This is a genomic window from Streptomyces alboflavus, from assembly GCF_000716675.1.
Lineage (GTDB): Bacteria > Actinomycetota > Actinomycetes > Streptomycetales > Streptomycetaceae > Streptomyces > Streptomyces alboflavus.
Genome location: NZ_JNXT01000058.1, coordinates 1 through 53,121 on the forward strand (window position 1 = coordinate 1; position 53,121 = coordinate 53,121).

At 71.1% G+C, this 53,121-nt stretch carries 44 protein-coding genes and 1 pseudogene; 15 read left to right on the top strand and 30 right to left on the bottom strand.

The genetic code is table 11. The features are described 5' to 3' along the window. Positions 1 to 814: 814 nt before the first annotated feature. The 12 genes from OO63_RS32795 to OO63_RS45685 all read right to left on the bottom strand — a co-directional run bounded on the left by OO63_RS32795 (position 815) and on the right by OO63_RS45685 (position 14,300). Positions 815 to 2,092, bottom strand: coding sequence for a thymidine phosphorylase (locus tag OO63_RS32795; protein ID WP_030363478.1), 1,278 nt, complete (start codon positions 2,090 to 2,092; stop codon positions 815 to 817). A gap of 125 nt (positions 2,093 to 2,217) precedes the next feature. Then, positions 2,218 to 2,559, bottom strand: a complete 342-nt coding sequence (locus tag OO63_RS32800; protein ID WP_234311467.1) for a cytidine deaminase — start codon at positions 2,557 to 2,559, stop codon at positions 2,218 to 2,220. 82 nt (positions 2,560 to 2,641) lie between these two features. Next, positions 2,642 to 3,904, bottom strand: coding sequence for an ABC transporter permease (locus tag OO63_RS32805; RefSeq protein WP_030363480.1), 1,263 nt, complete (start codon positions 3,902 to 3,904; stop codon positions 2,642 to 2,644). Continuing rightward, positions 3,901 to 5,055, bottom strand: a complete 1,155-nt coding sequence (locus tag OO63_RS32810; protein ID WP_030363481.1) for an ABC transporter permease — start codon at positions 5,053 to 5,055, stop codon at positions 3,901 to 3,903. Before OO63_RS32810 ends, OO63_RS32805 begins: the two co-directional genes overlap by 4 nt. Further along, positions 5,052 to 6,701 (bottom strand): ABC transporter ATP-binding protein, encoded by a 1,650-nt coding sequence (locus tag OO63_RS32815; protein WP_078619515.1) that lies wholly within the window; start codon positions 6,699 to 6,701, stop codon positions 5,052 to 5,054. The genes OO63_RS32810 and OO63_RS32815 overlap by 4 nt, the downstream gene beginning before the upstream one ends. Before the next feature lie 246 nt (positions 6,702 to 6,947). Continuing rightward, a complete protein-coding gene (locus tag OO63_RS32820) occupies positions 6,948 to 8,000 on the bottom strand; it encodes a BMP family lipoprotein (protein ID WP_030363483.1) in 1,053 nt (350 codons plus the stop codon). Between the two features lie 333 nt (positions 8,001 to 8,333). After that, positions 8,334 to 9,416: a BMP family lipoprotein gene (locus OO63_RS32825; RefSeq protein WP_033264688.1), complete on the bottom strand. Its 1,083-nt coding sequence runs from the start codon at positions 9,414 to 9,416 to the stop codon at positions 8,334 to 8,336. A gap of 242 nt (positions 9,417 to 9,658) precedes the next feature. Continuing rightward, positions 9,659 to 10,930, bottom strand: a complete 1,272-nt coding sequence (locus OO63_RS32830) for an amidohydrolase (protein ID WP_031192504.1) — start codon at positions 10,928 to 10,930, stop codon at positions 9,659 to 9,661. Positions 10,931 to 11,333: 403 nt separating this feature from the next. After that, positions 11,334 to 11,966 (bottom strand): hypothetical protein, encoded by a 633-nt coding sequence (locus OO63_RS32835; RefSeq protein WP_030363486.1) that lies wholly within the window; start codon positions 11,964 to 11,966, stop codon positions 11,334 to 11,336. Between the two features lie 1,159 nt (positions 11,967 to 13,125). After that, a complete protein-coding gene (locus OO63_RS44120) occupies positions 13,126 to 13,635 on the bottom strand; it encodes an SUKH-3 domain-containing protein (protein ID WP_078619510.1) in 510 nt (169 codons plus the stop codon). A gap of 106 nt (positions 13,636 to 13,741) precedes the next feature. Continuing rightward, a complete protein-coding gene (locus tag OO63_RS32840; RefSeq protein WP_030363487.1) occupies positions 13,742 to 13,957 on the bottom strand; it encodes a hypothetical protein in 216 nt (71 codons plus the stop codon). Between the two features lie 130 nt (positions 13,958 to 14,087). Next, positions 14,088 to 14,300: a hypothetical protein gene (locus tag OO63_RS45685; protein WP_157854102.1), complete on the bottom strand. Its 213-nt coding sequence runs from the start codon at positions 14,298 to 14,300 to the stop codon at positions 14,088 to 14,090. A 262-nt stretch (positions 14,301 to 14,562) separates the two neighbouring features. Here OO63_RS45685 and OO63_RS41755 point away from each other — a divergent pair, with 262 nt between their 5' ends. After that, the gene (locus OO63_RS41755) at positions 14,563 to 15,681 is read left to right on the top strand and encodes an NsdA family TPR-like regulatory protein (protein WP_346009347.1); all 1,119 of its coding nucleotides are present in this window, start codon (positions 14,563 to 14,565) and stop codon (positions 15,679 to 15,681) included. Between the two features lie 353 nt (positions 15,682 to 16,034). Here the strand turns inward: OO63_RS41755 and OO63_RS44125 are convergent, their stop codons facing one another. From OO63_RS44125 to OO63_RS32875, 6 genes and pseudogenes are all read right to left on the bottom strand, one after another. Then, entirely contained in the window at positions 16,035 to 16,505 is a 471-nt protein-coding gene (locus OO63_RS44125; RefSeq protein WP_157854103.1) for a DUF4262 domain-containing protein, read from the bottom strand. Positions 16,506 to 16,518: 13 nt separating this feature from the next. Then, a pseudogene (locus OO63_RS47835) lies at positions 16,519 to 17,802 on the bottom strand (polymorphic toxin-type HINT domain-containing protein); the annotation flags it as partial. 135 nt (positions 17,803 to 17,937) lie between these two features. After that, on the bottom strand, positions 17,938 to 19,161 hold the full coding sequence (locus OO63_RS32860; protein WP_078619512.1) for a hypothetical protein: 1,224 nt from the start codon (positions 19,159 to 19,161) through the stop codon (positions 17,938 to 17,940). A 137-nt stretch (positions 19,162 to 19,298) separates the two neighbouring features. Beyond that, positions 19,299 to 20,240: an N-acetylneuraminate synthase family protein gene (locus tag OO63_RS32865; protein ID WP_030363491.1), complete on the bottom strand. Its 942-nt coding sequence runs from the start codon at positions 20,238 to 20,240 to the stop codon at positions 19,299 to 19,301. 13 nt (positions 20,241 to 20,253) lie between these two features. Beyond that, positions 20,254 to 21,558, bottom strand: coding sequence for an N-acylneuraminate cytidylyltransferase (locus tag OO63_RS32870; protein WP_030363492.1), 1,305 nt, complete (start codon positions 21,556 to 21,558; stop codon positions 20,254 to 20,256). Between the two features lie 281 nt (positions 21,559 to 21,839). Continuing rightward, on the bottom strand, positions 21,840 to 23,192 hold the full coding sequence (locus OO63_RS32875) for a DUF6716 putative glycosyltransferase (protein WP_030363034.1): 1,353 nt from the start codon (positions 23,190 to 23,192) through the stop codon (positions 21,840 to 21,842). A gap of 198 nt (positions 23,193 to 23,390) precedes the next feature. On the opposite strand from OO63_RS32875, the gene OO63_RS32880 reads away from it, so the two are divergent. From OO63_RS32880 to OO63_RS32890, 3 genes are all read left to right on the top strand, one after another. After that, the gene (locus tag OO63_RS32880) at positions 23,391 to 24,371 is read left to right on the top strand and encodes a glycosyltransferase family 2 protein (protein WP_030363035.1); all 981 of its coding nucleotides are present in this window, start codon (positions 23,391 to 23,393) and stop codon (positions 24,369 to 24,371) included. 83 nt (positions 24,372 to 24,454) lie between these two features. After that, positions 24,455 to 25,795 (top strand): polysialyltransferase family glycosyltransferase, encoded by a 1,341-nt coding sequence (locus tag OO63_RS32885; protein WP_030363036.1) that lies wholly within the window; start codon positions 24,455 to 24,457, stop codon positions 25,793 to 25,795. A 244-nt stretch (positions 25,796 to 26,039) separates the two neighbouring features. Continuing rightward, positions 26,040 to 26,972, top strand: coding sequence for a class I SAM-dependent methyltransferase (locus OO63_RS32890; protein WP_030363037.1), 933 nt, complete (start codon positions 26,040 to 26,042; stop codon positions 26,970 to 26,972). Here the strand turns inward: OO63_RS32890 and OO63_RS32895 are convergent. After that, positions 26,938 to 27,630, bottom strand: a complete 693-nt coding sequence (locus OO63_RS32895; protein ID WP_030363038.1) for a TetR/AcrR family transcriptional regulator C-terminal domain-containing protein — start codon at positions 27,628 to 27,630, stop codon at positions 26,938 to 26,940. The genes OO63_RS32890 and OO63_RS32895 overlap by 35 nt on opposite strands. A 38-nt stretch (positions 27,631 to 27,668) precedes the next feature. On the opposite strand from OO63_RS32895, the gene OO63_RS32900 reads away from it, so the two are divergent. The 3 genes from OO63_RS32900 to OO63_RS32910 all read left to right on the top strand — a co-directional run bounded on the left by OO63_RS32900 (position 27,669) and on the right by OO63_RS32910 (position 30,703). Further along, on the top strand, positions 27,669 to 29,192 hold the full coding sequence (locus OO63_RS32900; RefSeq protein ID WP_051811402.1) for an FAD-dependent monooxygenase: 1,524 nt from the start codon (positions 27,669 to 27,671) through the stop codon (positions 29,190 to 29,192). After that, entirely contained in the window at positions 29,189 to 29,689 is a 501-nt protein-coding gene (locus tag OO63_RS32905; protein WP_051811403.1) for a MarR family winged helix-turn-helix transcriptional regulator, read from the top strand. The genes OO63_RS32900 and OO63_RS32905 overlap by 4 nt, the downstream gene beginning before the upstream one ends. Before the next feature lie 75 nt (positions 29,690 to 29,764). Further along, the gene (locus tag OO63_RS32910; RefSeq protein ID WP_030363041.1) at positions 29,765 to 30,703 is read left to right on the top strand and encodes a L,D-transpeptidase family protein; all 939 of its coding nucleotides are present in this window, start codon (positions 29,765 to 29,767) and stop codon (positions 30,701 to 30,703) included. A 342-nt stretch (positions 30,704 to 31,045) separates the two neighbouring features. Here OO63_RS32910 and OO63_RS32915 read toward each other — a convergent pair whose 3' ends face one another. The 3 genes from OO63_RS32915 to OO63_RS32925 all read right to left on the bottom strand — a co-directional run bounded on the left by OO63_RS32915 (position 31,046) and on the right by OO63_RS32925 (position 34,069). Then, complete coding sequence (locus tag OO63_RS32915) at positions 31,046 to 32,254, bottom strand: hypothetical protein (protein ID WP_051811404.1); 1,209 nt, start codon at positions 32,252 to 32,254, stop codon at positions 31,046 to 31,048. Beyond that, positions 32,254 to 32,925 (bottom strand): RNA polymerase sigma factor, encoded by a 672-nt coding sequence (locus OO63_RS32920; protein WP_030363043.1) that lies wholly within the window; start codon positions 32,923 to 32,925, stop codon positions 32,254 to 32,256. The genes OO63_RS32915 and OO63_RS32920 overlap by 1 nt, the downstream gene beginning before the upstream one ends. Before the next feature lie 328 nt (positions 32,926 to 33,253). Beyond that, on the bottom strand, positions 33,254 to 34,069 hold the full coding sequence (locus OO63_RS32925) for a hypothetical protein (RefSeq protein ID WP_030363044.1): 816 nt from the start codon (positions 34,067 to 34,069) through the stop codon (positions 33,254 to 33,256). 314 nt (positions 34,070 to 34,383) lie between these two features. Here OO63_RS32925 and OO63_RS32930 point away from each other — a divergent pair, with 314 nt between their 5' ends. Continuing rightward, positions 34,384 to 35,823 (top strand): FG-GAP-like repeat-containing protein, encoded by a 1,440-nt coding sequence (locus OO63_RS32930; RefSeq protein WP_051811405.1) that lies wholly within the window; start codon positions 34,384 to 34,386, stop codon positions 35,821 to 35,823. 175 nt (positions 35,824 to 35,998) lie between these two features. Here OO63_RS32930 and OO63_RS32935 read toward each other — a convergent pair whose 3' ends face one another. The 4 genes from OO63_RS32935 to OO63_RS32950 all read right to left on the bottom strand — a co-directional run bounded on the left by OO63_RS32935 (position 35,999) and on the right by OO63_RS32950 (position 40,138). Then, the gene (locus tag OO63_RS32935; RefSeq protein ID WP_234311431.1) at positions 35,999 to 36,688 is read right to left on the bottom strand and encodes a hypothetical protein; all 690 of its coding nucleotides are present in this window, start codon (positions 36,686 to 36,688) and stop codon (positions 35,999 to 36,001) included. 116 nt (positions 36,689 to 36,804) lie between these two features. Next, positions 36,805 to 37,308: a hypothetical protein gene (locus tag OO63_RS32940; protein ID WP_030363047.1), complete on the bottom strand. Its 504-nt coding sequence runs from the start codon at positions 37,306 to 37,308 to the stop codon at positions 36,805 to 36,807. Positions 37,309 to 37,507: 199 nt separating this feature from the next. Continuing rightward, positions 37,508 to 38,221, bottom strand: a complete 714-nt coding sequence (locus OO63_RS32945; protein WP_248782222.1) for a DUF4328 domain-containing protein — start codon at positions 38,219 to 38,221, stop codon at positions 37,508 to 37,510. 249 nt (positions 38,222 to 38,470) lie between these two features. Continuing rightward, entirely contained in the window at positions 38,471 to 40,138 is a 1,668-nt protein-coding gene (locus tag OO63_RS32950) for a beta-N-acetylhexosaminidase (protein ID WP_397622225.1), read from the bottom strand. Positions 40,139 to 40,439: 301 nt separating this feature from the next. Between OO63_RS32950 and OO63_RS32955 the strand changes: the two genes are divergently transcribed. From OO63_RS32955 to OO63_RS32980, 6 genes are all read left to right on the top strand, one after another. After that, positions 40,440 to 41,081 carry a 2-oxo-4-hydroxy-4-carboxy-5-ureidoimidazoline decarboxylase gene (locus OO63_RS32955; RefSeq protein WP_051811406.1) on the top strand — a complete coding sequence of 214 codons (642 nt, stop codon included), beginning with the start codon at positions 40,440 to 40,442 and terminating at the stop codon, positions 41,079 to 41,081. A gap of 148 nt (positions 41,082 to 41,229) precedes the next feature. Then, a complete protein-coding gene (gene sdhC / locus OO63_RS32960; protein ID WP_078619514.1) occupies positions 41,230 to 41,610 on the top strand; it encodes a succinate dehydrogenase, cytochrome b556 subunit in 381 nt (126 codons plus the stop codon). Between the two features lie 8 nt (positions 41,611 to 41,618). Next, positions 41,619 to 42,113: a succinate dehydrogenase hydrophobic membrane anchor subunit gene (locus OO63_RS32965; protein WP_030363052.1), complete on the top strand. Its 495-nt coding sequence runs from the start codon at positions 41,619 to 41,621 to the stop codon at positions 42,111 to 42,113. A 23-nt stretch (positions 42,114 to 42,136) separates the two neighbouring features. Beyond that, positions 42,137 to 43,891 carry a succinate dehydrogenase flavoprotein subunit gene (gene sdhA / locus OO63_RS32970; RefSeq protein ID WP_030363053.1) on the top strand — a complete coding sequence of 585 codons (1,755 nt, stop codon included), beginning with the start codon at positions 42,137 to 42,139 and terminating at the stop codon, positions 43,889 to 43,891. Next, complete coding sequence (locus tag OO63_RS32975) at positions 43,891 to 44,652, top strand: succinate dehydrogenase iron-sulfur subunit (RefSeq protein ID WP_030363054.1); 762 nt, start codon at positions 43,891 to 43,893, stop codon at positions 44,650 to 44,652. Before sdhA ends, OO63_RS32975 begins: the two co-directional genes overlap by 1 nt. Before the next feature lie 153 nt (positions 44,653 to 44,805). Beyond that, on the top strand, positions 44,806 to 45,405 hold the full coding sequence (locus OO63_RS32980) for a Uma2 family endonuclease (protein ID WP_030363055.1): 600 nt from the start codon (positions 44,806 to 44,808) through the stop codon (positions 45,403 to 45,405). Here the strand turns inward: OO63_RS32980 and narI are convergent. The 4 genes from narI to OO63_RS33000 are packed head-to-tail and all read right to left on the bottom strand — an operon-like array spanning position 45,402 to position 51,977. Continuing rightward, entirely contained in the window at positions 45,402 to 46,124 is a 723-nt protein-coding gene (gene narI, locus OO63_RS32985; RefSeq protein WP_030363056.1) for a respiratory nitrate reductase subunit gamma, read from the bottom strand. The two genes, OO63_RS32980 and narI, sit on opposite strands and share 4 nt — an antisense overlap. Further along, positions 46,124 to 46,672, bottom strand: a complete 549-nt coding sequence (narJ, locus tag OO63_RS32990) for a nitrate reductase molybdenum cofactor assembly chaperone (RefSeq protein ID WP_030363057.1) — start codon at positions 46,670 to 46,672, stop codon at positions 46,124 to 46,126. The genes narI and narJ overlap by 1 nt, the downstream gene beginning before the upstream one ends. Then, positions 46,669 to 48,327, bottom strand: coding sequence for a nitrate reductase subunit beta (gene narH, locus OO63_RS32995; RefSeq protein ID WP_030363058.1), 1,659 nt, complete (start codon positions 48,325 to 48,327; stop codon positions 46,669 to 46,671). Before narH ends, narJ begins: the two co-directional genes overlap by 4 nt. 2 nt (positions 48,328 to 48,329) lie before the next feature. After that, the gene (locus OO63_RS33000; protein WP_051811409.1) at positions 48,330 to 51,977 is read right to left on the bottom strand and encodes a nitrate reductase subunit alpha; all 3,648 of its coding nucleotides are present in this window, start codon (positions 51,975 to 51,977) and stop codon (positions 48,330 to 48,332) included. A gap of 260 nt (positions 51,978 to 52,237) precedes the next feature. Here OO63_RS33000 and OO63_RS33005 point away from each other — a divergent pair. Next, positions 52,238 to 53,121: tellurite resistance/C4-dicarboxylate transporter family protein (locus OO63_RS33005; RefSeq protein ID WP_063750484.1), on the top strand; the 884-nt coding region annotated here is incomplete at its 3' end.

Here is a 53,121-nt window from a genome sequence, read left to right on the forward strand (position 1 = left end):
GGGGTAGGTGGCGGCTGGCCCTCCGGGCCGGGGTGGGTGGCGGCTGGCCCTCCGGGCGGAGGTAGGTGGGAGTTTGCCCTCCGGGCGGAGGTAGGTGGCGGCTGGCCCTCCGGGCCGGGGTGGGCGGGGCTTCCTCCGCACGAGGTCGAGGCGGGTGCCGCCCCTCGGGCAGGGACGGACGGGGCGCCCTCCGCGCGGCGTTAAGGCGGGTGCTGCCCTCCGGGCAGGGGCGAGAGGGGGCGCCTTCCGCGCGAGGTCGAGGCGGGTGCCGCCCGTCGGGGCGGGGGTGGGCGGGGCGTCCTCCACACGAGGTCGAGGCGGGTGCCGCCCCCCCCGGGCAGGGGCGGACAGGGCGCCCTCCGCGCGGCGTTAAGGCGCGTGCTGCCCCCCGGGGAAGGGGCGAACGGAGCGCCCACCACACGACGTCAAGACGGGTGCTCCCCCCGGGCAGGGGCGGACAAGGCGCCCACCACACGACGTCAAGGCCGGTGCTCCCCCCGGGCACGGACGAACGGGGCGCCCACCACACGACGTCAAGGCAGGTGCTGCCCGTCAGGCGGGGCCTACCCGCCCACCCCGCCCGACGAGTTGCGGCGTCCGCCCCCCCCCGGCCCTGCCCCCAGGACCGAACCGCTCCCCCACCCGCACGGAGGGCGGAAAGGGTGGGTGGGTGGGGGTAATAGCCCGTCCGGCGCTTGAGGACGAGGCCGTTCAGGCCGATGGGGGGGGCCGGGGGCGGAGCCCCCTGGGGTGGTGGCGACGTCGGGGGTGGTGGCGCCGGGAGTGGCGGCGTCAGGGGTGGCGGCGTCAGGGGTCAGCTGATGCGGTCCAGGATCGTGGGGCGGGGGGAGAAGTCCGTTCCCGTCGGGGACACGTCGTACGTGGAGGTCAGGGCCTCCAGGGCGTACTCGAACCGCTCGGGGGTGTCCGTGTGGAGGGTGAGGAGGGGCCGGCCCGCCACGACGGAGTCGCCCGGCTTGGCGTGCAGGACGACGCCCGCGCCCGCCTGGACGGGGTCCTCCTTGCGGGCCCGCCCGGCACCCAGACGCCACGCCGCGACGCCGATGTCGTACGCGTCGAGGCGGGTGAGGACACCGGAGGAGGGCACCGTGACGGTGTGCGTCTCGCGGGCCTCGGGGAGCGCCGCGTCCGGGTCACCGCCCTGGGCGGAGATCATCCGGCGCCAGACGTCCATCGCGGAGCCGTCGGCGAGGGCCTTCGCGGGGTCCGCGTCCGACAGCCCCGCCGCGTCGAGCATCTCGCGGGCCAGGGCGAGGGTGAGGTCGACGACGTCGGCGGGGCCACCGCCCGCCAGGACCTCGACGGACTCGCGGACTTCGAGGGCGTTGCCCGCCGTCAGGCCGAGCGGGGTCGACATGTCCGTCAGGAGGGCGACCGTGCGGACGCCGTGGTCGGTTCCCAGGCCCACCATCGTGGACGCCAGTTCGCGGGCGTCGTCCAGGGTCTTCATGAAGGCACCGGAGCCCACCTTCACGTCCAGGACCAGCGAGCCCGTGCCCTCGGCGATCTTCTTGGACATGATGGAGGAGGCGATGAGGGGGATCGCCTCGACGGTGCCGGTGACGTCACGCAAGGCGTACAGCTTCTTGTCGGCCGGGGCCAGGCCGTCGCCCGCCGCGCAGATGACGGAGCCCGCGCCGTTCAGGACGTCCAGCATCTCCTCGTTGGAGAGGAGCGCGCGCCAGCCGGGGATCGACTCCAGCTTGTCGAGCGTGCCGCCGGTGTGGCCGAGCCCGCGCCCGGACAGCTGCGGCACGGCCGCACCGCAGGCCGCGACCAGCGGCGCGAGCGGCAGCGTGATCTTGTCGCCCACGCCGCCCGTGGAGTGCTTGTCGGCGGTGGGGCGGGACAGCGAGGAGAAGTCCATGCGCTCGCCGGAGGCGATCATCGCCGCCGTCCAGCGGGCGATCTCACGGCGGTTCATGCCGTTCAGGAGGATCGCCATGGCCAGGGCCGACATCTGCTCGTCGGCGACGGCGCCGTGCGTGTACGCGTCGATGACCCAGTCGATCTGCTCGTCGCTCAGCTCGCCCCGGTCCCGCTTCGTACGGATGACGGAGATTACGTCCATGGCAGAAATCCCTTCCGGCGGTGCCGGTCGTCAGTGACCGGCGTGCGTCGACACGACTCTACGCGCATAGAGCCAGGAAGCGGCAGGGCCCCCGCCAACTCGGCGGGGGCCCTGCCCGGTTGGGCTCAGTTCAGGTGCTCGGGCCCGAACGCGTCCGGCAGCATGTCGCCCAGGGACCGCACCCCGGACGACGTCTCCAGAAGCAGCCCGGGTCCGCCGAACTCGTACAGGAGCTGACGGCACCGGCCGCACGGCATCAGGATGTCGCCCTTGCCGTCCACGCAGGTGAAGTGCGTGAGGCGGCCGCCGCCGGTCAGCTGGAGCTGCGAGATCAGGCCGCACTCGGCGCACAGGCCGAGGCCGTACGAGGCGTTCTCGACGTTGCAGCCGGTGACGGTGCGGCCGTCGTCGGCGCGGGCCGCGGCGCCGACCGGGAAGCCCGAGTAGGGCGCGTACGCGCGGGACATGGCCTCGCGCGCGGCATCCCGCAGGTCGTCCCAGTCGACGTCCGCGGCGGCGGTCACGGTCGCCGCCCCTCGGCAGAGTGCGTCATTTCCCTTGTCCCTTCCGGTACGGCATCCCGTCCGCCTTCGGCATCCGCAGCCGCTGCGCGGAGAGCGAGAGCACCAGCAGCGTGACGACGTACGGCGTGGCGGTGACGACCTGGTTCGGCACCTCGTCGGTGAGGCCGTACCAGAGGAACATCAGCGCCGACGCCGCCGCGGTGATCACCGCGGGGACGTAGCGCTTGCGCCAGATCAGGTAGGCCGCGCCGATGAGGAGAAGGATGGCGATCAGGAGCAGCAGGGCGTGGACATTCGTGCCGCCGCCCCGCAGCTTCAGGCTGTCGGTGTAACCGAACAGGCCGGCGCCGAGCGCGAGTCCGCCCGGCATCCAGTTGCCGAAGATCATGGCGGCGAGGCCGATGTAGCCGCGCTGGCCGGTCTGGCCCTCCAGGTAGATGTTGGAGGCGACCAGGGACAGGAACGCGCCGCCGAGGCCCGCGAGGCCGCCGGAGATGATGACGGCCAGGTACTTGTACTTGTAGACGTTGACGCCGAGGGACTCCGCCGCGATCGGGTTCTCGCCGCAGGAGCGCAGGCGCAGGCCGAACGCCGTGCGCCAGAGGATGAACCAGCTGAGCGGCACCATCGCGACGGCGATGAGGGTCAGCGGCGACACGTCGGTGAGCAGACCGCCGAGCAGACCCGCGATGTCGGACACCAGGAACCAGTGCTTCTGGTTGAGGTCGTGCAGCCAGTCCGAGAGCCCCGGCACGGAGAACTTGCCGAGGGACTCGACGCCGGGCGACTGCTTCGACGTACCGCCCTCCTCGCCCTCGAAGGCGAAGGTGGAGAGGTAGCGCGTGGTGCCGAGGGCGAGGATGTTCAGGGCCACACCGGAGACGATGTGGTTGACGTTGAAGGTGACCGTGACGATGGCGTGCAGCAGGCCGCCGAGCGCCCCGCCGAGCACGCCGAAGACGATGCCGACCCACGGGCCCCACTGGTAGCCCGCCCAGGCGCCGAACCAGGTGCCGAGGATCAGCATGCCCTCGAGGCCGATGTTGACGACGCCCGCGCGCTCGGCCCACAGGCCGCCGAGGCCCGCGAGGCCGATCGGCACGGCCAGGCGCAGGGCGCCGGACATCTGGCCGGTGGAGGTGATGCCGTGGGCGTCGGTGATGAGCCGGACCACGGAGGTCAGGACCAGGACGCCCGCGATGATCAGGAGCAGGACGGGGAGCGAGATGCGGCGGCGGCCCGGCTGGGGAGCGGCGGGCGCGGCCTTGGTGACGGTTGCCGTGCTCATCGGGCAGCCACCTCCTTCACGGTGTCGTTGTTGCCGTTGTTGCCGTTGTCGGCACCGGCGGCACGGGCCGCGGCGGCCAGTTCCTCACCGACGCGCTGCTGCTGGCGGCGCAGGCCCCAGCGGCGTACCGCCTCGTAGGAGACGACGACCGCGATCACGATGAGGCCCTGCATGATCACCGCGATCTCCTTGTCGTACGCCACCGGCTGGGCGTAGTCGAGAGCGGGCGACGCCTTGTCGAGGAAGGCGATGAGCAGGGCGGCGAACGCGATGCCGACCGGGTTGTTGCGGCCGAGCAGGGCGATGGTGATGCCGGTGAAGCCGAGGCCGGTGGGGAAGCTCAGGCTGTAGGTGTGGACGTCGCCGAGCAGGATCGGCATGCCCGCGAGGCCCGCGACCGCGCCCGAGATGATCATGGCGGTGAGCACCATGCGCTTGGCGTTCACACCGGAGGCGGCGGCCGCCGACTGCGAGGCGCCGGTGGCGCGCAGGTCGAAGCCGAAGCGGGTGCGGTTGAGGACCAGCCAGTACAGGACGCCGCCGAGGGCCGCGATGACCACGAAGCCGTAGATCTCGCCGGAGTCGCCCATGGAGATGCCGGGGAACCAGCCGGACTTGTGCATGACGCCGGTGGTCTGGTTGTTGCCCACCGGGACGCCGAAGTTCTCGGTGAGGGTGAGGTAGCCGATGACGCTCGTCGCGATGGCGTTGAGCATGATCGTGGCGACCACCTCGCTGACGCCCCGGGTGGTCTTCAGGATGCCCGCGATGCCCGCCCAGAACGCGCCGGTCAGCATCGCGACCAGGATGAGCAGCGGGATCTGGAGGCCGGACGGCAGCGAGACGTGCGCGCCGACGACGGCCGTGACCATCGCGGCGAGCCGGTACTGGCCGTCCACACCGATGTTGAACAGGTTCATGCGGAAGCCGATCGCCACCGCGAGGGCCGCCAGATAGTACATCCCGGCCTGGTTGATGATCAGGACCTGGACGTCGGAGAACCCGGCCTGCTCGAACATCAGGCTGTACGGCTCGATCGGGCTCTTGCCCGAGGCGAGCAGCACGACCGACGTCAGGGCGACGGCCGCGATGAGCGCGATGACCGGACCGGCCACCGCGAGGAGCACCCGCTCCTTGTCGAACTTCTTCATCGGGCCTCGTCCTCCGGGGCGGCTTCTTCGGTTGCGTCGGCGGGGGCGTCGGCGGCGGACCCGGCGTCCGTGGCCGCGCCGTCCTCGACGTGCTCCAGGTGTCCGGAGGCCGCGCCCGTCATCGCCGAGCCCAGCTCCTCCGGGGTGACCGTCGCCGGGTCGGCGTCCGCGACGAGCCGGCCGCGGTAGATCACGCGGAGGGTGTCGGACAGGCCGATCAGCTCGTCCAGGTCGGCGGAGATGAGCAGCACCGCGAGGCCCTCGCGGCGCGCCTCGCGGATCTGGTCCCAGATCTGCGCCTGCGCGCCGACGTCCACGCCGCGGGTCGGGTGCGCGGCGATGAGGAAGCGCGGCTTGTGGCTCATCTCGCGGCCGACGATCAGCTTCTGCTGGTTGCCACCGGACAGGGAGGCGGCGGTGACGTCGATGCCGGGCGTACGGACGTCGTACTCCTCGACGATGCGCCGGGTGTCGGCCTGCGCGCCCTTGGTGTCGAGCCAGAAGCCGCGGCTGTTGGGCTTCTCGGTGACGTGGCCGAGGATGCGGTTCTCCCAGAGCGGGGCGTCCAGGAGCAGGCCGTGGCGGTGGCGGTCCTCGGGGATGTAGCCGACGCCGCCCTCGCGCCGCCTGCGGGTGGCCCAGTCGGTGACGTCCTCGCCGGACATGCGGATGACGCCGGAGTCGGCGTGCTTGAGGCCGATGAGGGCGTCGATGAGTTCGGTCTGGCCGTTGCCCTCCACGCCCGCGAGGCCGAGCACCTCGCCCTCGTGGATGGTGAAGGAGATGTCGTCCAGGAGGGCGCGGCCCGACTCGCCGTCGGCGAGCAGCTTCAGGCCCTCGACCTGGATCATCGGCCGGTCGGTGACCGTGGACTCCGCGGTCTCCGGCGTCGGCAGCTCGCTGCCCACCATCAGCTCGGCGAGCTGGCGCGGGGTGGTCTCGGACGGGACGGCCGTGCCGACCGTCGTGCCGCGCCGGATGACGGTGATGTCGTCGGCGACGGAGAGGACCTCGCCGAGCTTGTGCGAGATGAAGATGACGGACAGGCCCTCGGACTTGAGCTCGCGCAGGTTGTCGAAGAGCGCGTCGACCTCCTGCGGCACGAGCACGGCCGTGGGTTCGTCGAGGATCAGCGTGGTGGCGCCGCGGTAGAGGACCTTGAGGATCTCCACGCGCTGGCGGTCGGCCACGCCGAGGTCCTCGACGTAGGCGTCGGGGCGCACGCCGAGGCCGTAGCGGTCGGAGATCTCCACGATCTTGCGGCGGGCCCCGGCACCGATGCCGTACAGCTTCTCGCTGCCGAGCACGATGTTCTCCAGGACGGTCAGCTGGTCGGCCAGCATGAAGTGCTGGTGGACCATGCCGATGCCGCGGCTGATGGCGTCCGCGGGGCTGTTGAAGGCGACCTTGTCGCCGTCGACGGCGATGGTGCCCTCGTCCGGCTTCTGCATGCCGTAGAGGATCTTCATCAGCGTCGACTTGCCGGCGCCGTTCTCGCCGACGAGGGCGTGGACGGTGCCCTTGCGGACGCTGAGGTGGATGTCGTGGTTGGCCACGACGCCCGGGAACCGCTTGGTGATGCCGACGAGTTCGACGGCACAGGCTGCGGGGCGGTCTGCGGGCGGAGGGCTGGTGGACGCGTCGATGGCGCACTCTCCTGAAGGACTTAAGGAAAGGGGCCGGACCCGCACACGCGGTGTGTGCCCCTGCTTCACGCCTCAGTGGCCACCGGACGACCGCCCGAGCTCACGGCGTACGACGCCGTCTGGCTGTCGCACTCCGTCAACTGGGGTGCCGGGCGCGGTGGTTGAGGCCCTGGCCGCGCGAACGGGGCGCGAGGAGGCCGCCTGGCCAGTGTCCTCACACCCCGTTCCGCTGCCGTAACGGCACCACTACAGCGCCGTCTTGACCTTGATCTTGCCGCTGGTGATGCCCTGCTCGGCCTTCTTCAGGGCGGCCTGCAGGTCCTTCATCTTGGTGAACTCGGGGTTGGAGTCGGCGAGGCCGACACCGCCCGACTTGAGGTCCGCGCGCACGACGCCGCCCTCGGCGTTGTCATCCTTCACCGACTTCACCAGGTTGTACACCGCTCCGGCGACGTCCTTGGTGGCCGAGGTGAGGATGTACTTCTTGTACTTGTCGAGCGCCTTCTGCTTGTACTGGTCGGAGTCGACGCCGATCGCCCAGACCTTCTTGGCGGCGGCGGCCTCGATGACGCCCTGACCGGAGAGACCGGCGGCGTGGTAGACCACGTCGGCGTCGCCCTCGATCTGGCCGCTGGCCGCCTCCTTGCCCTTGTCCGGGCTGGAGAAGCCGCCGTCCTCGGCCTTCTCGGTGAGGAACTGGCGCTTGACCTTGACCGACTTGTCGGTGTCCTGGACGCCCTGGACGAAGCCCGCCTCGAACTTGCGGATCAGCGGGTTGTCGACACCGCCGATGAAGCCGACGGTCTTGGTCTTGGTGGCCTTCGCGGCGGCGACACCGGCCAGGTACGAGGACTGCTCCTCGTTGAAGACCAGGTCGGCGACGTTCTTGGCCTTGATGGTGGCGTCGTCGACGATGCCGAAGGTGACGTCCGGGTTCTTGGCCGCGACCTCCTTGATGGCGGGCGCGTAGGCGTAGCCGACCCCGATGACCGGGTTGTAGCCCTGCTTGGCCAGCTCGGTGAGGCGCTGGACCTTGTCGGCGTCGGACTCGCCGTCCGTGGGCTCGACGGCCTTCTTGCCGACCTTGAGCTCCTTGGAGGCGCGGTCCATGCCCGCGGTGGCGGCGTCGTTGAACGACTGGTCGCCGGCGCCGCCGATGTCGTACGCGATCGCGACACCCTTGCTCTTGCCGTCGTCGGTCTTGGCGGCGTCGCTGGAGGTACCGCCGCAGGCGGTGGCGGAAACGGCGAGAGCGGCGGTCGCGGCAGACGCGAGCGCTATTCGGGACACCCGGCGCATAGAGACGAACTCCTTATGTACAAGGACGTGAGTACGGACGCGGCTTGGCGGACCTGGGGACACACGACGTGCCACGTACGTGCAGTGCGCCTCACCCGGCGCTGATTTCGCCGCAGCGTAACGCGCGTAGACCTGACATAAGAACCCTTCTGTCCGGTCCGTTATCGAGCTGTGGCCACCAGGCGTCGGGCGGGTGACGGCCCGGTGCGGCGGCCATCGGAGGCCTGAACTGCGACGGATTCACCGGGGCCCAACGGGTTATACGTACGACTCAAGGACGGACGTCCGACGCCGTTATACGTACGACGTCGGACACACCACACAAAACCCGGATCAAGGCCGGGTCTTGACCGTCACCTTGCCGTCGACGATGTCCTTCTTGGCCTTCTCGACGGCGGCCACGACGTCCTTCATGTCCCGGTACGCCGGATTGGCGTCGGAGAAGCCGACGCGCCCGGACTTGAGGTCGTAGCGCTGGGTGCCGGTCATCGGCTTGCCCTCGACGACGGACTTGGTGAGGTCGTAGACGGCGCCGCCGACGTCCTTCAGGGCGGAGCCGAGGATGTACTTCTTGTACTTGGCGAGCGCCTTCTGCTTGTACTGGTCGGAGTCGACGCCGATCGCCCACTTCTTCTGTGACCCGGCCTCCTGGATCACGCCCTGCCCGGAGAGCCCGGCCGCGTGGTAGAGCACGTCGGCCCCGGCTTCGAGCTGTCCGCTCGCCGCGTCCTGCCCCTTGTCGGGGCTGGCGAATCCGCCCTCCTCGGGCTTCTCCGTCAGATACCGCTTCTCGATTTTGATCTTCGGGTCGACGGACTTCACGCCCTGCACGAACCCGGCCTCGAATTTATGGATGATCGGGATGTCCACGCCCCCGATGAAACCGACGTGTTTGACCTTGGTCGCCTTCGCCGCGGCGACTCCCGCGAGATACGAACCCTGTTCCTCGTGGAATACGAGATCCGCCACGTTGTCGGCCTTGACGGTGTCGTCGTCGACGATCCCGAAAGTGATCTTCGGGTACTTCTTCGCGACTTCCTGAACGGCGGGCGCGTACACGAATCCGACGCCGATCACCGGGTTGTAGCCCTGCCGGGCCAGGGTCTCGATGCGCTGGGTCTTGTCGGCGCTGGACTCGCCGTCGCCCGGCTCCATGGCGATGCCGCCGATCTTCAGGTCCTCGCGGGCCCGCTCGTACCCGGTGAACGCGGCGTCGTTGAACGACTGGTCACCCCGGCCGCCGATGTCGTACGCGAGTCCGATGCCCTTGCCGGAGTACGTCCCGTCGCCCTTCTTCCCCCCGTCGTCGTCCTTGGCGGCATCGCTGCTGGTGCCGCCGCACGCGGAGGCCACGAGGGCGAACGTCGCCACCGCCACGGCCACTTGGGAAATCCTCGATACTCGACGCCGACGCATAGGACGCACCCCTTACGTTTCGAACGTTCCCCAACGCACCGGTGACGGCGCTGATTTCGGCGCACATTAACGCGCGTAGAAAGGGAGGGGAACGGTTTCGGCGGTGGCCGTTATCGATTCGTGGCGGGGTGTTCTGCCCGTGTGGGTGACGCTCACGGAAGTGGATTGGGTGACACCACGTGAGCGGTTCGGGTCACGCCCGCGCAAGGGGTGTTACGCGGGCGTCGAGCGGAGGCGGAGGTTCAGGCGGAACGCGTGGCGGCGTCGATGAGGGCGGCGGCCGTGAAGAGTTCCACGCCGACCGTGATCGCGTGTTCGTCGGCGTCGAAGTCGCCCTGGTGCAGATCGCGGATGCCGCGCTCGCCGGGGGTGCGGACGCCGAGCCGGGCCATGGCGCCGGGGACGCGCTCCAGGTACCAGGAGAAGTCCTCGCCGCCGAGGCTCTGCTCGGTGTCCTCGACGGAGGCGTGGCCGCGCCGGGCGGCCATGGCGTCCCGGAGCAGGTCGGTGACGACGGGTTCGTTGACGACGGGCGGGACGCCGCGGACGTAGTTGATCTCGGACTTGGCGCGGTAGAGGTCGGCGATCTCCTGGATGGCGCCGTGCACGAGGTCGGGGGCCTGCCGCCAGGCCGCGAGGTCGAGGCAGCGGATGGTGCCGGACAGCTCGGCGTGCTGGGGGATGACGTTGCAGGCGTGGCCCGCCTCGATGCGGCCCCAGGTGACGGCGAGGCCCGAGCGGGCGTCGATGCGGCGGGCCACCAGGGCGGGGACCTCGGTGACGACCTTGGCGGCGGCGGTGACGAGGTCCGTCGTCAGGTGCGGCCGTGCGGTGTGGCCGCCGGGGCCGTCGAGCGAGACCTCCAGGCGGTCGCAGGCGGAGGTGATGGGCCCGTGCCGCAGGCCGATGCGGCCTGCGTCCACGCGGGGGTCGCAGTGCACGCCGATGATCCGGCCGACGCCGTCGAGCGCGCCGCAGTCGATGGCGTCCGTGGCGCCGCCGGGCAGGACCTCCTCGGCGGGCTGGAAGATCAGCCGCACCGGGTGCGGAAGGAGCCCCTGCTTCGCGAGCTCGGCGAGGACGAGTCCGGCGCCGAGGACGACGGTGGTGTGCACGTCGTGGCCGCAGGCGTGGGCGCGGTCGGGGACCGTGGAGCGGTAGGAGACGCCTGTCTTGGTGTCGGGGATGGGCAGGGCGTCGATGTCGGCACGCAGGGCCAGGACGGGGCGGTCGGGGCGGGCTGGGCTGTCGGGGCGGGCCGGGCGGGAGGTGCCGTCGGGGGTGCCTCCGATGTCGCAGATGAGTCCGGTGCCGATGCGCAGGACGCGGGGTTCGAGCCCCGCCGCCTCCAGGCGGGCCTTGAGGGCCGCGGTGGTGCGGAACTCCTGGTGGCCCAGCTCCGGGTGCATGTGCAAGTCGCGACGGAAGGCCACGAGTTCGGCGCGCAGCTCTTCTGGCAGCGCGCCGGGCAGATCTCCGGGCGGCACGGACTCGGATTCGGACTCGCGGGACATCAATTGGTTCACCCTGTGAAGGGTAAGGCGACCGAAGGGTCAACTACGGCTCGATCAACAAAAGTTCAGCCAGATTGAGGTAAGAAAGCTGGCCGCGTGCGCATGTCCGGCTGGTACGGCGGGTATGAAGAATAGTTACCTCCGGTAGGCGGAGAGCGATCACCGCAGGTCGGAGGGGTCCACCTCTGGGGGTGGGGTCATCCTTGCGACGGAGGAGCGACCAAGATCGCGCCAAGCGGCTGACGGGCAGCGAGCGGGTGCCGGGCGGCCGATGTGTGGCCGGTGAGGCCCGGGCCGACGGCGGCGGCGCCGCCCCTCCCCTGCCGAGGGCGGCGCCGCCGTCGTTCACCCCCTGAGGGGCGTGCACCCGCGCACGGGTGTACGTCTACTTCGTCCGCTTCGCCTACTTCCCGGCGAACTTCCAGACGTACGGCTCGCCGTCCTCCTCCTCGGCCCAGTGGACCTCAAGTCCCTTGGAGCCCTTGGGCACGAGGTAGGTCTCGCAGAGCACATGGCTCTCGCCCTGCTTCCAGCCCTCGATGTCGAGCGGGTCGTCGCAGCCGGGCGCGTCCTCGGAGGCACCGATGACGAGGCCCCCGCGCCGGCCGTCGGCCCAGATCTCCGTGGTGTCGGCGGCGTCGGGGGTCTCCTTCACGACGCCGCCGCCCTTGTGCGTGAACTTCAGGTGCGCGACGGCGGGGACGAGCCCCTTGGCCTTCTTCGGGTCCCGCACCAGCTTCTGCGTGTCGGCCTCGGTCCCGACGTCGACCTTCTGTGCGAGGACTTCGTACGTGACGGGGGTGGCGCCCTCCTTCACCTTGCCGGTGGCGCTCTTGCCGGCGCCGAGCGCGCCGCCGCCGTTCGGCTTGTCCTCGGCCGGCTTGTCCTTCGCGTGGGAGCCCGCCGCCGGGGCCTCGTCCTTGGATTTGCTGTTCGACTTCTTCGAGTCGCCGTCGTCCCCGCCGCACGCGGTGAGCGCGAGGGCGAGCGTGACTGCGGGAACGCCGAAGCGAAGAAGGCTCTTTCGGTAGAGCAAAGGTGGCTCCTGGTACGGAAACTGAGTGAGCGGCAAGAGTAGAAGCCCGCCAGAAGGGGAGTCCAGGCACCCCCCTCCTCCTGACACGGACCTCTCACTTGACGTACGCAAACACCGACAGAGAAGACGAGCTCAGACAGATGGGCCGGAAACAGCCACCCAGCACCGCCATCTGACGAACCATTCGCCAGGACAAATCAGCAACGATGCCCAATCCTCCCGGGCCGACGCTCCGAACGTAGGGAGTCACGGCCCGGTCCCGGGCCCTCTGGCCTTCCGGGGCTCTCCCGACCCCCGGAAGCGGTCGGCGCCACCGTCGCCTCCCCGCGAGGGGGCGCCGACCGACCCCTCACGCCGGGCGGCGCCGGAAGCGCCAAGCCCCCGTCAGCTCTTGATCGAAAACTTCGAATGCAAGGCTTCGCCCGTTCGCGCGAACGTCAAGGAACTACTCGCCTTCCGCCTTCAGCAAGATCTGAACCTTTGACGGAAATTGCGGATCGTCCACCATTACCGAACAGGCCACAGAGCCACGGAATCCCGTGAACTCCATTCGGGTGTGTTCGTTCGGGTCGTGCAATACGAGCCACCCAGACGGACATGGGAGTGACACCTCAAAGAGGTTCACAGGAAGCACCACAGGCGGGGTCGACTTCCATACCTTGCATTCGACGGGGCCATCGACACCGGCCTGAACACCGAAGATGAGCGAGCTGCCCTCTCGGTACCAACTGTTCGACGCCGGGTCCCAGTCGCCGACGTCATCGCAACTCCCCGCGTCCCGCAAGATCAGGCACCCGTGCTCGATTTTTGCCAAGAATGCGACCACAGGGCTACTCCACGAACTCTCTGCGCCCGTGATCAGCTCTGACTCGAACAATTTCCCCGAAGGCTGTTCCCTTTGCATAGCAGAGAGTATTGCGTACCTGGACCGCCATCTGCACGGACGTCTTCCCAGTCCAGAGCCACCCCGAAGAAGCACTGGCCCAATCGGCAGTCTCGCCAGGAAGATTGACGGCAACCTTGTACAGCCTCTCAGGTTTACCAACCGACGCCGACCCGGCGCCGACCTTCGCGGCGTCGGTGGCGTAGACCTGACACCTCTCGGTAGCAGTCAAATCCAAACCTGCTCCGTGCTCCATGCCCTGTTCGAACTCGCCCCTCACCGAGAGTCAGGCCTCGGCCAAGGCGCGAGTCCCGGATCGGAGTGCAGACAGACCAGGGGGCGATTCGCGCACACCGCCAACTCCAGGGAGTCTTCAAAGGTTGAACCGAGCTCCCATATCCAACCCATGCCAACAGCAACCACCCTTCCCCCAGCTTCGACGAACACGCTTGAATAACTGAGCCATTCGCCGATGGGGAAATAGTTCCCACCGAGAACACCCTCCACCTCTGCCGCTAGATCACGCTGCCCTGATCCAGCGGCAAAGGGATCGAAATTGTAAGGCTCATCATTACTGAAGTTCGGCCCAACTCGATTTACCGGCTCGATCGAGAGCCCTCCCACCGACGCGAGGATTTCCCCCGCCAATGGGTGGGACCGGTGCCCTTCGCCCTCCAGCGGCTTCACCCATCGATCGGCGTCAACCTTCCTGTCTCCGCTCCATCCGGCCGCACCAAGCGCCCCAAGGAGATCCTCGCTGAGCGAGTCGAAGCGGATCAGGGACATCAGTTGATCTCCAGGTCTTCCATCAGCCTGCCACAACGGCCGCAGGGGTGAGCCGGTTCACCATGCCCATCCGTATTCGATGTCGGCATGGAGCTATTCGGTGCCCTTACCGTACGCATGGCTCCACCCCTGACGCGTCGAGCCACGTGCCCAACTGCGGGCTCCAGAAGGGGTGTCCTTCTGTCGCGGTGACAGGGGCTGTCCTGGTGGACTTCTTGCCGTCGACGGCGAGCGTGACCTTGACGAGGTCCTTGGGGCCCTTGCCCTTGACCTCCGCCGTGTCCGTGAGCTGGTCGACAGCGCCACACCCCGCCCCCTCCATATGGGGAGCGGGGGGGGGCACCACCGTGCTCAGGGCACCGGGCGGACCCGGCACAGCGCCACCGCGACCGGCTGCGTCGTCTCCTCGTCGCACCCGTGACAGACGCACGTCATGACGTGCGCGGCCGCCTTCATGCTCGCGCCCGCTTCCCGGAACAGCGCGGGCAGGAACACGGCGGATAGCTGTCCCGCAGCGGCGGCAGCATCACGCCCGTCGTGTCCACGCGCCTCGTGCCGCCGTCCGAGGTGATCGTGCCCTCCCGATCGACCACGTAAGTCCTCAATGTCATGCCGCTTCCGGCGCCCACTTCAGCGATGTCACCGGGGGCCGTACTGTCGCTCATGTCGACTCCTTCGTAGTCGGCCGTGCCCCGGGACCGTTCGCGCGGTCGCCGGGGTCCTTCTACGAAGACCCTTACGGCGGACGCATGCCGCTCCCATCCCACGGCCCCATAGGACCGCCCTATATTCGGGATATGGACAGGGAACCCACCCTCGATCTGTGGTCCCATCCGCAGTTGCTCGCCGCGCTCACCGGCCAGGACTGGGGGGGCGGTCTTCCGTACCTACCGGAAACTCACCGGCCTCAGTCAGACGAAGCTCGGGATACGCGTCGGCCTCACGCAGTCCGATGTCTCGGACATCGAGCGCGGACGTCGACTGGTGACCTCGAACGAGGTGCAGGCGCGCATCATCGCGGGGCTCGGAGCACCCGAACGGCAGGTCGCCGCAGGGCGACACGGCGTCGCCCCTGTCGCCGGCCTTGCCCTCCCCGGGCCGGGCCCCGACGAAGACCTGTTGACCCGCGTCGCGAGCGTGGTCGAATCCCACAGCCGCGTGGACACCGCGACCCTCGATTGGCTGGACGGCCTGCTGGCCGAGCATCGCCGCGCCGAGGACGTCATCGGATCACGGCCGCTCGTGGACGTGATGCGCCAACAGCTCCGTACGGTCGTCGACATGTACAGCAGCGCCCGCGGCTCCTTGGCCGACCGGGTCGTGCGGCTGGCCTCCGAGCATGCGCAGTTCCTCGCGTGGATGGCTCAGGATCAGGATCAGACAGCCGCAGCCCTCGCCTGGTACGACCGCAGTCACGAATGGGCGCTGGAAGCCGGGGACGCCAACATGGCCGCGACCACACTGAACATGAAGGCGCATCAGGCCTGGTCCAAGGGTCGAGCTACCCGGTGTGTGCGCCTCGCTGAAGCGTCCCGCTGGTCGTCGCCAGGAACGTCCCTCGGCGTACAGGGCATGGCCACACAGATGGCAGCCCGTGGGCACGCCCTCAACGGCGCGGCTGACGAAGCCCACCAACTCCTTGACGAGGCCCAAGAGGTCATGGGCCGGGCAGCCGAACGCCCCGAGGACGAGCCGCCATGGATGTACTTCTACTCACCCAACTGGTTCACGTTGCAACGGGGGATGGCGACGCTGCACCTGCGCGACTGGCAAGCAGCCGTGGACCAGTTCTCCGCCGGACTCTCCGCGATGCCGGACGCGTACCGACGCGACAAGACCTGGTTCCGCGCCTGCCTCGCGCACGCACTCGCCGGGGCAGGCGAAACGGCCCAAGCGCTCGCCGTCGCCACGGCCTGCGTACCGGACGCCGCGGTCGTCGGACGCCCGCACTCATGGAACGAATTGCACACCACAGCGGGCGTACTCATGCGACGTGCTCCCGCACAGGGGCGCCAACTGGTCGCAGCTCTGCGTGAGTTCGACTGAGCTTCGTCGAGTTGCCCGCCGATCAGGTGATGGCCCATGAAGCGCAACGAGCAAGACCTCCGAGCTGTTGATCGAGATGTTCGACGTCTCAGGCGACCGGCGCCGCAAGCTCTGCCCATCTCGCCCGGACCTCGCTCAGGTCAGCGTCGCGAGCCAGACCCCGCTTATGCCGAGCCCGTTCCTTGCGCGTCAAACACCGCCATGGGGCTACCTCATCCTCCCGGAAAGCAGGGACCACGACATCCGCCACGACCCCGACGTAACATGAACCGTCAAAGGTCTCCAGACAACACACGGCGAAGCTTGTGCATTACTGTCGCACATTCTGAATCCAAGGCAAGGTCCACCCTTGGCTACAGCGACAGAGCTTGTCGATCACTCAGCCACGCAGGCGCATATTCTCCACCCGGAAAGTTCCCATCTCCGTCGGGCCAAACCAGCTGGAGTGCAGAGAACGGCCTCTCTCCATAGAAGACGGAGGCCTGCGCCAGGCTAGAGGTCAAGAGGCCTTGTGGAATCGCCCGGAATTGCACATCGAACCCCTCGAGGATGTCGCCCGACGTGTCACCGTCGCCATACGCGTTCCCTTCAGCGAGCATGGCGTGTACTGAGCTCAAAACGCTTCCCGAAGTCTCCTCCGGGAGCCCCGCAACGACCACTTCGGGGTGATCAAAGCTGGAACCGAACCCGATGCTGTACGTAAAGGGAGGGCGCTCTGCAGCAGGATCAAAGACCCAGATCCAGCTCCATCCCTGAGCTGCCACATCGCTGTGGATCTTTCGCTGGATCGAGCTGAGGCCCACCCCGCCCAGTTCATCACTCACGGGAGCACTTCCTTCAGTTATCCGACTTTTCCCTGTTGCAGACTCGACACAAGACCTGCCCGTTAGACGGGTCGCCGGACCCACCTCGCGACTTGGGCTGAATATGATCGATCTGCCATTCGTTTTCGGGGGGTGTCACTCCACGCTGAGATTTCTGGGGCCGAACAACCTCCTTGCCGCATATCTCACACGTTGGCACCCCATATTTTTCCTGGTTCTCATCGAGAACCTTACCCTTGCCGGCGGGCGTAAACGGTTTACCAGGCCTGCCGCCAGGAGCACCCCCGACTACACAGTTGGAGTTGCTGTTGTGAACGAGGACCGGCGCAGCCCCCGCCCCCACATAGTACGTATGCAGATCCGCAACCGTCAGGTTGTGAACCGTCGCCGACTGCGTCCACCGCTCGACCGCCGCGACCTGGACGTACGTCCCCGCGCTGGTCCGGAGCCACTGCCCCGACCGCAGGTCCGTCGCGTCGAGCCACTTGCCCAACTCCGGGACCCAGAAGGGGTGTCCGTCCGTCGCTGTGACGGAGGCCGTCTTGGGGGACTTCTTGGCGGACTTCTTGCCGTCGACGGCGAGCGTGATCTTGACGAGGTTCTTGGGGCCCTTGCCCTTGATCTCCGCCGTGACCGTGCGGACCTTGGTCTTGCCGGTCTTCGGGTCGGTGGCGAGGACCTTGTCGCCTATGTCGACGTCTCTGATGGATTTGGTGGTGCCGTCGGCCATCAGGACCTTGGTCGTGGGCGTGAAGCTGTTGGACGCGCACGACTTCTCGGCCGCGTCCTCCAGTTTGTCGGCCTTCTTGTCCAGGGTGCGCCACTTGCCGTAGCTGCTCTTGAGTTGACTGAGCAGGCCCCAGACCCGTTTGGCGAGTGCGATGCCCTTCTTCCAGTTCCACACGTATTTCTTGGCGAGTTGGCCGATCTTCGCGCCGATCGCGCTCGTGACGACATTGAGGATGGTCGCCCCGCAGGAGCCGAGGCTGCCCGTGCTGAAGCAGTCGAGGGCGTCCGTGATACCCAGCTCGTCCTGGACGATCTTGCCGAGTTCCTTGGCGGCCAGGACGGCGCGGCTCTGCTCGACATTGGCCCTGGTGCGGACGATGACGGCTTTCCGCTGGGCCGGTGTCTTGTCGAGCATGTAGTACTTCTTGTAGACCGGCGTCGGCTTGGAGGTCCAGCCGCCGTTGTCCTTCAGTCGGCACGAGACACCGATGAGGGCGCACTCGTCGGGCTTCTCACCCGTCGGGTCCGACAGCGTCACCGGGTTGTTGTTGGCGTACGCGTACCCGTTGCCGCCGACGCCGTGCAGGACCTGTTTGCTGCGGTTGCCCGAGGCGTCGTAGTCGAAGTCCTGCCAGTAGGCCCCGGGGCCGCCGAGGGTCGGCGTGGTCGGATCGTCCGCGCACGCCTTGTTCTGGCCCCCCGTTTACGCCGGAGCCGCCTGCCCCACCGTCGAAGGCGACCCCACGGCAGGCCCAAGGCCCCCCGAGCCCTCCGCAGCCGCGGAGCCGTCGGCCACCGAAGCCAACCGCTGCACATCCCGCGCCGTCCCCGTCACCCCTGACAAGAACCCCTGTGCCCGGGGCGATGCCGTGTCGGTGAGCCAGGAGGGGTCGATGTCCATGACGGCGACCTTGACCTCGGTGCCGGCGAGGGCGAGGGGGAGGGTGTGGACGACGGTGGAGGGGAAGCTGAGGATGGTGCGGCCGATGGGGCCCCGGCGGGCGATGAGTTCGAGGGGGAGGTCGGGGCGGACGATCTGGAGGCCCGTGTCGACGGCCAGGCGGTGGAGTTTCTCCGCGCTCTCGCGGCGGTGCGCGAAGTAGCGGGCCGCGCCGTGGGTGCGGGCCAGCGCCTTCACCGCCTCGATGTAGCGGTCGAGGTCCACCACGCCCGTCTCCACCAGGGACGTGCCGACCAGGTCCGAGCCCTTGGTGATGCGCGGCGGGCCGAAGCGGGCCCGCGTCCAGGCGAAGGCGTTGGCCCTGATGATCACCCCGTCCGGCGCCGACTCGATCGGCATCGACGAGAACACCTCGACCGTGCGGTCGCCGCTCGGCGTCAGGCGGCGGCGGGCCTTGGACGACACCGGCATGAACACCATGTCCCGCGCGCCCGGGCGGCCGCCCCTGCGGTGCCAGCGCACCAGGCGTTCGCCGCGCGCCAGTTGGGAGATGAACTCCATCGTCGCGGTGCCGTCGTCCACGACCACCAGGTCGCGGGCGCGCGTGATGGACAGGAGCAGTTGTACGTAGCGGGAGAACGGGTCGCCGATCACTATCCGGCGGGCCCTGCGCAGCGGTCCGGCCAGGCCGCCAATCGTGTGGAAGGGCGCCGTGGTGCCGCCCCGCGCCTCCTCCCAGCGCACATGGAAGCCCTCGCCGCGCGCCAGTTCGCACATGCGGCGCAGCTGGCCCCGGGTCATGGGGTCGGTGGGCGAGAGGACCACGAGGGTGAGGGAGCGGGGTTCGGCGGTGGCCGACGGGTGGGGTGCGGCGTCGGGGTCCCAGTCCCCCTCCGGTGCTCCGGCCACCCCCGCCGCGTACGCCCACTCGAGCACGTTCAGCAACTGCACCGGCGACTCGACGAACGCCAGCGTGCCGCCGTCGGTCGTCGGGGTGGCGGTGCGCCGACCGCTTCGTACTGACATGAGTCCTCCCGTGTACAGCGGTGCGGCGGTCCCCCGTGGAGCCGCCGGAGGCCCCGGCCGCGACGGACCGGGGCCCGGGGCCGGAGCCGACGGAACCGGCGCCCCGTGGTCCCGGGGCGCCGGTGGGCCGGCAGGTGTCAGACCGCGACCGGCTCGCGGTCGCCCGACTCCGACTCGGCGACGACGCCCGCGACGCGGCGGAGCTTCTTCATCGGGCCGAGCTCGGACTCGTACACCTTCTTGACGCCGTCGCCGAGCGAGGCCTCGATGGTGCGGATGTCGCGGACGAGGCGGGACAGGCCCTGCGGCTCGACAGAGGCGGCCTGGTCGGAGCCCCACATCGCGCGGTCCAGGGTGATGTGGCGCTCGACGAAGGTGGCGCCGAGGGCGACCGCGGCGAGGGTGGTCTGCAGGCCCGTCTCGTGGCCGGAGTAGCCGATCGGGACGTTCGGGTACTCGGCCTGGAGGGTGTTGATGACGCGGAGGTTCAGCTCCTCGGCCTTCGCCGGGTACGTCGACGTGGCGTGGCAGAGCAGGATGTTGTCCGAGCCGAGGACCTCGACCGCGTGGCGGATCTGCTTCGGGGTGGACATGCCCGTGGAGAGGATGACCGTGCGGCCCGTCGCGCGCAGGGCGCGGAGCAGCTCGTCGTCCGTGAGGGAGGCGGAGGCGACCTTGTGGGCCGGGACGTCGAACTTCTCCAGGAAGGCGACGGCCTCGGTGTCCCACGGGGACGCGAACCAGTCGATGCCGCGCTTGGCGCAGTGCTCGCTGATGGCCTGGTACTCGGACTCGCCGAACTCCACGCGGTGGCGGTAGTCGATGTACGTCATCCGGCCCCAGGGGGTGTCGCGCTCGATGTCCCACTGGTCGCGCGGGGTGCAGATCTCCGGGGTGCGCTTCTGGAACTTCACCGCGTCGCAGCCGGCGTCGGCGGCCACGTCGATGAGCGCGAAGGCGTTCTCCAGGTCGCCGTTGTGGTTGATGCCGATCTCACCCGTGATGTAGACGGGGTGGCCGGGCCCTGCGGTCTTCGAACCGAAGGTGCGCAGGCGGTCGTTGGAGGACGTGTTGCTCATGGGGGGACTTTCCTTAACTGTTGAGGGAGGGGCCGAGGATCCAGGCGGCGATCTCTCGGATCGCGCCGTCACCGCCGGGGACGGAGGTGACCGCGCGTGCGGCGCCGCGTACGACGTCGTGGGCGCTCGCGACCGCCACGGGCCAGCCGACGAGGCCGAAGCACGGGAGGTCATTGACGTCGTTGCCGACGTAGAGCACGCGCTCGGGAGCGATGCCCTGCTCCTCGCACCACTGCTTCAGTGCGAGGTCTTTGCGGTCGATGCCGTGCAGGACGGGGATCTTGAGCTTCCGTCCGCGGGCGGCGACGACCGGGTTCTGTTCCGTGGACAGGATCAGCATCGTCAGGCCCGACCTGCGCAGGGCGGCGATGCCGAGGCCGTCACCGCGGTGCACGGTGACGAACTCCCGTCCGTCGGAGTCGATCAGCACCCTGTCGTCGGTCTGGGTGCCGTCGAAGTCGAGTACGACCGCGTCGATGTCGTCGCGGGTCGGCAGGGCGCCGTCGCGGTCCGCGTCGAAGAGCGGGGCGAGGGCGCGGGCGCGGGCGAGGTCGTGCGGGTCGTCGATCTCCAGGACCCGCGCGGGGTCGGTGCGGACGAGTTCCGTGTGCCCGAAGAAGCGGTGCTTGTGGGTACGGAAGCCGGTGGCGGCCATGCCGTAGACCGCGCCGGTCTCCAGGAGGTCCTGGGGGCGGTCCTGGCGGCGGGGGCGGAAGGACTTGTCGTGGTTGACGCCGTAGCCGCCGGAGGTGGTGGTGTCGGTGACGACGGTGGTCGTCCCGCCCTCGGCCGCGGTGCGCTCGCCCTCGATGGCGGGCGGCTCGTCACTGGCGTCGCGCCACACGAAGCCGTGGAACGGGGCGACGGTGTGCGCGGTGTCGGCGCCGCCCCGGGTGATCGCGCCGACCACGCCGTCGACGTCCTCGCGGACGATGAAGGGGCTGGTGCACTGCACGAGCAGGACCACGTCGACCGTGACGCCGTGCCGCTGCTCGTAGCCGTCCATGGCGTGCAGGACCGCGGCCTCGCTGGTCGCGGTGTCCCCGGCGATGGCGGCGGGGCGCAGCACGACCTCGGCCCCGGCGGCGCGCGCCGTCTCGGCGATCACCGTGTCGTCGGTGGACACGACGACGTCGGTGACCAGCGGCGAGGCCACGCAGGCGCGGATGGCGCGGGCCACCAGCGGGACGCCGCCGACCGGCGCGAGGTTCTTGGCGGGCACGCCCTTGGAGCCGCCCCGCGCGGGGATGACGGCGAGGACGCGGCGCACCGGTTCGCCCTCCGGGTGGGACGGGCCCGCTGGGTGGGGCTTGGACATGGAGGCTCCTTCAGGGATGCCTGGTGGGGGGCTGGTCGGGGCGGCGGGCCGGGGGAAGGGGGTGGGTTCCGGGGTGGACCGCGTGGGGGCGGTCGGCCCGGGCCGGGCGGGTGTCTGGGGCGGGATCTCGGCGGCTTCGGCCGGGTGCGGTGTGATCGCGGCGCCCTCGACCCGGTCCGCCACGACCCCGGCGCCCTCGACCCGGTCCGCCACGACCCCAGCGCCCTCGGAGCTCGCCGTCCCCGCCGCGCTCACAGGTCGCCCGCCGGCCTCCGGCCCCTTCACAGCTCCCCCATCCGCCGGATCACCGGCGCCACCCGCTGCACGCCGTGCCGGTACGCCCCGCGCGCGGCGCTGCGGACGGCCTGGCGGACCGGGCCGGGGTCGCGGTCGGCGGCGGGGGCGCCGGGGAGCGGGGTGGCGTCGGGGCCGAGGTGGTGGCGGGCCAGGATGCCGGGGAGGTAGCCGGGGGCGGTGACCTGCGTGTAGTACGGCTGGATCGGCGGGAGCGAGCCGTCGCGGGAGCGGGCGGTCAGCTTCGCCACCCGCTCGCGGGCCGCGTCGAACGCCGTCTCGTACGCCCCGTCGGCGGCGACGCCCTGGCGCGCGACCCAGTCGGGGTCGGGCTCGGGGCTCTGGCCTGCGTCGAGCTGGTCCCAGGAGGCGAGGCAGCCGGAGCCGATGAAGGCGTGGTTGCCGAGCGCCTCGCGGACGCCGAGGTCGGTGAGGACGGCCGTCGGGATGCGGCGGTGCAGCGCTTCGAGGGCGGCGGTGGAGCTGACGGTGACGAGCAGGTCGGTGCGGTCGAGGACCTCGCCCATGTGCCCGTAGACGAGGCGGAAGTTGGCGGGCTGCTCCTCGCCGCGGACCAGCTTCTGGTACGGCAGCTCCTCGATGTGCGTGGTGTGCTCGCCGGGCTTGCTGCGCAGCTTGAGCAGGACCTCGCGCTCGGGGTGGCGGCGGGCGTGCTGGATGAGGCGGGACAGCAGGTAGGCCCGGTCGGCCCGCTTCTCCGGCACGGAGGGCTGGGCGGCGAAGACGACGGTGTAGGGGTCGCGGGGCGCGTACGGCTCGCCGCCGAGGAACGGCAGCGCGGCCTCCACGACGCCCGACGCGTCGGCGCCCACGCCCTCGTACACCGCGCGGAAACGCTCCGCGTCCTGGCGGGAGTTGGCGAGGACGACGTCCGCGCCGTGCCGCAGGAGGAGTCCGTCGGCCAGCTTCTCGTAGACGACGCCGACGTAGCCGGTGACGACGACGGGGCGGCGGGCCGCACCGGCGAAGACGCGGGCGAGGCCGTGCAGGACGGCCTGGACGGCGCCGCCGACGAGGGCGAGGACGATGACGTCGGGGGCTTCGGGCGCCTCCTCGTCCCGGCCGGACGCCACCGCGTTCAGGAACTCGATGGCGGTGACCTCGCGCATGCTGTCCGCGCGCACCCCGACCTCTTCGAGCTGGCGGGGGGTGGGGGTGGCCCGGCCGCGGAGCAGATAACCGTCGAGGCGGAGGTCCGGTGCGGCCTCTTCGCCCTCGGCGGCTCCCGTGAGGCGCTTCGCGGTGAGCGAGCCCCATTTCCACCGGGTGTCGGAGTCGGCGAGCACGGCGACCCGCGTCGTCTTGTTGCTTACTGGCACAACGAGGACGCTAGGAAGGCATTCCGATTGATGGCCCAACTCAGGTGCAACAAACGGTTAACAGCATGCCGACGAATGGCGAAGGGGGCTGGCAAACGTGTGACGGGACGCCCGGTTAACCATTCCGCCACGCTTCGTTCACCTGACATCCCACTGCGGGACAAGACGAATGCCGGGCCGACACCTAACGTCTCGCACGTGGTTAAGCTCTCCGTCATCGTGCCGTTCTACAACGTGCAGCAATACGCGCCCGACACCTTGAAGTCCCTGCACGCGAACGTGCGCGAAGACTTCGAATTCATTTTCGTCGACGACTGTTCGACGGACGAAACCCCGGACGTGCTCGAGCGTGCCGCGCGCGAGCTGCCCGGCGCCGTCCACCTCAGACATGAACAGAACGGGGGCCTGGCCACGGCCCGCAACACGGGTCTGGACGCGGCCCGCGGCGAGTACATCACCTTCCTCGACGGCGACGACTGGCTCGCGCCCGGATACTACGAGCAACTGCTCGGCGCGATCGAGGAGTTGGGCTGCGACTTCGTCCGCACCGACCATGTGCAGTGCACGGCGCGCGCCCGCAGCGTGCACCGGGTGCCGCACGGCCTGCGCGGCGTGGTGATGTCGCCGCGCGACGTGATCCTGCCCGCCGACCGCTCCACGTCCGTGGACTACGCCTTCGCCTGGGCCGGGATGTACCACCGCCGCCTGCTCGACCAGGGCCTGCTGCACTTCACGCACGGGCTGCGCACGGCCGAGGACCGGCCGTGGATCTGGCGGCTGCACCGGGAGGCGAAGTCGTTCGCCGCGGTGGGGCTGCTCGGCGTCTTCTACCGGCGCGGGGTCGCCTCGTCGCTCACGCAGATCGGCGACGTCCGCCAGCTCGACTTCATCAAGGCGTTCGACCAGGTGGTGCGGGAGACGGCCGAGGACCGTGACGCGGACGTCCTGCTGCCGAAGGCCGTGCGCACGTACTGCGCGATCATCTCCCACCACCTGGGATCCATCGAAAGGTTCGAGCCGGCCGTGGCCCGGAAACTGAAGTCGCTGAGCGCCGCCGCGCTCAAGCGCATGCCGCAGGGCGTCCTCGACGAGGCCCTGGACTCCATGGACGTGCAGCGCGCGACCCGGCTGCGCCGACTGCGCCGCCGCGCCGTCGGCGCCGGGGAGGTGGCCGCGTGAGCCCCGCAGGCCAGGCCGTTCCCGACCCGCACGCCGCCGCCCTCGCCGCCGCGCGCCCCGACGCCCGCCGCCGCACCACGCAGATCTTCTTCGCGTCCACGCTGTACGGCGTCGCCACCCTGGCCGCCGCCCTGGACGCCGACCGCTTCGGCCCGGCCGACCGGCGCGTCCTGCTGATCGCCAACAACGCGGCGACCCCGGAGACCACGCCGTCCGTCGACACGATGCCCGGCTTCGAGCGGCTGCGCGGCCGCTTCGACGACGTGCTCTCGTGGAACGAGGCCATCTCGCCCTTCCACCCGGGCAGTTGGTCCCCGCGCGGCGACGACCTGCCGCTGTGGCAGCGCTATCTGCGGCTCGCCTGGAACCTCGGCGACGACAACGTCGAGCTGGCCGTGGAGTCCATCCAGGTCAACCCGGCGCTCGCGCTGACGCAGATCTTCACGGGCGCGCCCGTGGACGTCTACGCCGACGGCCTGATGAGCTACGGCCCCACCCGCAACAAGATCGACCCGCTGGTCGGCACCCGGGTGCGACGGCTGCTCCACCTCGACCTGGTGCCCGGCCTGAAACCGCTCCTGCTCACCGAGTTCGGCGTCGAGCCCGAGCTCGTACCGACCGACACCTTCCTGAAGGTCCTCGGCGAACTCGCCGACAGCGAGGCCGATTCGGGCGCCCTGGACGCGCTCGCGCGGACCGGTGAACCGGCGCTGCTGCTCGGCCAGTACCTCTCCGCCCTGAACATCCTTAACCCCGACGAGGAAGAGGACCTGCACGCGCGGATGCTGCGCGGGGCGGCGGCGCTCGGGCACACCCGGGTGGTGTTCAAGCCCCATCCGACGGCGCCCGCGCGCTGGTCGCGGCAGCTGGAGCAGGAGGCCGAGCGGCTCGGCGTGGAGCTGACCGTCCTGGACACGCCGGTGCTCGCCGAGGTGCTCTACCAGCGGCTGCGGCCCGGCCTCGTCGTCGGCTGCTTCTCCACGGCGCTGCTCACCGCCTCCGCGTTCTACGACCTGCCGGTGGCCCGCATCGGCACGGAGACGCTCCTGGAGCGCCTGAAGCCGTACGAGAACAGCAACCGCATCCCGGTCACGCTGGTCGACGCGCTGCTGCCCGAGCTCGGCGACCGCGAGGCCGTCTCCGGGCGGCGCAAGGAGCCGGACGTGGCAGCGCTGAGCGGTCTGGTGCGTGCGGTGGGCTTCGCCATGCAGCCCAAGATCTACCCGAGCCTGCGCCCGGCCACGGAGCGCTATCTCGCGGCGCAGCTGAACGAGCGCACCTGGCGGTACTTCAAGAAGCGCAGGCTGACCGCGCTCGCGCTGCCCGGCGGGATCCCGGTGCAGCTCGCGTTCATCCCGCGCAACGCGGCGGTGCGGAAGGTGGCGCGGCGGGCCCGGTCGATCAAGCGGGCGGCGCTGGGCTGAGCAGGGGCGTTCCGCCGGGGTTTCCGGGGTGCGGGGCATCGGCGTGCCGCGCACCCCGGCTGCGGGTAAGGTGAAAATCCGCTCGCGTTCACGGGGAATTCATCTTCCCGGGCCTTCTCGGCCGTTCCGCGCAAGTTCTGCGGATGTCCAAAAGCAGCATTGCGGCACGCGCCTTGACCGCTTCCGGGGTATCCCCTAGTTTCCCGGGAAGCTTGCGTCCGCAACAAGAGAGTGGTTTTCCCTCATGCCTGCTGCGCACGACATATCCACGCCGCCGCAAGAGCTCAGTGACGTTCCCGGCTGGTTCCCGAATCTTGATCAAATGCTGTTCGACTGGCTGCTGACCCGGCAGGAGAGCCGGGGAGTTCGGGGCGATCTCCTGGAGATCGGCGTCTATATGGGCAAGAGTGCGATTTTCCTCGGCCATCATCTGGTCGACGGCGAGGGCTACACGGTCTGTGACCTCTTCGAGGACGAGGCACCGGACGGCGCCAACAAGGCGGAGTCCGACAAGTCCTACCCGACGCTGACCAAGCAGGCCTTCGAGCGGAACTACCTGTCGTTCCACGACGCCTTGCCGCGCGTCCTGCGCGGGCCGAGCTCGGTGGTGCCGGACGAGGTCACGCCGAAGTCCTGCCGGTTCGTGCACGTCGACGCCTCGCACCTGTACGAGCACGTGCAGGGCGACATCGGCGCGGCCAGGGACACGCTGCTGCCCGAGGGCATCGTGGTCCTGGACGACTTCCGCTCCGAGCACACGCCGGGCGTGTCCATCGCGGCCTGGGAGGCGGTGCTCAACCGCGGCCTGAAGCCGATCTGCCTGAGCACGCAGAAGCTGTACGGCACCTGGGACGAGCCGGGGCCCGTGCAGGAGGAACTGCTCGACATGGTGCGGCGGCGGGACGACTGCCATCTGAGCGTGCAGGAGGCCGCCGGGCACCGGATCATCCGGGTCAAGTCCAAGAAGGGCATGCGGGCCCCGGAGTTCCCGCCCTCACGGCACTACCGCACCCACGCGGCCACCCGGCCCGGCGCCCAGGAGCCCGGCCCCCGCGCCGCCGCCCCGGCCCCCGCGTCCGGCGCCCGCCGCCCCGCCGCCGCCCGCGCCCGCCGCCTCGCCGCCGACCTGCTCCCGCCGGTCGTCACACGGGCCGTGCGCCGGGGCCGAGCAGGGTGACGCCGACCCCGGCCACCACCGCCGCGAGGCCCGCCTCGAAGCCGTCCTCGTAGCCCCGGAACATCTCCTCGCCCGCGGCCGCCGCCAGCGGGTAGTCCTTCAGACGCTCGGCGCGCGCGACCAGGTCGTACCCTTCGCCGTCGGCGCCCGCCGCACCCGCAGCGCCCTCTGCGCCCGCCGCACCCGGGCGCGGCCCTGAGGCCTGCTCCTCGATGACGTACCCGATGGTGTAGCTCATCGCGGTCATCAGGGCGCGGGCCGCCGCGCCCGTGGTGAAGCCCGCCTCGGTGAGGCGGCGCAGCTGGGCCTCCACGGGGGCCGCGTACGACGTGTCCGTGAAGTACGTGCCGCTGTAGACCTTCGCGCCGTCGCGGTAGTGCAGCAGCATGCGGCGCAGGGCGCGCATCGCCGTCGTGACGGAGGTCTGCCAGTCGGCGTCCGGCGTGCCCGCGAGGTCGGCCGCCGCGCCGCGCACCATCTCCGTCGCCATCTCGTCGAGCAGCGCCTGCTTGTCCTTGAAGTGCCAGTACAGAGCCGGTGCCTTGACGTCCAGCTCCTTGGCGATGGCGCGCAGGGTCAGGCCGTCGAGCCCGGTCTCGTTCAGGAGGTCGAGCGCGACGCGCGCCACCCGCCGCCGGTCCAGTCGTGTCGTAGCCACCTTGACAACTTAACACCGTTAAGCGCACTCTCGGGGGCATGACACTTAACAGCGTTAAGGCAATCACCTCAAACCACCCGGATGCGGTGACGACGACCGAGGTCCTCGTCGTCGGCGCCGGGCCCACCGGCCTGTCCCTCGCCGTCGACCTGGCGCGCCGGGGCGTGCGCGCCCTCGTCGTGGAGCGGTCCGCGGGCCTCTTCCCCGGTTCGCGCGGCAAGGGCGTCCAGCCCCGCACGCTGGAGGTCTTCGACGACCTCGGGGTGGTGGGGGCGATCCTGGCGGCGGGCGGGGCGCCGCCGGTCGGCATGGTGTGGCGGGGCGGCGAGCGGCAGGGCGAGTACCGCATGTTCGACGAGCAGGAGCCGACGGACGCGGCGCCGTACACGGGCCCGGTGCTCGTGCCGCAGTGGCGCACGCAGGAGATCCTGTACGCGCGCCTGACGGAGCTGGGCGGGTCGGTCGCGTTCGGCACGGAGGTCACCGGGATCGCGCAGGACGCGGACGGGGTCACGGCACACCTGGCGGGCGGCGGCACGGTCCGCGCGGCGTACGCGGTCGCTGCGGACGGCGGCCGCTCCGCCGTGCGCCGCGCGCTCGGCATCGGAATGACCGGAGAGACCGTCGACCCGCAGCCGATGCTGGTCGCCGACATCCGCATAGCCGACGGCGCGCTCGACCGGGACAACTGGCACATGTTCCCGCCGGCCGGCGCCCACCCGTCCGAAGGCGCCGCGGGCAGCGGCGACTTCGCGGCGATCTGCCCGCTGCCGGGGATCCCGGACTTCCAGCTGGTCGCCCGGTTCACGGGCGGCGCCGAGCCCGACCTCTCCCCCGACGGCGTACGCGAAGCGGTGGCCGCGCGCACCCACCTCACCGCCGCCGACGTCACCGAGGTCCGCTGGGCCTCCGACTTCCGGCCGCGCGCCGCGCTCGCGGACGCCTTCCGCGCGGGCCGCGTGTTCCTCGCGGGCGACGCGGCGCACGTGCACTCCCCCGCGGGCGGCCAGGGCCTGAACACCAGCGTGCAGGACGCCTACAACCTGGGCTGGAAGCTGGGTGCGGTGCTGCGGCTCGGGGCGGACGCGGGGCTGCTCGACACGTACGAGGAGGAGCGGCGGGCGAACGCCGCGCGGATGCTCGACCTGTCCACGCGCATCCACCACGGCACCGGCAGGCGCGGCGCGGCCACCCGCCAACTCGGCCTGGGCTACCGGGAATCCTCCCTCTCCCTGGACACGTCGACGACCACCTCGGACACCGCGCCCCGGGCGGGCGACCGCGCCCCGGACGCCCCGCTGGGCGGCACCCGAGGCGGCCGCCTCTTCGACGCCTTCCGCGGCCCGCACTTCACGCTGCTCGCGGTGGCCACTGACACCGAACTCCCGTACCTGAAGCCCGACTTGGTCCACTTGCACCGCATGGCCGAGTGCGCCCCGTACGGAACGGGGCTGCACCTGATCCGCCCGGACGGATACATCGCCTGGACGGGCCAGGACGAGCCCGGCCTCAGGAAGTATTTGACCTCAACTAAACTTGAGGTCCTAAGTTCGGGGACATGACGAACACGAACGCGAACGCGAAGATCCCTTTCACCCCGTCCCACAGCGACACCGAGCTGGTCAACCAGCCGATCGGCTACTGGAGTTCGGCGGCGGGCAAGGCCGTCGTCCACCACATCCGCACGATGCTCGCCGAGAACGGCCTCACCCAGCCGCAGTGGTGGATCCTGAACCAGGTCGTCGGCCACGAGAACGGCCGCGACCGCAGAGAGGTCGTCCAAGTCCTGCGCGGCTACCTGGAGTTCGGCGAAGGGCCGCTGGAGCACGACATCGACTCCCTGATCGGCCGGGCGCTGCTCACCCAGGACCCGGACATCGCAAACGCCCCGCTGCGCATCACGGAGGCGGGCACGGAGCTGCAGAAGCGGGTCGCGGCGCTGCAGGGACGGACCCGCGCGGAGATCCACGAGGGCATCGACGACGCGGACTACGTACGCGCCCTGAAGGTCCTCCAGCGCATGATCCACAACGTGGACGGGCAGGCCTGGCACCACTGACGCAGGCTTCCCAAGCATTCGCTCATGGGAAACACTTCGGGGTGTGTTGTCCGGTGGAGCGGTGTGGGGGATGCGATGAGCAGGGACGCGACAGCCAGGGGACGCGCGGCGGCGGGGGCCGTCGTCGCGCTGGCCCTGGCGTGCGGGTGCACGGCGCAGGCGGTGGAGACGACGAGCAAGGACAAGAAGTCGCCAGCCACCCGCCCGTCTTCGGCCAACTCCTCGCCCACGCCGAGCGAATCACCCCTGAAGAAGATGAAGTCCCCTGTGTCCCGCGCGGAGTTGCCGCAGTCGAGGACCCCGGACGTGCCGTCGACACCGTCCACGCCGCCGCCCCGGCCGCGCACCAGCACGCCGCCGCCACCGGCCCCGCCGGAGCCGGGCCCCGTCGTCCTGGCGCGCGGCCAGGACGGCAGGAAGGTGCGTGAACTCCAGGCACGGCTGCGGCAGATCGGCTGGTTCGGGCAGAACCCGACGGGGACGTACGGCCCGGTCACGGCGACCGCCGTCGAGGGCTTCCAGGGCAAGCGCGGCCTGCTGCGGACCGGCGCGACCGACACCCGTACCTGGGACCGGCTGCTCGCCATGACGCGCGAGCCGACGAAGGCCGAGCTGTACCCCGACGGCGGCATGCCCCCCGCCAAGCCGGACCGGCGCTGTCTGACCGGCCGGGTCATGTGCATCAGCAAGGAGAGCCGCACGCTGACCTGGATGGTCGACGGCAAGGCCGTGACGACGGTCGACGTCCGCTTCGGCTCGGAGTACACGCCGACGCGCGAGGGCGAGTTCCAGGTGTTCTGGAAGAACCGCGACCACGTCTCGACGCTGTACGACACCCCCATGCCGTACGCCATGTTCTTCAGCGGCGGCCAGGCCGTGCACTACTCGTCCGACTTCGCAGCCAGGGGCTACAACGGCGCGTCCCACGGCTGCGTGAACGTACGCGACAAGAAGGGCATAGCAAAGCTCTTCAAGCAGGTCAGGACGGGCGACAGGGTGGTCATCTACAAGTGACCTGCAAGGGTGCCCGAGATCTTGCCCCCAGAACAACCGCAACCACCCATTGAGCAACCCCAACGGCGATCAATTTGGTCCGCGAGAGCGGCGCCGGCTTAGGCGCAAGAAGATGCCCGCGAGAGCGGCGCCGGCTTAGGCGCAAAGAACAGCGCGGGCGGGATCGGGGGAACGTATCCCGCCCGCGCCAGTGGCACTGAGCCGTAGGTACGGGGGGAACCCCGGCTCGTGCGCAGCCGATGACCAGTCGGCTCACTACTTACTGCGCCGTCGATTCGGAAAACGTCACACCCTGGGGGTGCGGCCTGGATCACACTTTCGTGGCGGGTGCACGGAGTGCGGTCAGCGGACCGGCAGGGCGCTGTACGAGGCCGAGGGGCGCGGCAGCGGGGCGGGCAGCATGACGGGCGGGGCGTGGCCGCCGGAGCCGCCGCCGCTGTGGCCGTCGCCGGGGCCGTGGTCGCCGCCTCCGTTGTGCCCGTCGCCGTCTCCGTCGCCCTGGCCGCCGCCTTGGCCGTCGTCGCCCTTGCCGCCGCCCTTGTTGCCGTTGAGGACGCGCTCGCAGAACCGCTGGACGCGTTCGGCGCCGCGCGCTGCCTCTTCCAGGCGGCGGCGCTTGTCGCCCTGGAGCGCGCCGCTGCGGTAGTCGCGGCAGGCGGAGATCACGCGCTTGCGCCACTTCCTGGCGTCGCCGCGCTGCTCGCCCTCGCCCGCGCCGGGGCCGGGGCCCTTGTCCGGCTTCTCGGCTTCGTCCTTGTCGCCGTCGGTGCCCGCGGTCTGGCCGGGGGACTTGGTGTCCTCGGGCGGCGTGCTGGTCTCGGGGCGCCGGGACGGGTCGTCCTCGGGGGCGGAGCTGACGTCGTCGGGTACCTCGTCGGGCGGGTCGACGGCGTCGTCGGAGGGTGTGCTGAGCGGCTGCTCCGGCGTCTGCACCGGGGACGCGCTGGTCGCGGGCCCCTGCTCGCTCCGTGTGAACGGCGAGGGGATCACCCCGGTCCCGGCCGCGACGGCGACTCCGCCGGCCATGCAGGCGGCGAGCGCGGCGGCGACGCCGAGGCGGACGGGCCGCGCCCAGCGGGTGGGGCGGGGGGCGGTGCGGCCGATGCGGACGGCCTGGTCGGCCGGGTCGGTACGGCCGGTCCGGCCGGGGGGAGTGGCCAGGGCGGTGGGTGCGCCGGGGGCGCGGGTCTCGCCGAACGTGCCGGGGTCGGCCGGGGCCACGGGGCTGATGTTGGTCGGGGCACCGCCGGGCGCGCCGGACGTACCGGGCCCACTGGGTGCACCCGCCCCAGCAACCCCACCAGCCCCCCGAGCAGCCCGGAACGCCGCCAGCGCCCCTGCCTCACCCGGCAGTTCGGCCTGCACGGCGGGGGTGGACGCGGGAGCGGCTTCGGCGGGGGTCGGCGGGGTGGGCGCGCGGAGGGCGATCAAGGCCTCGGTGAGGCGTTCCGCCTGTTCGCGCTCGTGATCGCCGATGCCGTCGAGCCGCTCGCCGCGGAGCAATCGCTCCGCCGCATCGCGGTCCAGCCACTGGTACTGCTCGTCGGCCATCACATGTCCTTCTGCGTCCGCGTACGCGAATGCGTCACACACGGGGACGGTGGCACCGCACGTCCGTGCGGGTCAGGCTGCGGGGGTACGGCGCCGAGTCCGCGCCCCTGGGCGGGGTCGTCGGCGCCCATCAGCTCGGCGAGGCGCTTGAGGCCGCGGTGGGCGGCGGTGCGGACCGCGCCGGGCCGTTTGCCCAGCGTCTCGGCGGCGCTCTTGGCGTCGAGGCCGACCACGACCCGCAGCACGACGGCCTCCGCCTGGTCCTGCGGGAGCTGGGCTATGAGGGCGAGCGCGGCGCCGGTGGAGAGGGACTCGATGGCCTCCCCCGCGGTGTCGGCCTCGCCGGGCTTGCCGGTCAGCTCCGTCTCGTCGCCGCCGATGGCGGGGCGGCGGCCGCGCATCCGGATGTGGTCGAGGGCGCGGTTGCGGGCGATGCGCGCGGCCCAGCCGCGGAAGCGGTCCGCGTCGCCGCTGAACCGGTCGAGGTCGCGGGCGATCTGGAGCCACGCCTCGGACGCGACGTCCTCCGCGTCGAGGTCGCCGACGAGCGTACGTACGTAGCCGAGCAGCCGCGGGTGCACGGAGCGGTACACAGTACGGAACGCGGTCTCGTCCCCGTTCTGTGCCGCAAGCACGGCGGCGGTCAGCTCGGCGTCGTCCTCCCCCTGCACTGCGTGCCCCTCTGCGCCTGGTCAGGCGCCGCTCTCACGGGTCTGTCTTCTCGCGGTCGTGCGCCGCTGCACCGCTCGCGGTGGGTCCGGTCGGCGGTCGCGTCGATGGGTCGCAACGCGGCGCGAACCTGCACGCTACGGCGTGAAACCGGTGCGCGTCCATGTTTGTACAACATGCAACTAGCGGGTGACGCATCGCGGTGTGACAGAAAACGCACCCGGGACGCAGAAGGGAGTACGGACCGCCACGCGGTTCGTGGCGTGTGACGGCCGGGGCCTCTCCTGTGGGGGGTGGCGGCCCCGGCCGCTCACTCGCCGACAGCGCGGCTCAGACCTCGAAGAGGTCGGCCCCCGCGGGGCCCCCGAACTCGCTCGCGTCGACGACCTCGGCCGCGGGCGGCGTCGCCACCTCGAACGGCTCGTTGTAGTCGGACAGCCTCAGGACCCGGCGCTCGCCGTTCTTCTCGGATTCGTAGGCCGTGATGCGGTGGCGGCCCTCGGCCGCGACGTACAGGGCGTTCGCGTCGCCGCGCTCCACGTCGACGACCGGGATGACGTGCCGGCCGTGGCGGAACGTCGGCTCCTCGGCCCGGACGGTTCCGTTCAGGTTCTCGCCGAGCCCGTCCATCGCCCGCGACAGACCGCCCAGGTCGCACATTCCCTTGCCGAAGGCGGCGTTGTCCTTCGGCATCCGCAGGTACTTGCCGCGGACCAGCGCGACCCGCTGCCTGATGCCCGCGGCGACGCCCGGGTCCTCCGCCTCGGCCTCGGCGAGCAGGCCGTCGAGGGAGGACTCGCTGAACCGTATGTGCGTGGCGCCGCCCTTGACCACGAGCAGCTCGCCGCGCTGCCCCTGGCCGCCGTCGAACGTGCCCGTGCAGTTGTCGTGCCGGTCCAGGCGCAGCGAGACCTCGATGCGCTGGGCCGTGCCCGCGGTCGCCGAGCCCTTGGTGATCGCGGCGTTCAGGCGCAGCGACCGTGCCGACTTGAGCAGCCGCATGCCCTCCGTCGCGAGCTCCGTGCCGCGCGCCTGGTCCGGCGGCAGCTGCTGCTTAAAGGTCCCGTTCAGCCGCACCGGCTTGTCGTCGGTGCCGCAGGCCGTCAGCGTGGCCGCCGTCGCGGCGGCCACGAGCACGGCGGCCACACCCCGGGACCGGCTCCGGCGCCCGCCGCCCCGCGTCCCGTGCCCCGCCCTCAGCCCCACAGTGCCCACCCGCCCCGCCGACCTTCCCGTTCCCGAACCCGCACCGGCGCTCGCGTGTTCGCGTACGCCTTCTCACGCTTTTCTCATGCAACTCGTCCCATGAACCCTGCGTGGCCGTCCGCCCGGTTGTCACACCAGCGCGATGAGGGAAAGGTCACGCGACATTTCGCCCCGCCCTGTACAACCCTTCCGTTCTCCGGGCAGTCGTATGAACTCGCTGATTCACCAGGAGCTCACCAGAGGGGTTGGGGCATTTGAGCCTGCGAAAGGCGCACCGCGGGGCGTGGCTGGCCGTCGGGGCGGTCGTGCTCGGCGGCACCGGAGTCATGGCGGGCACGGGAGCGGCGGCGTACGCGGCCGACGCGACGCCCGCCGCGCCCACGGCCGACTTCGACCGCGACGGCACCGCGGACCTCGTCGTGGCCACGCCGCGCGCGTCCGGTGCGAAGGGGTCGGTGACCGTCGTGCCGGGCGGCACGGGCGGTCCGGCGGCGGGGAAGAAGAAGACGCTCACGCAGTCCAGCACGGGCGTGCCGGGCGTGAGCGAGTCCGGCGACGAGTGGGGCGCGGCCACGGCCTGGGGTGACATCGACGGCGACGGCAACGCGGACCTCGTGATCGGTGCGCCGGGCGAGGACGACACGTCGGGCCACAAGGACCGCGGCGCCGTGACGATGCTGTTCGGCCCGAAGTTCACGTCCGGCACGGACATGCAGCTGTCCGAGGACTTCGCCTACGGCGGCGCCCGGTTCGGCTCGGCGGTCGCCGTCGGCGACTTCGACGCCGACGGCAAGGCGGACGTGTTCGCCGCGGCCACGGGCACGGGCGGCAGCTGGTCGGCGCGGTTCGCGGCGGGCCGCGAGACGGCGGGCACCGTCACGTCCGGCGACCGGGCCATCGCGTACGCGGACGCCGCTTCCGGCGACTTCAACGGCGACAAGTACGCCGACGTGGCGCTCACCTACCGCGACGCGGCCGGGAAGGGGAAGGTCGTCTGGTTCAAGGGCACCCGCTCCGGCCTGAGCCGCGTGAGCACGCTGACGGCCAAGGGCGGCCGCTCGGTCGCGGCGGGCGACGTGACCGGTGACGGCCGCGACGACCTGGTCATCGGCCAGCCGTACACCTCGGAGTCCGGCGCGCACGCGGGCGGCCAGGTGACGGTGGTGCCGGGGACGTCGTCGGGCCTGTCCTCGGCCGGGGCGACCACGGTCCACCAGGCGAGCCCCGGCGTGGTCGGCGCGGCCGAGGCGGGCGACGCGCTCGGCTGGTCGGTGGCGGTGGGCGACGTCGACAAGGACGGGCACGCGGACGTGCTCGCGGGCGCCCCCGGCGAGGACATCACGCGCGCGGACAAGCCCCGTACGGACGCCGGAACGTCACTGCTCTTCAAGGGCACCGCCTCCGGCCTGACCGGCACGGGCGCGCTCGCCGTCAGCCAGGACGAGCCCGACGTGCCCGGCTCCACCGAGTCCGGCGACCGGCTCGGCTCGGCCGTCTCGCTGGCCGACTTCGACGGCGACGGCCGCGCGGACCTCGCGATCGGCGCGGACGGCGAGGACGAAGGCACCGGTACGGTCCTGCAGTTGGACACCGACGCCTCGGGGGCGCCCGTGCTCAGGAGCGGGGTCTACTACGGGCGGACACAGCTCGCCGCGCCTGCGCGGGCGCACCTGGGCGAGTCCCTGACGCCCTGACGCCCTGACGCCCCGGCCCTCCGGCGGCTGAGCGATCACGGAGCGGGCGGTGCCGACGCGGCCCCGGAAGGCCGGGGCCGGGGCGCCGCCCGCTCCAGCGCGTCGTAGGCCCGGTGACCCCGTGCGCGGTGTCGGCGGCTGATCCGCACGCGCAACCGGTACGTGGCGGCAGGCCCTAGTCCGCCCCCGCCCCCGACCTCCGCGACCGCGACACCACCGCCCGAAGGACCCGCCGCCCCTCGGTCGACACGTCGAGCACCTGGCGCAGCCCGCCGCCGGTGCCCGCGCGGCCGCCGAGCAGTTCGAGGACGCGTACCTGGCGCCGGAGTTCGGCGGCGACGAGCGGTGACACGCCGTCGCTCCCCGCGTCCAGGAGCCGGTGGATCTGCAGGGCGGCGGCCGAGCAGCCGTCGGCCCAGGTCCGCAGGGAGTCGGCCGAGCGGGCGGCGGGGACGGCGTCGAGCATGCGCCGGGCGAGGGCGGTGGCGTCGGAGTCCGCGCCGGACCCACGGGACCCACCGGACCCACCAGAACCGGCAGTCTCACCGGCATCGGCAGCCCCACCGGACCCATCAGCCCCAAGCGCCCCCCGCACCTCCCCCAACGCCCCTTCCCACGCCGTGCCGTCGGCGATGCTCACCCACAGGGGGCGCAGGACCTGGTCGTCGTCGCCGAGCAGGGGCAGGCAGCGGTCGAGGCAGCCGAGGCCGCTGGCGGCCAGGGCGGTCTCGTCGGCCAGGGCGATGAGGTCGACCAGGTTCGGCTGGCCGGTATCCGACGGTCCGGCGGCGCGGAGCGCGCTATCCGGCCATGCGTCGTCCTCCCGCGCCTGCGGGTCGGAACTGGGCAAAGGGCTCGTACTCATGACGTACGCCGTCTCCTGTCGCGGACTGGGCACCTCCGCATGCCCCACTTGCCCTTACTGCGTACGGAGGCTCAGTAACGTCACAGCGGCCGGAATTCGACGCTGCGCGCGACAGGCTACTGCGGGAACACCCCGAGCCGGTCGAGAAACCGGAAGAACAGTTCTTCCGCGGACGGTTCGGGGTCCGCGGTGAGGACGTCGAGGAGCGCGGCGGGCCGGGCGGTGCGGCCCGACTCGGCGGCCCAGGCGACGGCGCGCTCGGCGGCGTCGCGCGGCTCCAGGAAGTAGTCCTCGACGGTCAGTTCGTCCTCGCCGAGGTAGGAGGCCATCGCCTCGCGGGCCAGACACGTCGTCCACGCGCCGCTCTCCGGCGCCGCCGCCTCGACGACCACGCAGTCGCTGTCCAGGACGTACCCGAAGAGCGCGGGCGCCTCCGTCTCCCGGGCGAGCGCGTTCATGTTGCCGACGTCCACCGAACCGTCGCCCGGGCACTCCCAGACCTGCCAGCCGTCGGGCCGCTCCTCGAGGAGCGTGAGCCGGTCGCGTACGCCCGCCACCGCGGCGAACTCCCCGAGCGGCCGCGCGCTCCTGCCCACGACGTAGTACCCCCAGTAGCCCATCTCCGTGCCCCCGTTGTGCTCGAACCGCTGTTTCCGGCTTCTGGCCGAATACACCACAGGGCGCGTGCGTGCGCCACCGAAAGCACGGATCACGCACAGCACGCGCGGATGATCCACGCGTTCGGCCACGGACGATCCACACGCCGGGGCACGGCGCCGCCCCATCGGGCAGTCCCTGGCCCCGGGCCCCGGGCCCCGATCAGTCCCGGGGTCCCCATCCCGAGCGCGCCAGCGCGTCCTGCATCGCGGTGAGACGGCGTACGAAGAGCATCGCAACGATCGCGGCGGCGATGTTGATGAGGTCGGAGGCCATCAGGGAGACGACGGCCTGCTTGACCTTCTCGGGCTCTTCGGCGGCCCGGTACTGGCGTGAGGCGATCTGCCCGAAGATGCCGGTCGTGAGCCACAGCGTCCACCAGGCGTTGAGGAGCGTGCGCCGCCTGGCCTCCTGGCCAGCGCCCGGCAGCCAGCGGCTGCCGGAGCTCGCGTCCCAGATGTCGACGGCGATCCGGCGCGGGATCCACAGGTTCGCGATCGGCACGAACCAGCCGCCGATCGCCCAGCCCCGGGTCTTCCTGTGCCCGTCGGGCGCGAACACGTCGGCGTTCGCGCGCACCCGGTGGAACCAGCACAGGAAGAGGACGACGGCACCGAGCATGGCCGCGCCCTGGAGGATCCCGGAGACGCCGTAGAGCGTGTCGGCCCGGTCGAGGCGGTCCTCGGTGACGGCGCCGTAGTCCCCGTCGATCACATCGCTCACGACGCCGAAGACCCCGCCGCCCGCCCACAGCGAGAAGAGGTCGGCGGCGATGCCCGCCCCGAGCACCGCGACCGTGGCGTTCGCGAGGCCCACGGGCGACTTCAGCCAGGCACCGGGCCCGGGGGCGGACGGGGGCGGCGGTGCCGAGGGCATGAGCGGTGGTGTGTACGACATGACGGAGCGGTCCCCCACGGGTCGAGACGGAATGAGCGCGTCGCGTGCGCGCGACGGCGCGAGGCCGCCGCCCACACCCCTCCCCAGGCGTCGGCGCGGCACGACCGGCGCAATGTACGCGTCAACGACAGGGGTGTCCACCCGGGGATCATCAGGGACTTGGCGGACATTCACGAGCAAAAGCGCGGGCTCGGGGCAGGGGCACAGCGCACGGGCTCAGGGCACGACTCAGCGCGCGGGCTTCGCGGCCCCCGCAGGCCTCGCGGGCTTCGCAGTCCTCTCTACGTCTCCCGCGAGCCGCACGAACGCGGCCCACGGCCGCGTCGGCCCCCGCTCGTCCCACAGCTTCTGCGCCGTCGCCCGCAGCGGCATCCGGACCCCGCGCGCCACCTGCTCCTGCGTCTGCGCTCCGGCGAGGTCGCACCAGACGGCGAAGGTGCCGCCGAGGATCTGCCGGTCGTAGGACGCGGGGACGGGCCGGGTGCCGCGCACGACGAGGGGGGTCCACTGTTCGTAGATGCGCTGCCCGGTGGGGTACTGGAAGTCGTTGGGCTCACCGAGGACGTAGTAGAGGTACTCGTCGTTGTAGTTGAGGACGTCGCGGCCCTCGCGCAGGTACTCGACGGGCTCGCGGGCGCCGATCTCCTTGCCGGTCCAGTACGCGACCTCGACCCGGTCGTCGGCCTTGGTGACGCCGCCGCGGAAGAACCCGTCGTTCCAGGCCCGCACCGCGCGGCCAGGGCCGACCGCCTTCGCCCGGTCGTTCAGCCACGCCGTCGCCAGGTCCTGGACGCGGGCGTCCGGGCCGAGCCGGTCGCGCGCGGCGGCGGCGAGCCGCGGGTAGGACGCCTCGGGGTCGCTGCGGGTCAGCGCCTGGTACTCGTCGGCGCCGAGGTGCCAGCGGGCGCCGGGGAACAGCTCGTCGTACTCGCGAAGCAGGTCGTCGACGATCTCGGCGGCCTTGGGCTTCGCTATGTCGACGGCGCCCCGCGTGGCCACGCCGCGGCTGTCGCGCAGTTGCAGGTCGGGGTGGGCGGCGATGACCGCGCCGAGGTGTCCCGGCGAGTCGATCTCCGGTACGACGGTGATGTGCCGCTCGGCGGCGAGGTCGACGATGCGGCGGACCTGCGCCTTGCTGAGGTGGTCGGCGGAGACGACCTCGGGGTGCGAGTCGGAGGCGATGCGGAAGGCCTGGTCGTCGGAGAAGTGCAGGCCCAGCTCGTTGTACTTGAGGTCGCCGAGCTCCCGGATCCGGTCCTCGATCCACTCGGCGGAGAAGTGCTTGCGGGCGATGTCGACCATGAAGCCCCGGCGCGGCTTGGCGGGCCGGTCCCGCACGACGCCCTCCGGCGCGGTGCGGCCGCCCGCGACCTCCTGCTTGAGGGTGCGGGTGCCGTAGAAGACCCCGGCCGCGGCGGGCGCGGCTATGCGCACGGTGCGGTCCTTGACGGTGAGGGTGTACGACTCGGCGCCACCGCCGTCCCGCCCCTGCTCCTCGGAGAGGTCGAGGCGCACGTCGCCCGCGCGCGGCTTCGCCTCGCCCGCGTACCGCAGCCGCAGCTCCCCGGCGATGAGGCGCGCCTCGTCCGCGAGGGCCCGGTCCCCGACGACGACCCGGCCGCCGTCACCCGGCCGCCAGCCGGGGCCGCGGGCGGGGGTGTGCTCGCGGACGGCGGGGACGGTGGCGGGCGCCTCGGAGAGGGCGTACGACTTCGTGGGCGCGGGCGAGCGCGGGGCGGGCTCCGAGGCCGTCGCCGTCGCCGTCCCCGACGTGCGGCCCCCGTCACCGGAGCCACCGCTACTGCCGCCGGACCCGTCGGGCCAGAACCCGACCGCGAGAGCCACCGCCCCCGCCGCGACGATCCCCGTCCCGACGGCGAGCCGCCCCCGGATCACGACTCGTCCCCCGTCGACACACCCACCGGATCAGGAACCACGTCCGGGCCCGCCGCCACGGAACTGGCGACGGCCGACACACCCGCCGCCCCGGAAGCCGTCAGCCCCGCCGCGCCACAACCCACCGCCGGACCCGCCGCACCAGAAGTCAGAGCCTCCATGCCCCCACGCTAAGCCCGCCCCGGCGCCGCCCGCTCGTCCACCCCACGGGGGCCCACGCGTCCACCGGTCAACCCCAAACTCTCCCATTCGGATGAAATCCGGGTGCCTCACGGACACCTCTCTCCCCTCCCCGCTAGCGTTGCCCCAGACCTCGCGCCGGGATCCCGCCCCGCGCCGGGACCACCCGACACCCGCTGCTCTGTGCCGAGGAGCTCCCCTGCCGCCGCACCGCGCCATACCGGACGCCCTGAACGCCGCACAGCCGAAGGACGCCGAGCGCACCCTGCTGACCTGCTGCGGAAGCCGTCACTGGGCCCGCCGCGTCGCCGCCCACCGGCCCTACCCCGACCTGGACGCGCTGCTCGCCGCCGCCGACGAGGCGGCCTACGACCTCGCGCCCGACGACCTCGCCGAGGCCCTGGCCGCCGAACCCCTGGAGCCCTCGCTCCCGCCCGGCCACGGCTACGAGGCCGCGGCCACCGCCCTGCGCGCCGCCACCGCCGCGTACGAGAGCCGCTTCGGCCACGCCTTCGTGGTCTGCCTCGACGCCGTCGCCCCCAGCGAGGCCCTCGACCACCTGCTCGCCTCCATCCGCGACCGCCTCGGCAACGACCCGGAGGAGGAGCGCGCCGTGGCCGCCGAGGAACTGCGGCGCCTGGCCCGCGGCCGCCTCACCCGCCTGGTCCACGCCCAGGCCGCGCCGACCGCCGCGAACAGCCCCGCCGCACCCCCGGCCCAGCGGGGCGAACCCCACCGCGATAGCCCGTACGTACCAGTTTGATTGCCTGTTTGATCACACCAGCGGACCCCGGGCGGGGAAGCCGACAACTCGTCGATACGATGTCGAGCGGCCGGTGGACCGTACCCGGCCGGGCTCGTCCGACCGAGAAGCCGGCCGGCCCCAATCCCCGCTCCCGGAGGGTTCTTCCGTGCCGGCTGGAACGCTGTACCGCGGCCGGGAAGGCATGTGGTCATGGGTGGCTCATCGAGTCACCGGTGTCCTCATCTTCTTCTTCCTGTTCGTGCATGTCCTCGACACCGCTCTCGTCCGCGTCTCCCCTGAGGCGTACGACGAAGTCGTGGCCACCTACAAGACACCTCTCGTCGCGCTCCTGGAGTACGGCCTCGTCGCCGCGATCCTCTTCCACGCGCTGAACGGTCTGCGTGTCATCGCCGTCGACTTCTGGTCGAAGGGCCCCCGCTACCAGAAGCAGATGCTCTGGACCGTCGTGGGCATCTGGGTCGTGCTGATGGTCGGCGCGCTCTACCCGGTCCTCGGCCACGCCGTCCGTGAAGTATTCGGGAGCTGAGGCCAGACATGTCCACTGACACGACCGTGACGAAGTCCGGCGGCTCCGGCGTCGGCCCCGTCGAAGACGTCGCGCTGTACGACGTCGACCACCCGGCCCCCCTCATCGAGGCCCCCCGCAAGCGCACCTCGAAGACCCCGCGCGCCACGCGCGGCAACTTCGAGATGGCCGCGTGGCTGTTCATGCGCCTGTCCGGCGTCGTCCTCGTCGTCCTCGTCATCACGCACCTGCTGATCCAGCTGGTCCTCGACGGCGGCGTGAGCAAGATCGGCTTCGCGTTCGTCGCGGGCCGCTGGGCCTCGCCGTTCTGGCAGGTCTGGGACCTGCTGATGCTGTGGCTCGCGATGCTGCACGGCGCGAACGGCCTGCGCACGGTCATCAACGACTACGCGGAGCGCCCGAACACGCGCCTGTGGCTGAAGGGCCTGCTGTACACCGCCACGGTGTTCACCATCCTGCTGGGCACGCTGGTGATCTTCACCTTCGACCCGAACATCCGCTAGGCACGGGGCTGAGGTAACCACCCATGAAGATCCACAAGTACGACACCGTCATCGTCGGCGCGGGCGGCGCCGGCATGCGCGCCGCCATCGAGGCGACGAAGCGCAGCCGCACCGCCGTGCTCACCAAGCTCTACCCCACGCGTTCCCACACGGGCGCGGCGCAGGGCGGCATGGCCGCCGCGCTCGCCAACGTGGAGGAGGACAACTGGGAGTGGCACACCTTCGACACGATCAAGGGCGGTGACTACCTGGTCGACCAGGACGCCGCCGAGATCCTGGCGAAGGAGGCCATCGACGCGGTCCTCGACCTCGAGAAGATGGGCCTGCCATTCGGCCGCACGCCCGAGGGCCAGATCGACCAGCGCCGGTTCGGCGGTCACTCCCGCAACCACGGCGAGGCCCCGGTCCGCCGATCCTGCTACTCGGGCGACCGCACCGGCCACATGATCCTCCAGACCCTCTACCAGAACTGCATCAAGGAGGGTGTGGAGTTCTTCAACGAGTTCTACGTCCTCGATCAGCTCATCGTGGAGGAGGACGGCGTCAGGAAGTCGGCGGGCGTCGTCGCGTACGAGCTGGCCACCGGTGAGATCCACGTCTTCCAGGCGAAGGCCGTCATCTACGCCTCGGGCGGCACCGGCAAGTTCTTCAAGGTGACCTCCAACGCGCACACCCTCACCGGTGACGGCCAGGCGGCCTGCTACCGGCGCGGTCTGCCCCTTGAGGACATGGAGTTCTTCCAGTTCCACCCGACCGGCATCTGGCGCATGGGCATCCTGCTCACGGAGGGCGCCCGCGGTGAGGGCGGCATCCTCCGCAACAAGGACGGCGAGCGCTTCATGGAGAAGTACGCGCCGGTCATGAAGGACCTCGCGTCCCGTGACGTCGTCTCGCGCTCCATCTACACGGAGATCCGCGAGGGCCGCGGCTGCGGTCCCGAGGGCGACCACGTCTACCTCGACCTGACGCACCTCCCGCCGGAGCAGCTGGACGCCAAGCTCCCGGACATCACCGAGTTCGCGCGCACGTACCTCGGCATCGAGCCCTACACGGACCCGATCCCGATCCAGCCCACCGCGCACTACGCCATGGGCGGCATCCCGACGAACGTCGAGGGCGAGGTCCTGTCCGACAACACCACCGTCGTCCCGGGCCTGTACGCCGCCGGCGAGGTCGCCTGTGTCTCGGTGCACGGCGCCAACCGCCTCGGCACCAACTCGCTCCTGGACATCAACGTCTTCGGCCGCCGCGCGGGCATCGCCGCCGCCGAGTACTCCGAGAAGGCCGACTTCGTCGAGCTGCCGGAGAACCCGGCGGAGCTCGTGGTCTCCCTGGTGGAGCAGCTGCGCGACTCCACCGGCACGGAGCGCGTCGCGGACATCCGCAAGGAGCTCCAGGAGACGATGGACGCCAACGTGATGGTGTTCCGTACGGAGCAGACCATCAAGACGGCCGTCGAGAAGATCGCCGAGCTGCGCGAGCGCTACAAGAACGTCTCGGTCCAGGACAAGGGCAAGCGCTTCAACACCGACCTCCTTGAGGCAATCGAGCTGGGCAACCTGCTCGACCTCGCCGAGGTCATGGCGGTCTCGGCCCTCGCCCGCAAGGAGTCCCGCGGCGGCCACTACCGCGAGGACTACCCCAACCGCGACGACGTCAACTTCATGCGCCACACCATGGCGTACCGCGAGGTCGCCGACGACGGCAAGGACTCGATCCGCCTCGACTACAAGCCGGTCGTCCAGACCCGCTACCAGCCGATGGAGCGTAAGTACTGATGGCAACTCCGACGATGGACAAGGTCGAGGCGGAAGCCGCGGCCTCGTCCCACCTCATCACCGTCACCTTCCGGATCCGCCGCTTCAACCCGGAGATCTCGGCGGACGCGGTCTGGGAAGACTTCCAGCTGGAGATCGACCCCAAGGAGCGCGTCCTCGACGGCCTCCACAAGATCAAGTGGGACCTGGACGGCACCCTGACGTTCCGCCGCTCCTGCGCGCACGGCATCTGCGGCTCGGACGCCATGCGCATCAACGGCAAGAACCGCCTTGCCTGCAAGACCCTGATCAAGGACATCAACCCGGCCAAGCCGATCACGGTCGAGCCCATCAAGGGCCTGACGGTCCTCAAGGACCTCGTCGTGGACATGGAGCCGTTCTTCCAGGCCTACCGCGACGTGATGCCCTTCCTGGTCACCACGGGCAACGAGCCGACGCGCGAGCGCCTCCAGTCCCCCGAGGACCGCGAGCGCTTCGACGACACCACGAAGTGCATCCTGTGCGCCGCGTGCACGTCGTCCTGCCCGGTCTTCTGGAACGACGGCCAGTACTTCGGCCCGGCCGCGATCGTCAACGCGCACCGCTTCATCTTCGACTCGCGCGACGAGGCCGGTGAGCAGCGCCTGGAGATCCTGAACGACAAGGACGGCGTGTGGCGCTGCCGCACGACGTTCAACTGCACGGACGCGTGCCCGCGTGGCATCGAGGTCACGAAGGCGATCCAGGAGGTGAAGCGGGCGCTGATCACGCGCCGCTTCTAGCCTCCGGCTCGGCTCGCAGTGAGGGCCCCGCTTCCCGGTTCCACACCGGGGTGCGGGGCCCTCACTCGTTCTGGTGAACGATTCGGCTCCGGACGCCCGGGCCTGGTTCGTCCTACGATGATGCTCTCGACACCAGCCCACAGGAGGCACGCGATGTCCGCAGCATCCGTCGAGCAGCCGCATGACGACCGACCTCTGATCGCTGAGGCCAACCGGCTCAGGGACCGCAATCCGGGCTACCGCGTCGAGATCATCGGAGGCCAGATCCTCGTGAGCCCGCCCGCAGACGGCCCCCATGCCGACGTCCTGACGGACCTCATGTTGCCGTTCATCTCGGCGGGGTTGCACTCCACAGACTCAAGGGTGATGCAGGCGTTCGGCGTGTGGCTGCCCACCGGCGCTGAGGACCACGCGATCCCCGACTTGTCGGTGGTAGACGCCGACTACCGGGATCATTACATCGAGAACGGCTGCTACGACCCAGCCGTCTTCCGCCTTGTCCTGGAAGTCACCTCCAGCAACTACCAGGCGGACCTGCGCACCAAAGTCTCCGCGTACGCCGAGGCCAAGATCCCTGTCTACGTCATCGTCGACCGCAAGCACCAGCGGCTCCACGTCCTCACCGACCCGGCGGCCGGCGGCTACGCCAACCACCAGGTCCATGCCCCTGGTCAGACGGTCGCCCTCCCCGACTCGCTCGGTGCCAAGGTCTCGCTGGACGTGACGGCCATCCTCACAGCGGGCAAGGGCTAGTCCACCCGCTCCCACCCCCGGCGTTCCTTGCGCGTGGCCACCGTGTCCGGGGTTCGGCTCCGATACACCACATAAGGCCGGAACAGATACTGCACCGGCGCGCTGAACATGTGGATCAGGCGGGTGAAGGGCACCAGTGCGATCAGGGTCATGCCGATCACCGCATGGAGCTGGAAGGTCAGGGGGACGCCCGTCATCGCGTCGACGTCCGGGCGGAGCGTGAAGAGGCTGCGGGCCCACGGGGCGATGGATTCGCGGTAGTTGTAGCCCTCGCTCACCGAGGAGTTCGTGAGCTTGGCCCACATGCCCATGACGATCGCGGCGAGCAGCACCGCGTACATGAGCTTGTCGTTGCGGGTGGTCGCCCGGAATACCGGCGTGTTCGTGCGCCTGCGGTAGAGGAGCAGGGCGATGCCCGCCACCGCGAGGACCCCGGCCGCCGTGCCGCCGAACAACGACAGCAGGTGGTATCCGTGCTCCTTCAGGCCGACCGCGTTCGTCCACGACTCCGGGATGAACAGGCCCATCACATGGCCGACGAGGACGAAGAGGATGCCGTAGTGGAAGGCGGGGGACGCGATGTTCAGGAGCTTCGACTCGTACACCTGTGAGGAACGCGTCGTCCACCCGAACTTGTCGTAGCGGTAGCGCCAGATCGTGCCCGCGACCAGCAGGGTCAGGGCCACGTAGGGCAGGACCGCCCAGATGAAGGTGTGCATCAGTCGACTCCGACCGTCTCGGTGGGCGGGCCCGTGCGGGCCAGGGCGCGGGCCGCCGCACGGTCCTTGGGCGAGGGGCCGGGGAGGGTGCGGCAGACCGCGTCGAGGACCGAGGCGTAAGGGGTGCCGTGCTCGGTGAGGGCGATGCGGAGGAGTTCGAGGCCCGCGCGGTGGGTCAGGAGCAGGTCCGGGGAGCCGGTGGCGGCGGTGAATTCGAGGACCGTGGGGAGGTGGTCGGGGAGTTCCTCGCCGGTCGGCTCCAAAGCCTGGGCGCGGTACGTCTCCTTGAAGGCGACCAGGGACGCGCCCCGGCGGCGGGTGTCGCCGTCGGCCCACCAGCTCAGGTACAGGCTGTGGCGGTTCTTGAAGTCGAAGGTGCGGACGTAGTCCTCGGCGAGGGCCGTCGGGGAGGCGGACTCGGCGTGGTCCAGGAAGGCGGCCAGCTCCGGGACGGCCGCGCGGACCAGGGGGAAGTGGGCGCGGGTCCGCTCGTCCGGGTAGCAGAGGCAGTGCGCGGCGCCCTGGTACAGCGCGGCGTGCGCGGTCACCGGCCCTCCTCCCCCGGCTCCGGGGTGTCCGCGGTCTGGCGGCCCCGGGAGGCGTGGAAGTTCTCGATGGTGACGAGGGGCAGGCCGTTGTGGGTCCCCGAGTCGTCCCCGAAGGGCCCGGGCCCGCCCATCCCAGGGCCGCCCATCCCAGGACCGCCCGCCGCGTCCAGCGAGCAGCCGTCCGGCACCGCCGACTCCTCCAGGCGCCGCGCGTCCGCCAGGGCCGCCGTCGGGATGACGTACCGCTCGTCGTACTTGGCGATGGCCAGGAGCCGGTACATGTCCTCGACTCCGGGGCCCGTCATGCCGACCGCCTCGACGGCCGAACAGTCCGGCGGGTCGCCCAGGTTGACGCTCCGCATGTACGACCGCATCGCCGCGAGCCGTTCGAGTGCGGCCCGCACCGGTCCGACGTCCCCGGCGGTGAAGAGTTCCGCGAGGTATTCGAGGGGGATCCGCAGGGTGTCGATGGCGCCGAAGAGGTTGCCCGCGTCCTCCCCGTCGTGCCCGGTCCCGGCGAGGGCCTCCACGACCGGGGACAGCGGCGGGACGTACCAGACCATGGGCAGGGTGCGGTACTCCGGGTGCAGCGGGAGCGCGACGCGGTAGGTGCTGATCAGGGCGTGCACGGGTGAGCGGCGGGCGGCCTCGATCCAGTCGTGCGGGACGCCGTCGCGCTCGGCCGCGCGCCGCACGTCGGGATCGGACGGGTCGAGGAAGACGCCCAACTGGGCCTCGTACAGGTCCTGTTCGGAGGGTGTCGAGGCGGCTGCGGTGACCTTGTCGGCGTCGTAGAGGACCACGCCGAGGTAGCGCAGGCGGCCCACGCACGTCTCGGAGCAGACCGTCGGCAGGCCGACCTCCAGGCGCGGGTAGCAGAGCGTGCACTTCTCGGCCTTGCCGGTGCGGTGGTTGAAGTAGACCTTCTTGTACGGGCAGCCCGTCACGCATTTGCGCCAGCCCCGGCAGCCGTCCTGGTCGACGAGGACGATGCCGTCCTCCGCCCGCTTGTACATCGCGCCGGACGGGCAGGCCGCCACGCACGCCGGGTTCAGGCAGTGCTCGCAGATGCGCGGCAGATAGAACATGAAGGTCTCTTCGAAGGTGGCGCGGATCTCGCGGGAGAGCCGGTCGGCGGTCCCCCGGGCCTGGTCGCGGGCCTGGTCGCGTGCGCGCTCCACCATCGGGTCCGCGTCGACGCCGGGCGCGCCGCCGCCCAGGTTGTCGTCCCAGTTCGAGCTCCACTCGATCTTCATGGGCTTGCCGGTGAGCAGGGAGCGGGGCTCCGCGACCGGGTAGTCCTCGCCGAGGGGCGCGTCGGTGAGGTTCCTGTACTCGTAGGTCCAGGGCTCGTAGTAGTCCTTGATCTCGGGCAGGACCGGGTTGGAGAAGATCGTGGCGAGGGCGTGGAAGCGGCCGCCGGACTTGAGCTTCAGGGCGCCGCGCCGGTTCAGCTCCCAGCCGCCGCGCCACTTGTCCTGGTCCTCGTAGCGGCGCGGATAGCCCTGGCCCGGGCGGGTCTCGACGTTGTTGAACCAGACGTACTCCATGCCGGAGCGGTTGGTCCACGTCTGTTTGCAGGTGACGGAGCAGGTGTGGCAGCCGATGCACTTGTCGAGGTTCATGACCATCGCGATCTGTGCGAGTACCCGCATGGCTAGTACGTCACCTCCTGCTCGGTCCTGCGGCGGATCACGGTGACCTCGTCGCGCTGGTTGCCCGTCGGGCCCAGGTAGTTGAAGGCCCAGGAGAGCTGGGCGTAGCCGCCGATGAGGTGGGTGGGCTTGAGGAGGAGGCGGGTCAGGGAGTTGTGGATGCCGCCGCGTTTGCCGGTCGTCTCCGCCTTGGGGACGTTCACGGTGCGTTCCTGCGCGTGGTGCATGTAGACGGTGCCGGTCGGCATGCGGTGCGAGACGACGGCGCGGGCCGCCACCACTCCGTTCCTGTTGACCGCCTCGATCCAGTCGTTGTCCTGGACGCCGATGGCCGCCGCGTCGGCCGGGGACATCCAGATGACCTGGCCGCCCCGGGACAGCGACAGCATGAACAGGTTGTCCTGGTACTCGGAGTGGATGGACCACTTGTTGTGCGGGGTGAGGTAGCGGACCGTCACCTCCCGTTCCCCGTCGGGCCCGAGGCGCGGTTCGCCGAAGAGGCGGTGCATGTCGAGCGGCGGCCGGTACACGGGCAGGGCTTCGCCCAGCTCGTGGATCCAGTCGTGGTCGAGGAAGAAGTGCTGGCGCCCGGTGAGGGTGTGCCAGGGCTTGAGGTGCTCGGTGTTGAGGGTGAAGGCGGTGTAGCGGCGGCCGCCGGACTCGCTGCCTGACCACTCCGGCGAGGTGATCACGGGAACGGGCGCGGCCTGCGTGTCGGCGTAGCTGACGCGCTTGCCCTCGTGTTCGGCGGCGAGGTGCGCCATCTCCTGGCCGGTGCGCGCCTCCAGGGTGCGGAAGCCCTGGGTGGCGAGGCGGCCGTTGGTGGTGCCGGACAGGGCGAGGATGGTGTTCGCGGCCTTCACTGCGGTGTCCAGGCGGGGGCGGCCTGCGGCGGGCCCTTCGCGTACGACGCCATTGAGGGCCCGTAGCGACTCGACCTCCTCGTCGGGGTGCAGGGCGATGCCCTTCGCGGGCAGGCCGAGCTGTTCCACCAGCGGGCCGAGGGCGGCGAACTTGGCGCCGATCGCGGTGTAGTCGCGCTCGACGACGGTCAGGGCGGGCATGGTCTTCCCCGGCGCGGGCTCGCACTCGCCGCGCCGCCAGTCCAGGGCGACGCCGCCGGGCTGGGCGATCTCACCGGGGGTGTCGTGCTGGAGGGCGGTGGCGACCAGGTCCTTGCGGGTGCCGAGGTGGTCGGCGGCGAGCTCGCTGAGCCGGTCGGCGATGGCGCGGAAGGCGTCGAAGTCGGTGCGGGCCTGCCAGGGCGGATCGACGGCGGGGGTGAAGGCGTGCACGAAGGGGTGCATGTCGGTGGTCGACAGGTCGTGCTTCTCGTACCAGGTGGCGGCCGGGAGCGTGATGTCGGACAGGAGCGTCGAGGACGTCATGCGGAAGTCCAGGGACAGGAGCAGGTCGAGCTTTCCCTCCGGGGCCCGCTCGTGCCAGGTGACGTCACGCGGGCGCGCCCCGGCCGGGGCCTCCTGGGCACGCAGGGACGAGTGAGTGCCCAGCAGATGCTTGGTGAAGTACTCGGCGCCCTTGGCGGAGGAGCCGAGGAGGTTGGCCCGCCACAGGGTGAGGACGCGCGGCCAGTTCTCCGGCGCGTCGGGGTCCTCGCAGGCGAACTTCAGCTCCCCGGACCGCAGTTGGTCCACGGCCGCCGTCACCGGGTCGTCGCCCTCACCCAGGTCGAGGGGGTTCCGGTCGAAGGTCGGGTACGACGGCATCCAGCCCGACCGGGTCGCCTGCGCCAGGCAGTCCGCCGCCGTCATGCCCTTGAACCGGCCCTCGCCGAGCGGTGAGGCGAGCACGTCGGCGCCGAAGGTGTCGTAGCGCCACTGGTCGGTGTTGAGGAACCAGTACGCCGAGCCGATCATCTGGCGCGGCGGGCGCGACCAGTCGCCGGCGCCCGCGAGGGTGGCCCAGCCGGTCGCGGGACGGCACTTCTCCTGGCCGACGTAGTGCGCCCAGCCGCCGCCGTTGCGGCCCTGGCAGCCGGTGAGCTGGAGCAGGGCGAGGAAGGACCGGTAGATGGTCTCGGAGTGGAACCAGTGGTTGGTGCCCGCGCCCATGAGGATCATGCAGCGGCCCTTGGACTTCTCGGCGGTCGCCGCGAACTCCCGGGCGATCCGCGCGCACTTGGCGGCCGGGACGGAGGTGTGCGCCTCCTGCCAGGCGGGGGTGCCGGGCGCGGAGGCGTCGTCGTACGAGGACGGCCAGTCCCCCGCGAGCCCTTCGCGCCCCACGCCGTACTGCGCGAGCAGCAGGTCGAAGACCGTGGTGACCAGCGGACTTCCCGGCCCCGCGAGCCGGATCGCGGGCACCCCGCGCCGCAGCACGTCGCCCCGCCCCTGCCCGTGCGTGCCGCCCTCGGTGTCGAAGCGCGGAAGGAGCACCTCGACCCCGCGCGCGTCCTCCTCGTACAGCGAAAGGCGCGGCCGTACGTCCCCCAGGTCCAGGTTCCACCTGCCCTTGCCGGACTCCGTCCAGCGGAAGCCCAGCGAGCCGCCGGGGACGACGGGCCGCCCGGTCGCCTCGTCGAGCACGGCCGTCTTCCACTCGGCGCCCTCCCCGGTGTCGCCGAGGTCGGCGGCGCGCACGAACTTCCCTGGCACGTACGCCCCGTCGCGCTCCGTCAGGGTCACCAGGAAGGGCAGGTCGGTGAAGCGGCGTACGTAGTCGTCGAAGAACGGCACGCGCCGTTCGACGAAACACTCGCGCAGGATGACGTGGCCCATGCCGAGGGCGAGCGCGCCGTCCGTGCCGGGGTGCGGGTGCAGCCACTCGTCCGCGAACTTGGCGTTGTCGGCGTAGTCCGGGGCGACCACCACGACCTTCTGGCCCCGGTAGCGCGCCTCCGTCATCCAGTGCGCGTCGGGCGTCCGCGTCACGGGGACGTTCGAGCCCCACATGATCAGGTAGGCCGCGTCCCACCAGTCGCCGGACTCCGGCACGTCCGTCTGGTCGCCGAAGACCTGCGGGGACGCGACCGGCAGGTCCGCGTACCAGTCGTAGAACGACAGCATGGGCGCGCCGATCAGCGACATGAAGCGGGCCCCGGCCGCGTGCGACACCATCGACATGGCGGGGATCGGCGAGAAGCCCGCGACCCGGTCGGGGCCGTACGTCTTGATGGTGTGCACGTGGGCCGCCGCGATGATCTCGACGGCCTCGTCCCAACTCGCCCGCACCAGGCCGCCCTTGCCGCGCGCCCGCTGGTAGGCCCGCCGCCGCTCGGGGTCCGCCTGGATGTCGGCCCAGGCGAGCACGGGGTCGCCGAGGCGCTGCTTGGCCTCCCGGTACAGATCGAGAAGCACGCCCCTGACGTAGGGGTGGCGCACGCGGGTCGGGGAGTACGTGTACCAGGAGAAGGCGGCGCCGCGCGGGCAGCCGCGGGGCTCGTACTCGGGGCGGTCGGGGCCCGCCGTCGGGTAGTCCGTGGCCTGCGTCTCCCAGGTGATGATGCCGTCCTTGACGTACACCTTCCAGCGGCAGGAGCCGGTGCAGTTCACGCCGTGCGTGGAGTGGACGACCTTGTCGTGGCTCCACCGGTCCCGGTAGAAGACGTCACCCTCGCGGCCGCCCTCGATCCGGACGCTGTGCAGGTCGGGCGCGGCCTCGCCCCGGCGCAGGAAGCGGCCGGTCTTCAGGAGGAGGGCGGCGGGCTCGGCGGCGGTGCCGGGCCCTGCGGCGTCGAATCCGCCCGGGGCGTCAGGGCCGCCCGGCACGTCGGGGCCGCCGCCCGGGGCGTCCGGTTCGGTGGAGGCAGTCACACCGCCATCCCAAGCCGTGCCGTGCGGGTCCGCAGCTCGGCCTAGGCTAAGTGGTGGCGGGCCCGGGTCCGGGTTGTCATGGCGGGGTGAGACACCAGTGGTGGGACGAGGTCACCCCGGCGGCCGGGGCCTGTGTGATGGCGACCGGCATCATCTCCGTCGGCCTGCATCTGACCGGCCACGAGGTGCTGTCCAAGATCCTGCTGACCGTCGCGGCCCTCGTGTGGCTGCTGCTCGCGGCCGACTTCGTGACGCTGCTCGCGCGCGACCGTGCGCGCTGGACGGCGGCGGCGGTGACCCCGCCCGCGCTCACCGCGGTCGCGGCGACGGCGGTCCTCGGCACCCGCTTCTCGCTCCTGGACTGGCAGGGCCTCGCGATCGCGCTGCTCGTCCTTGCGGCGGTCGTGTGGCCGGGGCTGCTCGTCGCCGTCGTACGGCACTGGGGGCGGGACGTGCCCCGGCCGCACTGGGGACAGGGGCTGCCCGGCGGCGTCTTCCTGGTGTGCGTGGCGACGCAGGGCCTCGCCGTCCTCGCGGCCACGCTGTGCCTCGCTGGCGAGGGTGACTGGCTGGGCGACGCGGCCCTCGCGTGCTTCGCCCTGGGGCTGCTCCTGTACGCCTACGCGCTGCTGCGCTTCGACTTCCGGCAGACCCTGACGGGCGCCGGGGACCACTGGGTGGCGGGCGGCGCGCTCGCCATCTCCGCGCTCGCCGCCTCCAAGCTGACCGCCGTGCCGCTGTGGACGGGCGGGGGCCACGACGCGCTGCGCACCCTCACCTTCGTCCTGCTGGCGCTCTCGCTCGCCTGGTACGCGGTGCTGCTCGCCGCGGAGGTGGCCCGGCCGCGCTTCCACTACGACGTGCGGCGGTGGGCCACCGTGTTCCCGCTCGGCATGACGGCGGTGGCCACGCTGTCCACTGGCGTGGTGGCGGACGTGCCGTGGCTGCGGACCCTTGGGCGGGTGCTGTTGTGGGTGGCTGTGGCGGGGTGGGGGTTGGTGTGGGTGGGGTTCGCCTGGGC

Excerpts from the sequence above, each read along its gene's own strand:
- OO63_RS32890 (WP_030363037.1), top strand. The coding sequence starts at position 26,040 with ATGCCTGCTGCGCACGACATATCCACGCCGCCGCAAGAGCTCAGTGAC.
- OO63_RS32800 (WP_234311467.1), bottom strand. The coding sequence starts at position 2,559 with ATGTCCCGCGCGTACGCGCCCTACTCGGGCTTCCCGGTCGGCGCCGCG.
- OO63_RS32870 (WP_030363492.1), bottom strand. The coding sequence starts at position 21,558 with ATGTCCAAGCCCCACCCAGCGGGCCCGTCCCACCCGGAGGGCGAACCG.
- OO63_RS32975 (WP_030363054.1), top strand. The coding sequence starts at position 43,891 with ATGGCAACTCCGACGATGGACAAGGTCGAGGCGGAAGCCGCGGCCTCG.
- OO63_RS32805 (WP_030363480.1), bottom strand. The coding sequence starts at position 3,904 with ATGAGCACGGCAACCGTCACCAAGGCCGCGCCCGCCGCTCCCCAGCCG.
- OO63_RS32825 (WP_033264688.1), bottom strand. The coding sequence starts at position 9,416 with ATGCGTCGGCGTCGAGTATCGAGGATTTCCCAAGTGGCCGTGGCGGTG.
- OO63_RS32810 (WP_030363481.1), bottom strand. The coding sequence starts at position 5,055 with ATGAAGAAGTTCGACAAGGAGCGGGTGCTCCTCGCGGTGGCCGGTCCG.
- OO63_RS32830 (WP_031192504.1), bottom strand. The coding sequence starts at position 10,930 with ATGTCCCGCGAGTCCGAATCCGAGTCCGTGCCGCCCGGAGATCTGCCC.
- narI (WP_030363056.1), bottom strand. The coding sequence starts at position 46,124 with ATGCACACCTTCATCTGGGCGGTCCTGCCCTACGTGGCCCTGACCCTG.
- OO63_RS32910 (WP_030363041.1), top strand. The coding sequence starts at position 29,765 with ATGAGCAGGGACGCGACAGCCAGGGGACGCGCGGCGGCGGGGGCCGTC.
- OO63_RS32965 (WP_030363052.1), top strand. The coding sequence starts at position 41,619 with ATGTCCACTGACACGACCGTGACGAAGTCCGGCGGCTCCGGCGTCGGC.
- OO63_RS45685 (WP_157854102.1), bottom strand. The coding sequence starts at position 14,300 with ATGAGCGACAGTACGGCCCCCGGTGACATCGCTGAAGTGGGCGCCGGA.
- OO63_RS32795 (WP_030363478.1), bottom strand. The coding sequence starts at position 2,092 with ATGGACGTAATCTCCGTCATCCGTACGAAGCGGGACCGGGGCGAGCTG.
- OO63_RS32935 (WP_234311431.1), bottom strand. The coding sequence starts at position 36,688 with ATGAGTACGAGCCCTTTGCCCAGTTCCGACCCGCAGGCGCGGGAGGAC.
- OO63_RS32820 (WP_030363483.1), bottom strand. The coding sequence starts at position 8,000 with ATGCGCCGGGTGTCCCGAATAGCGCTCGCGTCTGCCGCGACCGCCGCT.
- OO63_RS32915 (WP_051811404.1), bottom strand. The coding sequence starts at position 32,254 with ATGGCCGACGAGCAGTACCAGTGGCTGGACCGCGATGCGGCGGAGCGA.
- sdhA (WP_030363053.1), top strand. The coding sequence starts at position 42,137 with ATGAAGATCCACAAGTACGACACCGTCATCGTCGGCGCGGGCGGCGCC.
- OO63_RS32900 (WP_051811402.1), top strand. The coding sequence starts at position 27,669 with ATGACACTTAACAGCGTTAAGGCAATCACCTCAAACCACCCGGATGCG.
- OO63_RS32940 (WP_030363047.1), bottom strand. The coding sequence starts at position 37,308 with ATGGGCTACTGGGGGTACTACGTCGTGGGCAGGAGCGCGCGGCCGCTC.
- OO63_RS32905 (WP_051811403.1), top strand. The coding sequence starts at position 29,189 with ATGACGAACACGAACGCGAACGCGAAGATCCCTTTCACCCCGTCCCAC.
- OO63_RS32840 (WP_030363487.1), bottom strand. The coding sequence starts at position 13,957 with ATGGAGGGGGCGGGGTGTGGCGCTGTCGACCAGCTCACGGACACGGCG.
- OO63_RS32945 (WP_248782222.1), bottom strand. The coding sequence starts at position 38,221 with ATGCCCTCGGCACCGCCGCCCCCGTCCGCCCCCGGGCCCGGTGCCTGG.
- OO63_RS32865 (WP_030363491.1), bottom strand. The coding sequence starts at position 20,240 with ATGAGCAACACGTCCTCCAACGACCGCCTGCGCACCTTCGGTTCGAAG.
- OO63_RS32860 (WP_078619512.1), bottom strand. The coding sequence starts at position 19,161 with ATGTCAGTACGAAGCGGTCGGCGCACCGCCACCCCGACGACCGACGGC.
- OO63_RS44120 (WP_078619510.1), bottom strand. The coding sequence starts at position 13,635 with ATGTCCCTGATCCGCTTCGACTCGCTCAGCGAGGATCTCCTTGGGGCG.
- OO63_RS32980 (WP_030363055.1), top strand. The coding sequence starts at position 44,806 with ATGTCCGCAGCATCCGTCGAGCAGCCGCATGACGACCGACCTCTGATC.
- narH (WP_030363058.1), bottom strand. The coding sequence starts at position 48,327 with ATGCGGGTACTCGCACAGATCGCGATGGTCATGAACCTCGACAAGTGC.